The following is a 57073-nucleotide window of genomic DNA, read 5'->3' as shown; positions in this document are numbered from 1 at the left end:
CTCCTGGCCTTCGGTGACGCCCGGCCCCGCGTCGCCCTGATGACCTCGATCTACGCCACGCGCGACGACGTCCCAGGTGCCAGCCCGTGGAAGCGGCGCTCCGAGCGTCTCCTGCGGACCAGCGGTCTGCCCTACACGATCGTCCGGCCAGGCTGGTTCGACCACGCCGGTCCCACGCAACGGCGTCTCGTCCTGGACCAGGGCGTCACGGCCGACGGCGGAATCGCCCGCCACCAGATCGCCGAGACCCTCGTACGGAGCCTGCTGGCCGACACGGCCCTGGGTAAGACGTTCGAGCTCACCGCGACCGAGGGCGGGGAACAAAAGGACTGGTCGGTCCTCTTCGGAGCCCTGCAGGCAGATGCGCCGGACGCCGTGGACGGCGTCCGCGACCCTGCCAACCTGCCCGTCGCGGCCGAGCCGCCGGCATTGCGCGCGGATCTCCAGGCCGCCGGCTCCCTTCGCAAGACGGGCTGAACCAGGCGACAGGGTGTGGCGCCAGGTCGTCCTCCCCACGAGAACGCGGCGCCACATCCGCCTCGCCAGCGCTGAAAAACAGCCGGAATCACGGGCCAACCCACCAACTATGGCACCACTGTGCCCTTTTGAGGCGCCCACCAGAGGGGCCGTGTCACACCCTGGCTGGCCATTCCCCCGTACAACACGGCCTGTTGCGGGCTTCCTCGCCACTTCAGGGTGTAGGCACAGCCGACGTCGGTCCCCGTGATCCGTCACTGCCTCACACCAACGAGAAAGACCGCCCATCTTCCCCGTGTTCGAGAGAGTGAGCATGACCACCACCGAGCCTCCCGGCACTGCCGGTCCGCCCGCCGATACAGCCGGGTCTCCGCCAACAACGCCCTCGTCCACCCCAACGCGTCGCACCTTCATCGCGACGACCTCCGCCGTCGGTGGCGTCCTCGCGGCGGGTGGCCTCGCGGGCCAGTCCCTGCTCGGTGCCGACGAGGCGGTGGCCGCCACAACGGCGGCTCCCAGCAGCCGGGTCACGCTGACGGTCAACGGCCGCCGCCACACCATGACCATCGACAACAGAACGTCGCTGCTCGACCTGCTGCGCGAGCACCTGGACCTGACCGGTTCGAAGAAGGGCTGCAACGCGGGCGCCTGCGGGGCCTGCACGGTCCTGGTCGACGGGCAGCGCGTCAACTCCTGCCTCACGCTGGCCGTCCGCCTCGACGGTGCGGACGTCACCACCATCGAGGGCCTGAGCAACAGGGAAAGGCTCCACCCGCTGCAGCAGGCGTTCATCGACGAGGACGCCTTCCAGTGCGGCTACTGCACCCCCGGCCAGATCATGTCCGGCCTCGGCTGCATCAAGGAGGGCCACACCGGCTCGCGAGACGAGATCCGCGAGTGGATGAGCGGCAACATCTGCCGCTGCGGCTGCTACCCGAAGATCGTCCGCGCGGTCGAGCAGACCGCCGGCCGGAAGTGAGTGGCGATGTATCCCTTCACCTACATCCAGGCCGACAGCCCGCGTGACGCGGTCAACTCAGGCCGTCGCGGCGGACGTTACATCGCCGGTGGCACCACCCTCGTCGACCTCATGCGCGAGACCGTCGAACGCCCGGAGACTTTGGTCGACATCAGCGGGCTGCCGCTGCACGAAGTCACCGTCACCAGCCGGGGCGGCCTGCGGATCGGCGCCCTTGTGAGCATGAGCGACGCCGCCGCCCACCCCAAGGTCCGGGGCCTCTTCCCCGTCGTATCCGAAGCACTGGAGCTCAGTGCCTCCGCTCAGCTGCGCAACATGGCCACCATCGGCGGCAACATCATGCAGCGCACCCGCTGTACGTACTTCCGCGATCTCACCGCCGACTGCAACAAGCGCGAGCCCGGATCGGGTTGCTCGGCGCGCGAGGGATTCAACCGTACGCACGCGATCCTCGGCACCTCCGAGAGCTGCGTCGCCACGCACCCCTCGGACGTCGCCGTCGCCTTCGCGGCGCTGGAAGCGCGGGTGTATCTGCTCGGGCCCGACGGCGAGCGGACCGTGCCCTTCGCCGACTTTCTGCTCCGTCCCGGCAGCACGCCGGGCCGTGAACAGGCCCTCAAGCGCGGTGAGCTGATCACCTCGGTGGAGATCCCCGCACTCCCCCGTCCCCTCAAGTCCGGTTATCTCAAAGTCCGGGACCGGCAGTCGTACGAGTTCGCCCTCACCTCGGCCGCCGTCGCTCTGCACATCAGTGGCGGGGTGATCCGTGAGGCGAAGGTCGCCGCCGGCGGTGTCGGGACCGTGCCGTGGAAGCTGCCCGCCGTCGAGCGCGCCCTCGTCGGGAAGCGCCCCTCGGACCGACTGTGGGCCGAAGCCGCCGCACACGCCACCGACGGCGCCCGCCCGCTGCAGCACAACCGCTTCAAGGTCGACCTGCTCCAGCGAACCGTCGAACGTCAGCTGCGCACCGTAGGAGACAAGGCATGAGCCCCCAGCCGCAGGCGGCCGTCGGAGCACCGCTGTCCCGCGTGGACGGCCGCCTGAAGGTCACCGGTCAGGCGAAATACGCCGCCGACCAGCACGTCGACGGGGTCGTGCACGCGGTCGTGGTGGACAGCAGCGTCGGCAAGGGCCGGATCGCCGGCATCGACACGGCCGCGTCGGAAGCGCAGCGTGGCGTGCTGAAGGTCATCCACCACCGCAACGCCCCAAAGCTCCCCTACAAGGACAACCCCGGGTCGCTCAACCTCCCTGGTCAGCGGCTGCGGGTCTTCCAGGACGACAAGGTGCTCTTCCACGGTCAGCCCGTTGCCGTGGTCGTCGCCACCACCCTGGAGGCGGCGCAGCACGCGGCGAGCCTGGTGAAGGTCGAGTACGAGAGCGAGCGGCCGTCCACCGATCTCGCCGGCGCTCCGGCAGCGGGCGAGCCGCGCACCTACGCCCGCGGCGACGCGGACAAGGCCCTTCAATCCGCGCCCGTACGTCTGGAGATGACGTACCGGATGGCGCGCACCCACCACAACGCGATGGAGCTGCACGCCACCGTCGCCGAGTGGAAGGGCGACCAGCTCACGCTGTGGGACAAGACCCAGTGGGTGCAGAGCCCGAAGGCCCAGCTCGCCGCCGACTTCGGGATCCCGGCCGAATCCATCCGGGTCGTCTCGCCCTTCGTGGGCGGTGCGTTCGGCAACGCGGCGCGGGCGTGGCCGCACATCACGATCGCGGCCCTCGCCGCCCGTGAGGTGGGCCTTCCCGTCAAATTGGTCCTGACACGCGCGCAGTTGTTCTCCGGCGTGGGGTACCGGCCCGGCTACGAGTACAAGGTGCGTCTCGGCAGCGACCGCAGCGGACGGCTGAGCGCGATGACGCACGAGCTGCGGGCCGAGACCTCCCGGTACGAGACGTTCGCCGAGCGTGGTGTCACCTCTCCCGGCCAGATGCTGTACACCACCCCGCATGTCAGCCAGACGTACGCGACGGTGCCGCTGGACGTGAACACTCCGACGCCGATGCGTGGTCCCGGCTACTCCACCGCCGCCTTTGCCGTGGAGAGCGCGATGGACGAGCTCGCGGTCGAACTCGGCCTTGATCCAGTCGAGTTGAGGGAGCGCAACGAGCCCGAGAGCGACCAGTCCACCGACAAGCCGTTCTCCTCCCGGCGGCTGCGCGACTGCTATCGCATCGGCGCGGGCGAGTTCGGCTGGAGCAAGCGCAACCCCAAGCCGCGCTCCACCCGCGACGGCGACTGGCTGATCGGCACCGGCATGGCCACTGCCCTGTACGACACCCTGCGCGCGCCCGGCCAGGCCCACGTCCGCCTGGACGCGGACGGCACCGCGCGGATCGAGACCGCGAGCAGCGACATGGGGCCCGGCACGTACACCGCCATGACGCAGGTGGCCGCCGACGCCCTGGGTCTCACCGTGCGCAACGTCGACTTCCGCCTCGGCGACACCGAGATGCCCGTGGCCCCGATCCACGGCGGCTCCCTGACCATGGCGAGCGTCGGATCCACCGTCCAGGACGGCTGCGACAAGGTGCGCACGCAGGCGATCCGACTCGCCGTCGAGGACCGGGAGTCGCCGCTGTACGGAGTCGACGCCGGCGACGTCGTCGTCCGCAACGGGCGCCTGCACGTCGCGAAGAACCCGGCGCGCGGCGAGACGTACCGGCAGCTCCTCACCCGCAACAAGCGCACGCACCTCGAAGCGGACGGGGCATACACCCCGCCCTCGGGTCCGGCCCGGACCTCGATGTATGCGTACGGGGCCGTGTTCGCCGAGGTCGCCGTCGACGCGCGGCTCGGTCTCGTACGGGTGCGGCGGATGCTCGGCGTGTTCGACGCGGGCCGCATCATCAGCCCGAAGCTGGCGGACAGCCAGGCGCTCGGCGCGATGGTCGGCGGTATCGGCGCTGCTCTGCTCGAGCACACGGTCACCGACCACCGCGACGGCCGCATCGTCAACGCCAACCTGGCCGACTACCTGGTGCCGGTGAACGCCGATGTGCCCGACCTGAAGGCGATCTACGTCGACGGCCGGGACGACGAGGTGGATCCGCTCGGCGTGAAGGGCCTCGGCGAGGTGGTGCTCGTGGGTGTGGCGCCGGCGGTCGCCAACGCCGTGCATCACGCGACCGGCCGTCGAGTGCGGCAACTGCCCATCACAGCCGAATCGTTGCTCTGACTCCGGCCGCCCGGCCCGGGCGGCGTCGCGCGCCGGCGGCCGCCCGGCCATCCCCCACGACCGACCCGCCCGGAGAACTTCCTTGCTGAACATCGCAGACACCCTGCACTCCTGGTGCGCGCAACCCCGGCCCTTCGCCCTCGCCACCATCGTCCAGGTCACCGGCAGCGCACCGCTGCCCGTCGGCACCTCGCTCGCCGTGAACGCTGACGGCCAGGCGATCGGCAGCGTGTCCGGGGGCTGCGTGGAAGGTGCGGTCTACGAGCTGTGCCGCCAGGCCCTCGCCGAAGGGGGCACCCCGGTCCGCACCCGGTTCGGCTACTCCGACGATGACGCCTTCGCCGTGGGTCTGACCTGCGGCGGCGAGCTGGACATCCTGGTGCGACGGGTGGACCCTCAGCGCGAACACTCTCTTTCGCGTGCCCTGTCGGTGGCCGCCACCGGTGAGCCGGCTGCCATGGTCCAGGTGGTCCACGGCCCGCCCGGACTCCTGGGCCGCATCCTGCCTGTCTTCGGCGACGGTTCCTCGTACGACGAAACCCTGGGCGGCGAACGCGCGGACCAGGCCGTCGCTGCTCAAGCCCACGCACACCTCGCGGCCGGACGCACCGGACTCGTCGACATCGGCGGAGACTCTGCCACCTGCCCCGATCGCCTCTCGCTCCTCATCCACGTGAACGCACCGCGCCCCCGCATGCTGATCTTCGGCGCCGTCGACTTCGCCGCCGCCCTGAGCCAGGCCGGGGTCTTCCTGGGCTACCGCGTCACGGTCTGCGACGCCCGCCCGGTCTTCGCCACGGCGGCCCGCTTCCCGTACGCCGACGAGGTGGTCGTCGACTGGCCGCACCGCTACCTCGACCAGGCTTCCATCGATGCCCGCACCACCATCTGCGTCCTCACCCACGACGCCAAATTCGACATCCCGCTGCTGACCCGGGCCCTCACGCTCCCGGTCGCCTACGTGGGCGCGATGGGCTCACGGCGCACACATGAGGACCGGCTGCGGCGGCTGCGCGAAGCCGGGGTGTCCGAGGAACACCTGGCCCGGCTGTGCTCGCCGATCGGCCTCGACCTCGGCGCCCGTACGCCCGAGGAGACGGCCGTCTCCATCACGGCCGAGATCATCGCCCACGCACGCCGGGGCTCGGGCACACCGCTCACCTGGAGCGGCGGGCCCATCCACCATCCGTACGAGGTCAGCGCCCGGCCTCGTCCTTGATCTCTTCGAGGGCGTCGTTGAATCCGTTGGGCGTATTGCTGTTGCCGGCCACACGGTCGAGACGCACATCGTCGATGTCCCGCCCGACGACGAGCTGCGGCACCGCGTCGGCGAAACGCTGCTGCAGTCCGCGGGAGGTCTCGTCCGTCGCGTGTGGAGTGACGTCCACGGCGGTGATCCGGCCGTCCTCCAGCGTGAGACGGACGCCGATGCTCGAACCGCGTTCGCCGTACTCGCCGTCGACGATGTACTCGCCGTCCGCGTACGGGCCGCTGCGGTTTGCGGAGCTGGACGGGGTGGAGTCGCCCGCAGGCGCGGACTCGATGGGATCAGTGGAGGTGCGCCCAGAGGGCCGGGGCGAACTCGCGGATTCTTCGGTCGTGTTGGGTTCATCCGTGCCCGGCGCCGAGCAGCCGGCGATCGCGGCGGTGGCGGAGAGACCCACCAGTACGGTCGTGAACTTCTTCCGGATGGCTGCCATGTCGTGTGTGATTCCTTGTTGGTCGGCTCGGATCATGGGTGGATGAACAGCTCGCCCGGGAAGTCCGGCGAGAGCTCGGCGCGGCCGTCGGACCGCACACGCACGTACGTGAAGCCGCAAGAGCCTGCGAGTCGCTGCGGCTCGGTGAAGAAAAGCGCGGTCGCCAGGCCGTCGGCGAGTGCCGCCTCCGGTGCCACGACCCAGGTGGCGACCACCTTCTCGACGGGGACGCCGGTGCGCGCGTCGAGGACGTGGTGCAGTCCGTCGCCCCACGAGCGGCGGCTGACACCGGAGGCGCACAGGGCTTGGTCGCGTATTTCGGCCACGCCGACCACCTGACGCCGGTCGAAGGGATGCTCCAGACCGACTCGGGTGGCGTGCGCGCCGCTGTGGCGGAGGTCGCCGCTGCCGTCGACGACGAAGCCCACGTGCCCGGCCTCGCGCAGCTGGTCCGAGACGAGGTCGACCAAGTACCCCTTGCCGACTGCTCCCACGTCGATCACCAGGGCGCGGTGCGTGACGACACTTTGGCCGTCCCGGCTGACGTCGGCGGCCCAGGTCGGTCGCCCGCGCGCGCGTTCAGCGGCCCGTACGGCGTCGGGTGCGGGCCGGAGGGTGTACGTGGCGTCGTAACCGAAAAGTTCCAGATCCCGCCCCACGAGCGGGTCCACGGCGCCGTCGGTCGCGGCGTGCAGGCGGTCGTAGAGGCCGAAGAGAGCGAGCGAGTCGTCGGGGAACTCGAAGCGCCCGCCATCGGTGGCTGCGGCGATGCGGGAGACGAGCGAGTCCGGGCGGAAGCGGGAGTAGGTCGCGTCGAAGCGCTCGATGCGGTCGAGGACGTCGTGCCGCAGATCCCGGCTCAGGGGTTCGTCGGTCTCGATCTGCCAGTTCGTGCCGATCGCGTCGAAGCCGAAGCGATGGACGGTTTCGGCGTTGCCCACGGCTACTCCTCCTGCCCTCGTAGAGCCCCTACCTGCATGTTTTCAGCGTCTTACGCTGCGAACCAGGCGCGAAGGGAGCCCTGTCACACCCCCGAACCCTGCGCCCCGGGACGAACGCTGACGCGATCACGTCAGCAGCGGACGAGCGCCTTGATCACCTGTCGGTCGGCCATGTCCCGGTAGGCGGCCGGTACTTCGTCGAGGGTGTAGGCGCGGTCGAAGACGCGGCCGGGCTGGATCGCACCGGACAGGACATCGGGCAGCAGTTCCTCGATGTAGGCGCGTGCCGGGGAGACACCGCCGGTCAGGGTGATGTTCCGCATGATCATGTCGGCGCCGACCGGGCCTTCCTCGTACTGCGGAACACCGAGGCGGCTGATGGTGCCGCCGTCGCGGATCGCACCGAAGGCGGTGTCGAGGGTCTGGCGGGCACCCACCGCTTCGATGATGCGGTCGACGCCTTCGCCGCCGGTCAGGTCACGGACGCGGGCGACGCCCTCGTCCCCGCGTTCGGCGACTACGTCTGTGGCACCGAACTCCCGACCCAGGTCGGTTCGTCGAGTGTGCCGTCCCATGAGCACGATCTGCTCGGCGCCCAGCCGCTTCGCGGCGATCACGGCGCACAGACCCACAGCGCCGTCCCCGATGACGAGGACGCTGTCACCGCGGCCGACGCCGGCGGTGGTCGCGCCGTGGTGCCCGGTGCCCATGACGTCGGACAGCGCCACGAGGGAGGGCAGCAGCTCAGAGTCCGCGCCCACCGGCAGCTTGACCAGGGTTCCGTCCGCCTGAGGGACACGGACCGCCTCGCCTTGTGCGCCGTCCACGCCGTCGAAGCCGTACCGTCCACCGTTACGGCAGGAGGAGTGCAGGCCCTTGCGGCAGTAGTCGCAGGTGTTGTCGCAGTACGTGAACGGCGCGACGACCAGGTCACCGGCCCGCAGGCAGGACACGTCCTCGCCGGTCTCCTCGACGACGCCGAGGAACTCGTGGCCCATGGGGCGGCCGATGTCGGTCGCGGGCATGGACTTGTACGGCCACAGGTCGCTGCCGCAGACGCAGGACAGGACGGTGCGTACGACGGCGTCCGTGGGCTGGTGGATCTTCGGGTCCGGGCGGGCCTCGACGCGGACGTCGTCGGCTCCGTACATGACTGCTCCACGCATTGGTTGCTCCTTGCGCTAGAGGTGGGGGGAAGTTGCTGAGCTTGCGAGAGCGGGCCTGCCGGTGTGGCTCGCAGGCCGCTCTCCGCTCAGGCGCGGGTTTCGGCGACGGGTCGGTCTCACGGCTCGGGGGGCGCCGTAGGGGCCTCGTCCGCCGCAGCGGTCCTGAGCAGGAAGCTCGCCGCCGTGGTGACAAGCACCGCGCCCGCGGCGATGGCGAGGCTGGTGTGCAGGCCCTCGGTGAACTGGGCGCGGTCGGCCACCAGCGCGCCGAAGACGGCGACGGCAAGGGCCCCGCCGACCTGCCGGGACGTGTTGAGTACACCACTGGCCGTACCGGCCCGCTCGGCGGGAACGCGGTCGAGCAGCAGTGAGGTCAGGGCGGGTACGGCAAGGGAGCCGCCCGCTCCCACCGGGACCATCAGCACGACCAGAAGCCAGGTGGGCGCGGACGCCGGTACCAGGGAGAGCAGGACCATGCCCGCGACCATCGACGCCTGCCCGGCGATGACGGGCATACGTGGGCCGAAGCGGGCGGCGAACCAGGCGGCGGTCGGGCTGACGAACGCGGTGAGCACCGTCATGGGGACGAACGCGAGGCCGGTGGCCAGGGCCGTCATGCCCTTGGCCTGCTGCAGGTACAGGCTGAGCAGGAAGATCATCCCGTAGAAGCCGACGTTCAGCGCGAAGCCGATCCCGGCGGCCAGGGCCATGGTGCGCGAGCGCAGCAGGCTCAGCGGCACCATGGGGTGCCTGCCGCGTGCCTGGGACATGACGAACACAAAGGCTGCGACTACGGCGAGCGCGTAGGAGGCCAGCACATACGGGGCGGTGAAGCCAGCCGCGCCGGTCTCGATCGCCGCGAAGGTCAGGGCGCCCATGGCGAGGACGGCGGACAGCTGCCCGGCCCAGTCGAATCCGGCCTGCTTCTGGCGCTGCGAGAGCTTGGTGTGGGCGAGCAGCAGAAGGGCGAGCATGCCGACGGGCAGGTTGATGAAGAAGATCAGCCGCCACTCGATCTGGCTGAGGAAGCCGCCCGCGACCGGGCCCGCGGCCGAGCCGACGGAGCCGCCGAGCGCCCAGAGGGAGATCGCCTTGGCACGCTTGCCCGCGTCGGGAAAGGCTTCGCGGATCAGGGCGAGGGAGGACGGCACGATCACGGCCGCTCCCGCGCCCTGGACGAGCCGGGCGACGATCAGCACGCCCAGGTTCGGCGCGAGGCCACAGGCCACGGACGCTAGGGCGAACACGGTCACACCTGCGCCGAAGGTCCGCCGGGCACCAAGCCGGTCGGTCAGAGAGCCGGCCGAGAGGAGCAGCGCGGCGAACATCAGCGTGTAGCCGTCGACCACCCACTGCAGTCCGGTGATGCCGCCGCCGAGACTGTCCCTGATCGAGGGCAGGGCGACGTTGACCACGAGTGCGTCCAGGGTGATGACGAAGAACCCGAGGAGCGCGGCTCCGAGCGCTGCGGCGCCGGGCCGGCGACGGGGTGCCACGTCGGCCTGGGCCGTGGCGAGCGACGTAGTGGCGGTGGTGGACACGGGCTGCTCCTGCTCGGCGAGCGATGAGATGTGCGAGATGACGACGTGATCCACCCTCGCGCGTTCCGCCCGCAAGAGGCAGGCCGAGTGGTGCCGGGGAGCCGCCAGCGGGGGTGTGACAGGACCCCTCTCATTCACTGCGGAAAAGCAGGTGCCGCCGACGAAGCACGCGCTCCGTCGGCGACCAGTCGCCGACCTACCGGCTGACGCTGCTGAGCCACTCGCGCACCTGTCCCTTGGCGTTGTCCATGTCGTCACGCGAGATGGTGAACCCGTTGCTGACCACGGTGGCGTCGGGGAGCTTCTCGGTGACCCTCTCAACGGTTCCTGATAGGCCGTTCCCACCGTGCGTGGTGAACAGGATGACGGTCTTGCCCTTGAAGTCGTGCTCCTCGAGGAACGTGTGGATGGGCATCGGCATCTCGTACCACCAGATCGGGTAGCCGATGAAGACCGTGTCATATTCCTCGAAATCCTGGATTTTCGACTTCAGCTCCGGCCGCTCACCGGCCTCCTGCCATTCAAGGGCGAGGTCTTCGAGCGCCCCGTGATCCCGGGGAAGATTCTGTGCCGTCTCGATACGGAACAGTTCCGAACCCGTGCGCTGCCCGATGATCTGCGCCACGTACTGCGTATTGCCGAGAACCTTTCCGTCGACGACGTGCGTGCTGTTCGCCTCGTCCTCGGTCATGTTGTCCGGGTCGTCCGTCTCCGGCATCGAGAAGTACGCGACGAGGGTGCGCGCCTTGTTGATCGGCTTGGGCGCCTTGGCGGGACCCGATGCGGTGGAGGAATCATCACCGATCCCGAGCGTCGAGCAGCCAGCAACGCCAACTCCCGCGAGAGCAGCGGCACTCAGGGCCAGAAAGCTGCGGCGTGACCGCGATGTCGTGTTGTTCCTCATGTCAGGTAGCTCCGTGCGTGAGTGGCTTACATGGTCAGTCGTTCATCGTGGATGCGGCGTATGCCGACCCCAATACACCGCAGCAGGCAACGATTCGCGAGAACTGCGGGATTCGGGCCCACGATGAAGAACTCGCCCTTCTCGACCTCCTCGGCAGAAAGGGAGTTGGCCAGGTCGTCACGGCGGAATCGACCGATATTCGTGGTGACTCGCAGGCGCCCTTCGGACGCCGCCTGGTACTTCTCGCGCTCTTCCCGGTAGTACGCGTCCTCCGGCTTGCGCACTGCCCAGAGCAGGTGGATGTGGCGCGTGGTGTGGTGGGCCGCGATGAGGCTGAGCAGCGGCGCCACGCCCGCGCCCATACCGAGCAGGACGAGCGGAGCGTCCGGCTTCCGGCTCTGGACGATCGATTCGAAGCGGCCGAACGGCCCTTCGAGGCGCACCACGGCCCCCGGCTCGACCCGACCGAGCCGGCGCGTGTAATCGCCGTGCTGGCTGATCGTGAAGGCCAGCGTCTTCTGGCTGTCGTCGGTGACGGAAAACGGGTGCCATTCCTTGCTCACGGCCGAGGCGCCCTCGAAACGCAGGAACAGGGAATCGCCCGGCTGCAGCTTGGTGGCCGTCCCGTCGACCGCCACGGACACCTTGCGGGTGGACCCGCCCCGCGCCTCGTTCCCGATGACCGTGCCCGTCAGATACGTGTCGGGCGCAATCCACTTCTTCCATGCGTAAACACCGAGGACGACCACGGTGTACAGGTCGAAGAGCATCATGAAAGAGAGGTGCTGGTTCACGCGGAGAAGGAGGTGGGCGTGCAGCCAGATCATGGCCACGATCACCAGATTCATCCGGTGGATCCACACGGACAGCTGATGCCGGAAGACCTTCTCCAGCATCCGCTTCACCGAGAGCAGCAGCCTGGACCGGTCGGTCAGCCACCCGCTCATGAAGAACACCGAGTAACTGAGCACGGTGAGCGCCCCGTAGAAACCCCAGTCTCCGAGGTCTCGCGCCAACTGGCTTGGCGAGTAGGAATTCTCGCTGTGCTCGTACGCGGCGTAGATCGCCAGAAAGCCGAGCATCCCGTGCAGGCCGTAGATCGACGGCAGCCCTACGAGCCGGTCCAGCCAGGGCGGTCGCACACTGAGCGCGATGGCGAGCAGCCACCAGCCGTACGCGACCAGGCCGAGGAAGATGTAGAACCGCAGCTGCTCCGGTTCCGTCGCCACGGAGTCGTAGGTCAGCACCAGCGGAAGCGGAAAGACGACCGCGATGCTCCAGAAGGCGAGTTTACGAAGCATCGCTGAAACTCCACCCGGGTATTCCGATGCCGCCGGACGAGACGGCTCCGCGCGGGCCTGTGTCCCGTATGTGCTGCAGGTTGACGTAGAAGAGCGCCGACATAGCCAAGAGGGCCAGCGCAATCAGGACCATCAGCTTGTGTTTCGGTTTCACTCAGGTTCTTCCTGGTCTTTGTGGAGCGCGATGCGGCGCACGGGTACGGGCCCGTCAGCACTCCCGGGTCTCAGCGCCGAGAGGGCAATACAGGCAGGGGGGCGTACCGCATAGGCCGGGGGCGAACACAGCCCAAGTACCGGTGGTCACCGGTGTTTCAGAGGGTGCGCGGCGCGGGTGTCGCCGCGGCTGTCTTCAGCAGCGAAACACCTGAAGCACCGCCGATGGCTGCGTGCCTGCTGCGGCTCGGGATGGGACGTTCGACGCCGGGAGGCTGCCTGACGACAGTGCGGCGTACCCGTTCCCCTGGAGTCCACCCGCGGAAGCCCTCATGTCGGGCTCCACGACAGGCCGGTGGCGGTCACGGCCCGCCTGCAAGGCATCCGGGTCCTCGTGCTCCGCCGCACCACCGCAGGTGGCCATGGCGTCAGCACTGTCGTCGACGAGCAAGGTGGCGGACGACTCCGCGACCGAGAGTGACGCCCTCGCAGGTGCGGGTGAGAGCACGCCGATGAACGGCAGCGTCACCAGGAGGACGGCAAGCACCAGCACGACCAATTGCTTCCGGTCTCGCGCCACGTGCCACCTCCCGCCCGCTCTCGCCACTCGCTCTGCACGTGTGGCCCAGTGTGCTGGGAAGTCCCGGATCGTGGCAGGCCGCACTGTGCCGGGGCGCGCGTAGCGGGGCTGCGACAGGGCCCCCCAGGACGGGGCCGAGCGGGGCGGTTATCTGCTAGTCGTCCCGGCACGGGAAGAACAAAGGGCCCGACTCCGCAGAGTCGAACCCTCTCTGCCTCCAATCCAGGTCACGATCGCGATCCGTAGTTCCTCGCGGCAGCCCCACGCCCGGCGGTCCAGGACGTTCCTCTGCAGCAGGCTGAAGTACCGCTCCAGGGCAGCGTTGCCGCCGGCAGGACCGAGGCTTCGCTCCGGCACCGCTCCATGAGGCAGATCAGGTAGCGCAACGTACTCCACACGGTGTACCCGTCCAAGCCCCGAAAGCAGGTCGAGCAAGCTCACCGGAACTACAAAATGGCAGGTCAGACGCCCTTCGCTACTGGCTCTAGAACAGCAACACACTCAACGTGCGACGTCATCGGAAACAGATCGAACGCCCGCAGCGTCCGCACCCGATACCCACTGTCCCGGAAGTACCCCAAGTCCCGCGCCAACGCCGCCGGATCGCACGCCACATACGCGATCCGCCGCGCCCCCAGCGACGCCAGATGCTCCACCGTCTTCCGCCCCGCCCCGGCCCGCGGCGGGTCGAGCACGATCAGGTCGACCTCCGTGATCCCCGTCCGCGGCAACACGCTCTCGACCTTGCCCTGCTCGATCCGCACACGGTCGAACTCGGCGAGGTTGTGCCGCGCGTCCTCCACCGCCCGCTTGCCGGACTCGATGCCGAGGACCGCGCCCTGCTCGCCGACCCGGTCGGCGAGGGCGCCCGCGAAGAGGCCGACGCCGCAGTACAGGTCGAGGGCCATGTCGCCCTTGCGGGGCAGGAGGCCCTGCATGACGGCCGTCACCAGGGTGTCCGCCGCCTGCGGGTGGACCTGCCAGAAGCCGCCGCCCCCGACCCGGTACGTCCGGCCGTCCGCGCGCTCGCGGACGAAGGGGCGGCCGTGGACGCGGTGGACGCCGCCGGAGCGCTCGTCCACGCGCAGGACCGACACCGGGCGGTCGAGCTCGACCAGCGGGAGGCGCGCGCCCGGCTTCGGCGTGAGGATCACCTGGCGGTCCTGCGAACCCGTCGCCGCGATCGCCTCGACGGAGTCCATGCCCGTCCAGACCCGCTTCTCGATACCCAGCTCGCTGACGCCCTCCGCGGCGATCATGCAGTGGTCGATCGGCTCCACCTCGTGGGAGCGGTGCCGGCGCAGGCCCGCCCGGCCGTCGGCCGTGACCGCGTACTGGACGCGGGTACGCCAGGACGGGACCTGGCCCGCGGGCACCTTGTCACCCTCGGCGGGCATGACGGTGCCGTCCCAGCCGGCCTCCTCCGGTGTGAGCCCGGCGAGGTGCTGGAGCTGCTCCGCGATGACGTCGGCCTTCAGGCGCCGCTGCGCGCCCGGCTTGGCGTGCTGCCAGTCGCAGCCGCCGCAGCGGCCGGGGCCGGCGAACGGGCAGGGCACGTCGATCCGGTCCTTGGAGGCGTCCAGCACCTCCACCGCGTCCGCGCGCAGGAACCGGGCGCCCTCCTCGCCCTCCGTCACCCGCGCCACGACCCGCTCACCGGGCAGCGCGTGCCGGACGAACAGCACCTGGCCCTCGGACGTACGGGCGATGCAGTGGCCGCCGTGGGCGACGGGGCCGATCTCGACCTCGTACTCCTCTCCCACCAGCGACTTCCTCGGTTCTGCCTGCATGGTGGGGTGACTCCAAAAGCGTGAGGGGAAAACGGCCGAAGGAAAGCGGCCGGACAACAGCCCACCAGTCTACGTGGGTGCCGCCCGGCCGCTTCACACGAGCCGTCGTCTCACGACTTGTGCTCGGTGGACTCCTTCGACCGCACCTGTGCCGGCCCCCGCCGCACGGAACCCGGCGCGTTCCACTCCTGCTGCCTGCGGGCCCGCTTCTTGGCCGCCTCGGAGGACTGGAGCTGGTACGGCACCGAGGTCACCATGATCCCCGGCGTGAACAGCAGCCGGCCCTTCAGCCGCAGGGCGCTCTGGTTGTGCAGGAGATGCTCGTACCAGTGGCCGACGACGTACTCGGGGATGATCACCGACACCGCGTCCCGCGGCGACTCCTTGCGCAGTCCCTTGACGTACTCGATGATCGGCCGCGTGATCTCGCGGTAGGGCGAGTCCAGGACCTTCAGCGGGACGTCGATGCCGCGCCGCTCCCACTCCTCGCGCAGCGCCTTGGTCTCCGCCGGGTCGACGTTGACGCTCAGGGCCTCCAGGCTGTCCGAGCGCATCAGCTTGGCGTAGGCCAGGGCGCGCAGCGTCGGGCGGTGGATCTTGGAGATCAGGACGACGGAGTGGATCCGGGAGGGCCGTACGCTGTCGTCGCTCGGGCCTTCGGGAGCGGCGATCTCCTCGGCGACCCGGTCGTAGTGCTTACGGATGGCCGTCATCGTCGCGTAGAAGATCACCATGCCGAGCAGGGCGACCCACGCGCCGTGCGTGAACTTGGTGACGAGGACGACCACCAGCACGAGGCCGGTGAAGAAGGCGCCGAAGGCGTTGATGGCGCGCGAGCGGATCATGTGGCGGCGCTTGGCCTGGTCCTGCTCGGTGGCCAGGTGGCGGTTCCAGTGGCGGACCATGCCGGTCTGGCTGAGTGTGAAGGACACGAACACGCCGACGATGTACAGCTGGATCAGGCGGGTGGAGTCGGCGCCGTAGATCCCCACCAGGAGTCCGGCGGCGCCGGCGAGGAGCACGATGCCGTTGGAGAAGGCGAGACGGTCGCCGCGGGTGTGCAGCTGGCGCGGCAGGTAGCGGTCCTGGGCGAGGATCGAGCCGAGCAGCGGGAAGCCGTTGTAGGCGGTGTTCGCGGCGAGGAACAGCACCAGCGCGGTGGCCGCGGCCAGCACGATGAACAGGAAACTGCCCTTGCCGAAGACGGCCTCGGCGACCTGGGAGATCACCGGGTTCTGCACGTAGTCCGCGCCGAGCGGGACGCCGTTGTGGACGAGGTCGCGGGCCGGGTTCTCGGCCATGCGGACGTCGGTCGCGGCGGCCAGCGCGATGATGCCGCAGAACATGGTGACGGCGAGCAGGCCCATCATCGCGAGCGTGGTCGCGGCGTTCTTGGACTTGGGCTTGCGGAAGGCCGGGACGCCGTTGGAGATCGCCTCGACGCCGGTGAGCGCGGCGCAGCCGGAGGAGAAGGCGCGCAGCAGCAGGAAGACCAGGGCGAAGCCGGCCAGGCCCTGGTGCTCGGGTTTGATGACGTAGTCCGCCGTCGGTGCGCGCATGGTGTCGTCCAGGACCAGTCCGCGGAAGGCGCCCCAGGCGATCATGGTGAAGACGCCGGCGACGAAGACGTACGTCGGGATGGCGAACAGCGAGCCCGACTCCTTCACCCCGCGCAGGTTCATCAGCGTCAGCAGCACGATCACGGCGATCGCGCAGAGCACCTTGTGTTCGACCACGAACGGGATCGCGGAGCCCAGGTTCTCGATGCCGGAGGAGATCGACACCGCGACGGTGAGGACGTAGTCGACGAGCAGCGCGCTCGCGACCGTCAGGCCGGCTCGGGGGCCGAGGTTGGTGTTCGCCACCTCGTAGTCGCCGCCACCGCTGGGGTAGGCGTGCACGTTCTGCCGGTACGAGGCCACCACGGTGAACATCAGCACGACGACCGCGACCGCGATCCACGGACTGAAGTGGTACGCCGTCACACCCGCGATCGAAAGGACCAGCAGTACCTCCCCCGGCGCGTACGCGACGGAGGACAGCGGGTCGGAGGCGAAGACGGGTAGTGCGATGCGCTTCGGCAGGAGTGTTTCCCCCAGCCGGTCACTGCGCAGTGCGCGCCCGATCAGGATCCGTTTGGGCACGTCGGTCAGTTTGGACACAACAGTGGATCGTAAGCGTTCGATTGCGGGCTCGCCCACCCGCCACCCCCCAGAGGCGTTCCGTCTGCTCTCCGAGTGAATTCAGAGACTGCTGCGGCTGCGGATTCGGCGGGTCACCCGGATCCCATGCCTATATGACTAAGCCCCGTCCGTCCCCCGGCCGTTGCCGCCCCCTGGAGGTCCCGTGCACCCCACCGCAGAACTGATCGGCGCCACGGCCACACTGTTCGTCCTCGTAATCCTCACCGCGGCGAGCGTGCGGAGCATCAGCCGCCGAAAGGACGTGTCGCCGGGGACGCACTGGAGATAGCCCGCCTCAGCTCCCCCACCCCGGCAAGCAGCTCCTCCCGCCCGATGCTGTCCGCCCGGGTCGACGGGACCGTGCACGCGTACGCGCCGGCCACCGTGCCGTGCAGGGCGCACTGGTGGGGCGGGGCGCCCCGCAGCCAGGCGTGGAGGAACGCGGCGGCGAAGGCGTCGCCCGCGCCGTTGGTGTCGACGACCGGGGCCGGGGGCGTGGCGGCGGGTACGTGGGTCAGCTCGCCGTCGGCGAGGAGGTACGCGCCGTCCGCGCCGGCGGTGGCGACGACGGTCCGGGCCCTGCCCCGCTCGGTGATCCGCCGCATGGTCCGCTCCGGGTCGGCCAGGGCCGTGCTGGACAGGAAGACCAGGTCGGCCTGGTGGGCGAAGGACTCGTGGTAGGGATGGGAGCCGTCCCAGTCGTGCAGGTCGGTCGAGATCGTGATGCCCGCCTCGCGCAGGACGGGCAGCGCGTGCGCGCACGGCTGGGTGATGACGACATGGGCGTGCCGGCTGGCCGCGGCCAGCTCCCGCAGCGTGGCCTCGGGCAGCCGGTCCGTCTCAGCCGAGCGGGTGGCGTCGTACAGCGACAGCCGCCGGCCGTCGGGTCCGACGAGATTGACCGCACGCTTGGTGCCGAGCGGCTGGGGGACGGCGGTGAGCGCGATGCCGCGGTCCCGGTGCAGGGCGCGGACCAGGTCGCCCTCGGGGTCGTCGCCCAGCATGTCGATGTGGTGCGTGCGCAGCCCCAGCGCGCTCGCGGCCAGCGCGACGAAGTCCCCGCTCTGCCCCGCGCGCGTCACGATCCCGGGCCGGATCATGTGGCTGTCGGCGAACGGCACGGGCAGCTCGGGCACGTGCACGATCGTGTCCACGCCCGCGCCGCCCAGGACCAGGATGTCGATCTCGCTGCTCATGTCGGATTCCTCCCCCGCCGAGGCCCGGCAGGGCCCTCGGCAACCCCCTCGACTTTGCCGATACGTTGGAGTCGGGCAGTCGAACGCGGCACCGGCCCCGGAAGGCATCATGGCGTGATTCCACCGGCATGATGTTGCCTGGCGGCCCGCACTCAGGCCGCGACTGGTGCCTGGCGAGCCGAAAGAGAGACATGAGCAGGACATTGTTGACGGTCAGAGGGCCCGTAGGAAGCACGGTGTGACGCGATGCATATTGTGATCATGGGTTGCGGACGGGTGGGCTCCGCCCTGGCCCAGAACCTGGAGCAACAGGGCCACACGGTCGCCGTGGTCGACCAGGACCCCACCGCCTTCCGCCGCCTGGGCTCCTCCTTCGGCGGCCGCCGGGTCACCGGGGTCGGCTTCGACCAGGACACCCTGCGCGAGGCGGGCATCGAGGAGGCCGGCGCCTTCGCCGCCGTCTCCAGCGGCGACAACTCCAACATCATCGCCGCACGGGTGGCCCGGGAGATGTTCGGCATCGAGAACGTCGCCGCCCGCATCTACGACCCCCGCCGCGCCGAGGTCTACCAGCGCCTGGGCATCCCCACCGTCGCGACCGTCCGCTGGACGGCCGACCAGATGCTGCGCCGCCTGCTCCCCTCGGGCGCCGAACCGCTCTGGCGCGACCCCACCGGCGGCGTCCAGCTCGCCGAGGTGCACACCTCCCCCGCCTGGGTCGGCCACAAGATCAGCCGGATCCAGGAGGAGACCGGGGTGCGCGTGGCGTTCCTGACCCGGCTCGGCGAGGCGGTCCTGCCCACCTCGCAGACGGTGTTGCAGGAGGGCGATCTGGTGCACGTGATGATGCGCACCGACGAGGTCGACACGGTCGAGGCGGCGTTCGCCAAGGGTCCCGAAGAGGAGGGCGGTCACTGATGAGGGTCGCCATTGCCGGTGCCGGCGCGGTCGGCCGCTCGATCGCGGGCGAACTGCTGGAGAACGGCCACGAGATCCTGCTGATCGACAAGGCGCCGACCGCCATCTCGGTCGAACGCGTCCCGCAGGCCGAGTGGCTGCTGGCCGACGCCTGCGAGATCACGTCCCTGGACGAGGCGGCGCTCCAGCGCTGCAACGTCGTCATCGCCGCGACCGGCGACGACAAGGTGAACCTGGTCGTCTCGCTCCTGGCCAAGACGGAGTACGGCGTTCCGCGGGTGGTCGCCCGGGTGAACAACCCGAAGAACGAGTGGCTGTTCAACGAGTCCTGGGGCGTGGACGTCGCCGTCTCCACCCCGCGCCTGATGTCGGCCCTGGTCGAGGAGGCGGTGAGCGTGGGCGACCTGGTCCGCCTGCTCCGCTTCAGCCACGGCGACGCCAACCTGGTCGAGCTGACCCTGCCGGAGGAGTCGGCCCTGGCCGGCACGCAGGTCGGGGACGTCGAGTGGCCCGAGGACACGTCCCTGGTCACGATCATCCGCGGCAACCGCGTCCTGACGCCCTCCCGGGAGGACTCCCTGGAGGCGGGCGACGAACTCCTCTTCGTGGCCGCACAGGCCCGTGAGGAGCAGCTGGAGGACCTGCTGTCGGTACGCCGGGACAGCGCGGCGAGCTGACCGGGGCCCTGCGGTGAGCACGCAGGAAGGGGCGTCCCGGGTTTCCGGGACGCCCCTTCTGCCGGCTTCCTTCAGCTCTGGTGGAGGTTCACTGCTCGGCGGACCGGGCAGCAGCCTCCCGTTCCCTCTCCTCCGCGGCCTTCTCCTCCGCCTCCATCTCCGCGAACACGTCGATCGGCGCGGGCGCCTTCGCCAGGAAGACCCACGTGAGCCATACGGCGAGCAGGAACGGCGGGATCTTCAGCGCGATCAGGACCCAGCCCAGCTGTGTGGTGTCGGCCCACCAGTACAGCGGGAAGAGGATCGCGCACTTGGCGAGCAGGATCACGCCCCAGGCGTAACTGGCCTTCGTGTACGCCTTCTTACGGCCCGGGTTCCGCGTGCGCCAGGAGAGGTTCTCCTTGAAGACCGGCCCGAGCATCAGCCCGATCAGCGGGACACCGGCCAGCGCCGTGATGATGTACGCAAGGCCCAGGCCCAGCGTGTAGAGCATGCCGGGCAGGTAGAAGTCCTTGGCGTTGCCGGTCATCATCGCGAAGACGACACCGAAGGCCACGCCGAAGACACCGCTGAAGGCGTGCTTGACGGTGTCCTTCATCACCAGCCGGACGACGACCAGCACCAGCGACACGGCCAGCGCCGCGATCGCCGACAGGTGCAGGTCCTTGTTGATCGTGTAGATGGTGACGAAGAGCAGGCCGGGCAGCACCGTCTCGACCATGCCCCGCACGCCGCCGAACGCTTCGAACAGGGCGGCCTCGGTCACCGCCCGGGCGTCGTCCGCAGATGTCTCTTCGGTCGGCTTGTCGAGCGACGTCACCGGCTACTCCCGTCCGAGGGGTCTCAGTTCGTACTTGGGATTGAACAGCACCCGGCGGCCCCGGCTCATGGAGATCCGGCCCGATGCGATCAGCTTTCGCCCCGGCTCTATGCCCACGATGGAGCGCCGGCCGAGCCACACCACGTCCAGCGCGGCGGAGCCGTCGAACAGCTCGGCCTCCAGGGCCGGGACTCCGGCGCGCGGTCGCAGGGTGACCGTGCGCAAGGTACCAGTAACCGTCACTATCTGCCGGTCCTGGCAGTCGCCGATCCGGATACAGCCCGTGGTCTCGGTGTCCTCGCGCAGCTCCTCGGACTCCAGGTCCTCCTGTGACGAGGAGAGCCGGTCGAGCATGCGCCGGAACCGGCCCGCAGGCTTCTGCGAACGAGGAACAGCACTCATGTCTAGAGCGTACCGGGGCCCGCTGGAAGCCACGTACTGCCGTGGCGAGGACCTCACTTCTCGAACCGGTATCCCATCCCCGGCTCCGTGATGAAGTGCTTCGGATGGGAGGGGTCCGCCTCCAGCTTCCGCCGCAGTTGCGCCATGTACACGCGCAGATAGTTGGTCTCCGTCCCGTACGACGGCCCCCACACCTCCTGGAGCAGCCGCTTCTGCCCGACCAGGCGGCCGCTGTTGCGGACGAGGACCTCCAGCAGGTGCCACTCCGTGGGAGTCAGCCGTACGTCCTTGCCCGCGCGGTCGACCTTCTTCGCGGCCAGGTCGACGGTGAACTCGCCGGTCTCCACGATCACGTCCTCCTCACCGCCCCCGGCCGGCTCGGCCCGGCGCACGGCGGCCCGCAGCCGGGCCAGCAGTTCGTCCATGCCGAAAGGCTTGGTGACGTAGTCGTCGGCGCCCGCGTCCAGCGCCTCCACCTTCTCGTCGGAGGAGTGCCGGGCGGACAGCACCAGGATCGGCACCCGGGTCCAGCCGCGCAGTCCCCTGATCACCTCGACGCCGTCCATGTCGGGCAGGCCGAGGTCGAGGACGACCACGTCGGGGTGGCGGGCGGCAGCGAGCCGGAGGGCGGTGGCGCCGTCGTGGGCGGCGTCGACCTCGTACCTGCGTGCCCTGAGGTTGATCACGAGGGCGCGCACGATCTGCGGCTCGTCGTCGACCACCAGCACACGGGTCATGAGGCCTGCCTTTCCGGTTCGGCTGTGTGTTCCGCCGCACGGCGGAGCTCCGGGCGCGGTCCGGCCGCGCGGAGGGTGAGGACCATGGTGAGCCCGCCGCCGGGCGTGTCCTCGGCGTCGAGCGTGCCTCCCATGGCCTCGGCGAAGCCGCGCGCCACCGCGAGCCCCAGTCCCACGCCGACGCCGCGCGGGGCGTCGCCGTGGCGCTGGAAGGGCTCGAAGATGCGGTCCTTGGCCTCGTCGGGGACGCCCGGCCCCCGGTCGACCACCCGCACCTCGACCCGGTCGGCGAGCGCGCTGGCGGCGACCAGCACGGGCGTGCCGGACGGACTGTACTTGACGGCGTTCTCGACGAGGTTGGCCATGGCCCGCTCCAGCAGTCCGGGGTCCACGGCGACCATGGGCAGGGTCTCCGGGACGTCCAGGCCGACGCTGCCCTCGGGCACGCCGCCGAGCGCCATCGGCACCACCTCGTCGAGGTCGATCTCGCGGATGAGCGGGGTGACGGTGCCGGTCTGGAGCCGGGACATGTCGAGCAGGTTGCCGACGAGATGGTCGAGGCGGTCGGCGCCCTCCTCGATGCCCGCCAGCAGCTCCGCCCGGTCCTCCTCGGACCACTCGACGTCCTCGGAGCGCAGGGAGGTCACAGCCGCCTTGATCCCGGCGAGCGGGGTGCGCAGGTCGTGGCTGACGGCGGCGAGCAGCGCCGTACGGATGCGGTTGCCCTCGGCGAGCGTGCGGGCCCGGTCGGCCTCCTCCCGGAGCCGGCGGCGGTCCAGGACGACGGCGGCCTGAGCGGCGAAGGCGGCCAGCACGCGGCGGTCCTCGGCGGGCAGGACGCGGCCGGTCAGCGCGAGCGCCATGTGGTCCCCGACCGGCATGTCCACGTCCGCCTGGTCGGGCCGCTCAACGGGGCGTCCCCGCCCGACGCGGCCGGCGCAGGTCCACGGCTCGACGTCGCTCGCCCGTTCCAGCAGGGCGGCCGACTCCATGCCGAAGGTCTCCCGGACCCGTTCCAGCAGGTCCTCGAGGCCGGTCTCGCCGCGCAGCACGTTGCCCGCGAGGAAGGACAGGATCTCGGACTCGGCCCGCAGCCGGGCCGCCTGGTGGGTGCGTCGGGCGGCGAGGTCGACCACGGAGGCCACCGCCGCCCCGACGGCCACGAAGATCACGATGGCGACGATGTTCCTCGGGTCGGCGATGGTCCACCGGTGCAGGGGCGGTGTGTAGAAGTAGTTCAGCAGCAGGGAGCCCACCGCAGCCGAGGCCAGCGCCGGGAACAGCCCGCCGAGCAGGGCCGCCGCCACCGTCAGCGCCAGGAACAGCAGCATGTCGTTGGCGAGGCCGAGGTCGACGGCGCTCAGCAGCGCCGCCAGGGCCGGCGGACCGGCGACCCCGGCGATCCACCCCCACACCCGCCGGGACCGCCCGAGGCGCGCGCCCCGGGCCACCGGCAGCCCGCGGCCCTTGGCGACCTCGCCGTGGGTGACGATGTGCACGTCGAGGTCGGGCCCGGACTCCCGGGCGACCGTCGCGCCGACGCCGGGCCCGAAGACGTACTGCCAGGTCTTGCGGCGCGAGGAGCCCAGCACGATCTGGGTGGCGTTCACGCCTCGGGCGAAGGCGAGCAGCGCGGCCGGTATGTCGTCGCCGACGACGTGGTGGAACGTTCCGCCAAGGTCTTCGACCAGGGTCCGCTGCATCGCCAGTTCCTTGGGCGAGGCCGAGGTCAGCCCGTCGCTGCGGGCTATGTAGACGGCCAGCACCTCGCCGCCCGCGCCCTTCTCGGCCAGCCGCGCGGCCCGGCGGATGAGGGTGCGTCCCTCGGGGCCGCCGGTCAGCCCGACCACGATCCGCTCGCGCGAGCCCCAGATCGTCGACACCCGGTGGTCGCTGCGGTACTGGGTGAGGTAGGCGTCGACCCGGTCGGCCACCCACAGCAGCGCCAGCTCGCGCAGCGCGGTCAGGTTGCCGGGCCGGAAGTAGTTCGACAGCGCGGCGTCGACCTTGTCGGGCCGGTAGATGTTGCCGTGTGCCATCCGCCGCCGCAGCGCCTCCGGCGACATGTCGACCAGCTCGACCTGGTCGGCCCGCCGCACCACCTCGTCCGGCACGGTCTCCTGCTGCCGTACGCCGGTGATCGACTCGACGATGTCGCCGAGGGACTCCAGGTGCTGGATGTTGACGGTCGAGACGACGTCGATCCCGGCCGCGAGCAGTTCCTCCACGTCCTGCCAGCGCTTGGTGTTGCGGGAGCCGGGGACGTTCGTGTGGGCGAGTTCGTCCACCAGGGCGACCTGCGGACGGCGGGCGAGGACGGCGTCGAGGTCCATCTCCGGGAAGACGCCGCCCCGGTACTCCAGCTCCCTGCGCGGCACCTGCTCCAGCCCGTGCAGCATCACCTCGGTGCGGGGCCTGCCGTGGTGCTCGACGAAGGCGGCCACGCAGTCGGTGCCCCGCTCGACGCGGCGATGCGCCTCGGACAGCATCGCGTACGTCTTGCCGACGCCCGGTGCCGCACCGAGGTAGATCCGAAGGTTGCCGCGTGCCATGGCCTCATCGTCTTCCGGTCCGCTGCCTGCGCAGCGTCGAGCTTACGGCCGGGAAGAGCGGCACATCGGTGCCGGGCGCGTCCGCGGACCGTCTTTGACGGAACCCTGACGCGCCCGGCCGCTCAGAGCCTCACGCGGGGTTGTCGCCGTGGGTGAGGGTCTCCCAGGCGACGAAGAGGTTGTTGCTGCCTGCGGGACGGCCGCGCAGGGTCAGCGTCTCGGTGTTGGTCATGGCGTGTCCGAGACGGTTGGCCAGGGCGTTGTGGCCGACCTCGGGTATCGGCCCGAGCCCCGGCTTCAGTGAGCCGCCGCACAGCCAGCCGGGAGCGGCGGTACCGAGCTGGTACTTGGCGTGGAAGCCGAGCCCGTGCCGCAGCCGCTCGCCGACATCGCTTCCGTAGAGGTCCTGCCCCTGGATCCGGCTGGTCTCGGCGACGTGCGAGATGGCCGAGAGGCCGTACCCGGTGTGCGTGAAGTCGCGGCAGGTCTCCTGGCTGAGACCGTCGACGAAGGCCGACTGGCCCTGCCAGTACTTGACGATCTTCTCCCGGGTGTTGAGGTTCTGGCTGGGCACGGTCTTCGGCAGGTCGCCGTCGGAGGCCAGGTAGACGTAGGCGGCCGTGCGCGTGCGGAACTTCGCCATGGCCTTGTCGTACGACGCCTTGTCCTCCAGGAAGACGGAGATGCCGACGGCGGCCTCCATCATCGACAGCTCCCAGTTGCCGTTGGAGTTCGAGCCGTTGATCACCTCGGGCAGGTACACGGTGCGGAGCATGGTGGCGAAGCGGCCGGAGTGGGTCCACGTGCCGGTGTACGTGTACTTGATGATCTCGGCGGCCCTGGGCCAGGAGGAGCCGGCCCAGCCGGTCTGGAGAGGCGCGTTGCTGTTGGTGTGGTCGCGGATCACGGCGGACCAGGCGTCCATCAGCTCGATCGCCTTGCGCGCGTGCCGTTCGTCGCGGGTCACGTACCAGGCGAGGGCCTGGGTGTAGGCGGCGATCGCGTCCTCGCGTTCGTCGGTGCAGCCGTGGTCGGGGTTGGAGTACGAACCGCATTCGACGACCGCTCGGGGCTTGGGCGCGCGGTTCAGGTCGGCGTACTTGCTCGCCATCATCCGGTCGAAGGCGCCCTTCCAGGGCTGGGCGCCGGCGTTGACCTTGGAGCGCGTGAAGTCCAGCTGGCCCTTGGAGACGGTGACTCCGGGGTGGACGAAGGTACTGGGAGCGGCGTCGGCCGGCCAGGCGAGCACGCCGGCGACGAGGGCGGCCGCGGCCGCTAAGAGTCCGGTTCTGCGCATACGGGGGGCCTTCCGTTCTTGTATGTGAACGTCAAGCGCCTTTATGAACAGACGCGTTGGACGGAGACGGTAGGTACAGACCAATGCCCCGTCAAGGCTCCACGCACGAGAAAGGGCCGCACCCCCTGGGGAGTGCGGCCCTGCTGTCTCTGCGACGCTCAGCGAACCTCGGTGATCTCCGGTCCGCGCTGGAGCTGGCCCATTCCGCCGGCGAAACGGGAGCCCTCCTCCTGCTGGACACCCTCGGGAACCATCTGGGCGTCGTCGGGCAGCTTCAGGACGATCGGATCGCGCGGCGCCATGGGGCCCTCACCACGGACCACGACGGTGTCCCGGAAGATCTGCTCCAGCAGCCCGGCGGCCTGCGGCTGCACCGCGCCCTGGCCCGAGATGACCCCGCGCAGGAACCAGCGGGGGCCGTCCACACCGACGAACCGCACGACCTGGAAGCCGCCGGTGCCGTCCGGCAGCTGCACCGGCACCTGGGCTCGCAGCTCCCAGCCCAGCGGCCCTTCGACCTCGTCGACGATGCCGCCCTGCTGGGTGATGCCCGAGCCGATCTCCTCGCGCACCTCGGCCCAGATGCCCTCACGCTTGGGCGCGGCGAAGCCCTGCAGCTGGATGGCGCTGTCCCGCAGCACGACCGTTGCCGCCACGATCGCGTCACCCGCGACCTCGACCCGCAGCTCCATGCCGTCGACGCCCGGCACGAACAGACCACCCAGGTCGACCCGGCCCTCGGCCGGGTCGCGGACCTCGGAGCTGTCCCAGGGCCCGTTCGGCCGCGGCGCCGGTTCGAGCCTCAGGCGCTCGCTCTCGCCGCCCGCCTCACTGTCGACACCGTCGACGACCTGCTCGGCCTCGCCGGCCGCGTCCTCGGCGGCATCCCTCTTCTTGCGACGTCCGAACACGTCACTGTCCTTCCCGGTCGGATACGACCGAAGCGTATCGATTCCCACCCGCCTGACCGCCCAGGGCGGCCTGACCGCTTGTGTCGCTCGTCCCGTCCACCGCGGCGTGTCCTCCGGTGGACCCGAAGCCCCCCTCAGCCCGCGCGGAGCCGGGAAGCTCCGCCACCTCCTGGAAGCGGACCCTCTCGACCTGCTGGACGACCAGTTGGGCAATCCGGTCGAAGCGCTCGAACCGCACGGCCTCGCGCGGGTCGAGATTCACCACGATCACCTTGATCTCCCCACGGTACCCGGCATCAACCGTCCCCGGGGCATTCACCAGGGCGACGCCGCAGCGGGCGGCCAGGCCGGACCGGGGGTGCACGAAGGCCGCGTACCCCTCCGGGAGCGCCACAGACACCCCCGTGGGCAGCACGGCCCGCTCGCCCGGCGCCAGTCGGCACGCCTCGGTGGTCCGCAGGTCGGCTCCCGCGTCCCCGGGGTGCGCATACGACGGAAGCGGTACGTCCGGATCGACGCGCCGGATCAGCACGTCCACGGGCTGACGGCCCGAAGGACTCGTGGGAGTCATGGGTTCACCTCGAAGGCGCGGGTGCGCCGGACCTGGTCCGGGTCGTTCATGGCCGCCCGGATCTCCTCCTGGCGGCCGTGGTCGACGAAGTGGTCGACCTTGACCTCGATGAAGAGCGCGTCGGCGCGGACGGCGACGGGCCCGTCGGGACCGCCCACGCGTCCGGTGGCGGTCGAGTAGATCTTCCGCCCGGCCACCGCCGTCACCTCCGCCTCCAGATACAGCGTGGTGCCGACGGGCACGGGCCGCACGAAGTCGGTCTCCAGCCGTCCGGTCACCGCGATCGTGCGCAGCAGCCAGTTCAGCGAGCCGAGCGTCTCGTCCAGGGCGGAGGTGAGCACACCGCCGTGGGCGAGGCCCGGGGCGCCCTGGTGAGCGGGCTGCACGGTGAACTCGGCGGTGAGTGACACACCCTCGCCGGCCCGGGCCTCCAGATGCAGCCCGTGCGGCTGGTCGCCGCCACAGCCGAAACACTGGCCATAGTGCGCACCGAGGGGCTCACCGGGCGCCGGAGCGTCCGGATGCCGCACCGGTCGCACGGCGTCCGCCGGAGGCTCAAGAGCAGTGGAAGTACGACTCACAGCCGGAGACCTTACCCGCGCGTCGGCCCCTTCCGGACACCGTGTCAAGCTTGGCTCCATGCAGCTCTCCGCCGCCCCGTACGAAGAACGCCTGACCGCTCCCCGGTCCTGGTGGCTGATCTCGTTCCTGGTCGGGGTCTCCATGGCCCTGGTCCTGCTCCCGTTCGGCACACTGCCGATGCTCGGCGGCCTGGCCGGCGGCACGGCGGTCGCGGCCGTCGCCGCGAGTTCGTACGGCTCGGTCCGCATCCGCGTCGTGGGCGATTCGCTGATCGCGGGCGAGGCGAAGATCCCGGTGGCGGCCCTGGGCGAGGCGGAGGTCCTGGACGCGGAGGAAACCCGCGCCTGGCGCACCCACAAGGCCGACCCGCGCGCCTTCATGCTGCTGCGCGCCTACATCCCCACCGCCCTGCGCGTGGAGGTCACGGACCCGGAGGACCCGACTCCGTACCTGTACCTGTCCACGCGCGAGCCGGAGCGCCTGGCGGAAGCTCTGAGGGCTGCGCAGCAGGCCTAGCACACTTGCGCGGGGGTTCATCCGGCGGCTGACGGCAGACCGACGGCGCGCACACGCACCGCCTCAGCGTCCGTCCTCGCGCTTGTCGTCTCTCTCGTCGAGGCGGCCCAGGGGGTCGTGGGTGATCTCGCCCATCTCCAGGGCGTCCGCCGGACGTTCCAGGGCGGGGAGTGCCTCCAGGGCTTCCCAGGGCACCTGGATCTTGCGCAGGTCCTCGCGGATCCGGGCGGCGAGCTTTCTCGTCTCGCTGCGGTTCATGGCCGCCCCGACGGCGGCGCCCACCAGGAACGGCACCAGGTTCGGCATGCTGCGGATCATCCGCTTCATGATCCGCTGGCGCAGCTCGCGCTTCATGCGGCTGTTCAGCGCCGTGCTCAGCGTCGACGGCTTGGTCGCCTCGATCCCGCGCTCCCCCGACCACGCGTCGAGGTACGCCGTGCTGCGCTGCTTGAGGTTGCCGGACGGCCGTACGCCGTAGACCTCGTGGAGTTCGGCGATCAGCTTCAGCTCGATCACCGCGACGCCGGTGACCTCGGCGGCCAGTTCCGTCGGCATGGCGGGCGGCACGGGAAGCATCGCCGCCGCGCCGATGCCCGCTCCGACCGTCGCCGTCGCCTTCGCCGCGCCCGCGACGAGCTTGTCCGCGAGCTCTTCGGGCCCCAGGCCCGGGAACTGCCTGCGCAGGGTGGCAAGGTCCCGCACGGGGACGCGCGGGGCGAGTTCGATGATCCGGTCGGCGAGGTGCGCGAGCCCCGCACGGGCCCGTTCGCCGCCCTTGCGGGCGCCTTCCCAGGCCCTCTCCCGGATCGCCCCCGCCCGTCGTCGAGTGACGGGTGCGGGGACGTCCACGGACGCCGGGAGGTCACCCCGGTCCACTGCCGGTTCGAGCGAGGCCGTCCCCGTAGCGGTTGAGCCTCGCTCGTCGTCACGCGCGCCGTACCGCGGGCCGTCGGTCGGCCCTTCGTCCGCCTTCCGCTTGGAGAAGCGGCGCTTCCAGGGAGGGGTCGAGCCAGTCACGGCCGACCCGCCCTCAGTCGCAGTCGCGGCAGATCGGCTGACCGTTCTTCTCCCGGGCCAGCTGGCTGCGGTGGTGCACCAGGAAGCAGCTCATGCAGGTGAACTCGTCCTGCTGCTTCGGGAGCACTCGGACTGCCAGCTCCTCGTTCGAGAGATCGGCGCCGGGCAGTTCGAGGCCTTCGGCGGCCTCGAACTCGTCGACGTCCACTGCGGAGGCCGACTTGTCGTTCCTCCGAGCCTTCAGCTCTTCGAGGCTGTCCGAGTCAACGTCGTCGTCGGTCTTGCGTGGAGTGTCGTAATCGGTTGCCATGTCGCTCTCCCCCTCTGGGTGTCTGCGGTGTCTCCAGCGCACGTAACGCGTGAGAGGCCGGACTTGTGCCCGACCTGAGGCGGAGATTTTGCCTCACATCAAGGTCTGTTACTCAATCGACACCCAACCGGACTCCTCACGAGTGATCGGCTTGGATGGCGATGGGGACCGTACACGGTCCGAATGCCGCACTACAAAGGCGTCTCACCGTGTACTTCCCGTGATCAAGACCCCCGAAAACCGGGATTTTCCCGGCTTTCCGACAGGGTGCATGATCACGGAGAGTAGATGGCCAGAAAGGCGCACCTGTGATCGATCACACACGGGGCCCTCGCGGTGCGATCTCGAAAATTCAGCGCAAAGCGAACATCCCCGTGTGCCGCCGAATTGATCGGCGACATGATCTCAGATGGGCAGCGTGACTCGCATCACGAGCCCACCCCCTTCGCGCGGCTGTGCGTAGATGTGCCCGCCGTGCGCCCGGGCCACGGACCGGACGATGGACAGACCGAGTCCGACGCCCTTGTCGCTGCCCGTGCGCTCCGTACGCAGCCGCCGGAACGGCTCGAAGAGGTTGTCGATCTCGTACGCCGGCACCACCGGCCCCGTGTTGGAGACGACCAGGACCGCCTGGCCGTGCTGGACGTCGGTGGTGACCTCGACCCAGCCGTCCTCGGCCACGTTGTAGCGCACGGCGTTCTGCACCAGGTTGAGCGCGATCCGCTCCAGCAGCACGCCGTTGCCCTGGACGACCGCGGGCTTCTGCTCGCCCCGGATCTGCACGCCCTTGGCCTCGGCCTCGCCGTGCACCTGGTCGATGGCCTGCTCGGCGACCTCGGCGAGGTCCACCGGGCCGCGCTCGACGACCTGGTTGTCGCTGCGGGCGAGCAGCAGCAGGCCCTCGACGAGTTGCTCGCTGCGCTCGTTGGTGGCCAGCAGCGTCTTGCCGAGTTGCTGGAGTTCCACCGGTGCGCCCGGGTCGGACAGGTGCACTTCGAGGAGCGTGCGGTTGATCGCCAGCGGTGTTCTCAGCTCGTGCGAGGCGTTGCCCACGAAGCGCTGCTGGGCCGTGAAGGCGCGTTGCAGCCGCTCCAGCATGTCGTCGAAGGTGTCCGCCAGCTCCTTCAGCTCGTCGTCCGGACCGTCCAGCTCGATCCGGCGGGACAGGTCGGAGCCCGCCACCGCGCGGGCGGTGCGGGTGATCCGGCCCAGCGGCGACAGGACCCGGCCGGCCATGGCGTAGCCGAAGGCGAAGGCGATGACCGCCAGACCGAGCAGCGCCAGCAGCGAGCGGCTGAGCAGGTTGTCCAGGGCGTTCTGGCGCTGCTCGTTGACGCAGTGGTTCATGGCGTTGTTGAACTCGCTGGGCGAGGCCTGGTCGGGCAGGTTGCAGATGTCGCTGGTGACCTTGCCCTCGACGATCTTGAACGGCAGCTCGCTGCCCACGTTCAGCGCCTCCGCGGCCAGCAGGTAGATGATCGACAGCAGCAGGATGCCGGCGATCAGGAACATGCCGCCGTAGAGCAGCGTGAGCCTTATGCGGATGGTCGGGCGCAGCCAGGGCAGCGGCGGCGCGGGCCGCCGGGGGTCCCAGGTCGGCTTCGGGGGCGCCTTGGGAGGCGCGGGAGTGGTGGCCACGGTCGATCAGATCCGGTAGCCGGAGCCGGGGACGGTGACGATCACGGGCGGCTCGCCGAGCTTGCGGCGCAGGGTCATGACCGTCACGCGGACGACGTTCGTGAACGGGTCGGTGTTCTCGTCCCAGGCCTTTTCCAGCAGCTGCTCCGCCGAGACGACGGCGCCCTCGCTGCGCATCAGCACCTCCAGGACGGCGAACTCCTTGGGCGCGAGCTGGACCTCCTTGCCGTCGCGGAAGACCTCGCGGCGGTTGGGGTCGAGCTTGATCCCGGCCCGCTCCAGGACCGGCGGCAGGGGCACGCTGGTGCGCCGGCCGAGGGCGCGCACGCGCGCGATGAGCTCACTGAACGCGAACGGCTTGGGCAGATAGTCGTCGGCGCCGATCTCCAGGCCCTCCACTCGGTCACTGACGTCGCCGGAGGCCGTGAGCATCAGCACGCGCGTGGGCATGCCGAGCTCGACGATCTTGCGGCAGACGTCGTCGCCGTGCACGAGAGGGAGGTCACGGTCGAGGACGACCACGTCGTAGTCGTTGACGCCGATGCGCTCCAGGGCGGCCGCTCCGTCGTACACGACGTCGACGGCCAGAGCCTCCCGGCGCAGTCCGGTGGCCACCGCATCGGCGAGCAGTTGCTCGTCCTCGACGACGAGTACGCGCACGTCCCTGGTCCTTCCTCATGTCCACCCGCGCAGCGCCGCACAAGGCGCAGCCGGGCAGGGGTCTTCGACGGTGTGTTGGTGTGTTGCCCTCCATCCTGCCCTTTTCGGCCATAAGTCGGAGGTAAGGCGGGTGAGAGGCGGAGCCCGGCGCGGAATAAGAGATTTTCTCCCGCGGTTAGGTTTCCGCGGAAGGGAGCTTGGGGAGGACGGCTTTACATCCCACGATCACGCTCTGCTGGCACCGCACCACCATGCGGTGCGCGTCAACCCGCTTTGCCGCAGGGCGGGCGTGGGTGTCCGGCACCGTCGCCGCCCAGCTGAGCGGCGCTGGGCATCCACCGGAGACGTGATCGTCCCTTCCGAACGGCACACCCCCGTGCCAACGACCCACGACCCAGGACGAGGGGGCGCAGCATGGACGCATTCACCGCAGGACTTCTGCAGCGCATAAGGGCGACCGAGTCCGATCTGTCCCGGGCTCGCGACGAGGGCGACGACTTCCTCGTCGAGGTGGAGCAGGGCGAGCTCGACGACCTGCGCCGTCTCGCCGCCGAGCACGGTGTGGAGGTCAGCGCGACGAGCGTCTGATCAGTCCGTACGGAGCGGGCCCCGGCGAATCCAGCGCCGGGGCCCGCTCCGTCGTTTCCGGAGGTCAGTCGTGCCAGGCGCCGAAGTCCTCCAGGAGGCGCTGGAGGGGCTCGAAGACGCCCGGGGTACCGGCGACTGCCAGATCCCCTGACGGGCGCTCTCCGGGGCGTCCACCGGTCAGCGCGCCCGCCTCCCGGGCGATCAGGTCGCCCGCCGCGAGGTCCCAGGCGTGCAGGCCGCGCTCGTAGTAGCCGTCGAGGCGTCCGGCTGCCAGGTCGCACAGGTCGACCGCGGCCGAGCCGCCGCGCCGGATGTCGCGCAGCAGCGGGATCAGCCGCTGGGCGACCTCGGCCTGGTGGGCGCGGACCTCGTGGACGTAGTTGAATCCCGTGGAGACCAGCGCCTGGTCCAGGGGCGGCGCGGGGCGGCAGGCCAGCCGGCGCTCGCCGTCCCAGGCGCCGGTGGCCCAGGCACCTCCGCCGCGCACGGCGTGGAAGGTCTCGCCGCGCATCGGGGCCGCGACGACTCCGACGACGGTCTCGCCGTCCTGCTCGGCGGCGATGGAGACGGACCAGGTGGGCAGCCCGTACAGGTAGTTGACCGTGCCGTCGAGCGGGTCGATGACCCAGCGGACGCCGCTCGTGCCCTCCGTGGCTGCGCCCTCCTCGCCGAGGATGCCGTCGTCCGGGCGGCGCTCGGCGATCAGGCCGGTGATCAGCTTCTCGGCCGCGATGTCCATCTCCGTGACGACGTCGATGGGGCTGGACTTGGTCGCGGCCACCGCGAGGTCGGCCGGGCGGCCGTCCCGCAGCAGCGCGCCCGCGCGCCGGGCGGCCTCCAGGGCGAGAGAGAGCAGGTCCTGGTGCAGGGGGTCGGTCACGGGGCTCCTCACGCGTAGGTGCTGTCGGCGCCCGCGGCGGCGGGGCGGGGGGCGCGGGCCGGGCAGCAGCCGGCCGGGCAGAGGTGGTGGCTCGCCCCGAGGGCACCCAGGGCGCAGGGGGTGACCTCCTGCCCGCGCTCGACGGCGGCGCGCTCAACGACGAGCTCGCGGACCGCGGCGGCGAACCTCGGGTCGGCGCCGACGGTGGCCGAGCGGCGCATCGGCAGCCCCAGCTCCTCCGCCTTGGCCTTGGCCTCCGTGTCGAGGTCGTAGAGGACCTCCATGTGGTCGGAGACGAACCCGATGGGGGCGATCACCACGGCCGGGACACCGGCCGCGTGCCGCTCCTCGAGGTGGTCGCAGATGTCGGGCTCCAGCCACGGGATGTGCGGGGCGCCGGAGCGGGACTGGTAGACGAGCTGCCAGGGGTGGTCGACGCCGGTGCGCTCCCGGACGGCGTCCGCGATCAGCTTCGCGACGTCCAGGTGCTGCCTGACGTACGCCCCGCCGTCGCCGTGGTCCTCGACGGGCCCGGAGGTGTCGGCGGAGGCCGTCGGGATCGAGTGCGTCGAGAAGGCGATGTGCGCCCCGTCCCGGACGTCCTCCGGCAGCTCGGCGAGCGAGCCGATCACCCCGTCGATCATGGGCTCCAGGAAGCCGGGGTGGTTGAAGTAGTGCCGCAGCTTGTCGACCTTCGGGAGCTCCAGCCCCTCGGCCTCCAGAGCCGCGAGCGCGTCGGCGAGGTTCTCGCGGTACTGGCGGCAGCCCGAGTAGGAGGCGTAGGCGCTGGTGGCGAGGACGAGGATGCGACGGCGGCCGTCGGCGACCATCTCGCGCAGCGTGTCCGTCAGGTACGGCGCCCAGTTGCGGTTGCCCCAGTAGACCGGCAGATCCAGGCCGTGCTCGGCGAAGTCCTTGCGCAGGGCGTCCAGCAGGGCGCGGTTCTGGTCGTTGATCGGGCTGACCCCGCCGAAGAGGAAGTAGTGCTGCCCGACTTCCTTGAGGCGCTCCTTGGGGATGCCGCGCCCGCGCGTCACGTTCTCCAGGAACGGGACCACGTCGTCCGGGCCTTCCGGGCCGCCGAAGGAGAGCAGGAGCAAGGCGTCGTAGGGGCTGACATCGCGCGCGTCTGGCATGAGTCGATCCTGCCACCCTGCACTGACAGCCGGGAAACGGCGGGGTGACACCTGCGCGGCGGACGGCCCGAAGTAGGCCTTGACCGGTGCGTCGGGCGCACCCCGAGGCGTAATCTGTGTCGACTGCGTTCGCAGCTTACTGAGCCTTTTCGGAGACCCCGTGCCCAGCCCGTACCGCGCCCTGTTCGCCGCCCCCGGCTCCAAGGGTTTCTCCGCCGCGGGCTTCCTCGGCCGTATTCCGGTGTCGATGATGGGCATCGGCGTCGTCACGATGGTCTCCCAGCTCACCGGACGGTACGGCCTGGCCGGTGCCCTGTCGGCCACCGTCGCGCTGGCGGCGGCGGTGGCCGGACCGCAGGTCTCGCGGCTGGTGGACCAGTACGGCCAGCGGCGGGTGCTGCGGCCGGCGACGCTGATCTCGCTGACCGCGGCGGCCGTCCTGTTGTGCGCGGCGCACTACGGGTGGCCGGACTGGGTGCTGTTCGCGGCGTGCGCCGGCGTCGGCTGCGTGCCGAGTGTCGGCGCGATGATCCGGGCCCGCTGGGCGGCGCTGTACCGGGGCACGCCGCAGCTGCACACCGCGTACTCCTTCGAGTCCGTGGTGGACGAGGTGTGCTTCATCTTCGGGCCGATCATCTCCATCGGCCTGTCCACGGCCTGGTTCCCGGAGGCCGGTCCGCTGCTCGCCGCCTGTTTCCTGGCCGTGGGCGTCTTCTGGCTGACCGCGCAGCGCGCCACCGAGCCGGAGCCGCACCCGCGCGAGCACCGCGGCGGGGGCACGGCCCTGCGCTCGCGGGGCCTTCAGGTCCTGGTGGCCACCTTCGCGGCGACCGGGGCGATCTTCGGGGCGGTCGACGTGGTCACCGTGGCCTTCGCCGACGAGGAGGGGCACAAGGCCGCCGCGAGCATCGTCCTCGCGCTGTACGCGGCCGGTTCCTGCGTGGCGGGCATGGTCTTCGGGCTGCTGCACTTCGCCGGGGCGCCAGAACGCCGGTGGTTGCTGGGCGTGTGTGCCATGGCCCTGAGTATGATCCCCCTCCTACTGGTCGGAAACTTGCCGTTTCTGGCCGTGGCGCTGTTCGTTGCGGGACTGTCCATCGCTCCGACGATGATCACGACGATGTCCCTCATCGAAGAGCACGTACCACGTGCGCAGCTCACCGAGGGCATGACCTGGGTGAGCACCGGGCTCGCGGTGGGGGTCGCACTCGGCTCCTCCGCGGCCGGCTGGGTGATCGACGCGGCCGGGGCACGTGCCGGGTACGGGGTTCCGGTGGTGGCCGGGGCCGTCGCGGTCGCGGTGGGTTTCCTCGGATTCCGTCGGCTCAAGCGGCCGGCTACGGGTCGGGGAGGCTCCGTTGAGCAGCACAGCGAACGGAAAGAACGGCACGTGGCGTAACTGGGGCGGCAACGTCTCCGCGCGGCCCGCGCGGGAGGTCACCCCGGCCTCCGTCGACGAGCTGGCCGCCGCAGTGCGGCGGGCCGCCGAGGACGGCCTGAAGGTGAAGGCCGTCGGCACCGGGCACTCCTTCACGTCCATAGCGGCGACGGACGGTGTGTTGATCCGCCCTCAACTGTTGACCGGCATACGCGACATTGACCGCGAGGCCATGACCGTCACGGTGGAGGCCGGCACCCCGCTCAAGAGACTCAACATGGCCCTCGCCCGCGAGGGACTGTCGCTGACGAACATGGGCGACATCATGGAGCAGACGGTCTCCGGGGCGACCAGTACCGGCACGCACGGCACGGGCCGCGAATCCGGCTCGATCGCCGCCCAGATCAAGGGCCTGGAACTGGTCACCGCCGACGGCTCGGTCCTCACCTGCTCTGAGAAGGAGAACCCGGAGATCTTCGCGGCCGCCCGGATCGGCCTCGGCGCCCTGGGTATCGTCACCGCGATCACCTTCGCCGTGGAGCCGGTCTTCCTGCTCACGGCCCGCGAGGAGCCGATGCCGTTCGACCGGGTCCTCGCCGACTTCGAGGAACTCTGGGCCGAGAACGAGCACTTCGAGTTCTACTGGTTCCCGCACACCGGGAGCACCAACACCAAGCGCAACAACCGCAGCGCGGGCCCGGAGAAGCCGGTGCCGCAGCTCCAGAGCTGGTTCGAGGACGAGTTCCTCTCCAACGGGGTCTTCCAGGTGGCCAACTGGGTCGGCCGCGCGGTGCCCGCCACGATCCCCGCGATCGCCCGGATCTCCAGCAAGGCCCTGTCCGCGCGGACGTACACGGACATCCCTTACAAGGTCTTCACGTCTCCGCGCCGGGTGCGCTTCGTGGAGATGGAGTACGCCGTTCCGCGTGCGGCCGTCGTCGAGGCGCTGCGCGAACTGAGGACGATGGTCGACCGCTCCGGCCTGAAGGTCAGCTTCCCCGTGGAGGTGCGCACCGCCCCGGCGGACGACATCACGCTGTCCACCGCCTCGGGCCGGGACACCGCCTACATCGCCGTCCACATGTTCCAGGGCACGCCCTACCAGCGGTACTTCACCGCGGCCGAACGGATCTTCACCGCCCACGAGGGCCGTCCGCACTGGGGCAAGGTGCACACCAGGGACGCCGAGTACTTCTCCCGGGTGTACCCGCGCTTCGCCGAGTTCACGGCGTTGCGGGACCGGCTCGATCCTGATCGGCGGTTCCAGAACGACTACTTGCGGAGGGTCCTGGGAGCGTAGGGGAGGCGCCGCGGGTGGCGTTCCCCACGTTCAAGATCGGGAAAAGCGGGCAACGGACGGCCGAGTCCGCCCCCTTGCCAGAAGTTCGACGGCGCGCCAATCCACGCACGTGGCCCAAATGGAGTACTGTTGCGAGCCCTGGGTCCGGTCTCCCGTCAGGGTGTACGGGGCCTTTAAGGACCGCCGGGAGGGGGCTAGTTGCACAGGGTGACAGAGTTCGTCACTTAGCGTTGCGAATAGGTAACCGTGCCATAACGGCGATCCAGGGCCCGCGCCCGACACGCCGGGCAACTCGGCAAGGTTGTGGCAGGCTGCACCCGGGCAGGCCACACTCGACTAGCGGAAGCAGCGACGCACGTGACGTCGGCAGGCACCACCCGGGAGGTCCCCATGCCCGAACTGCGTGTCGTGGCCGTCTCGAATGACGGCACACGGCTGGTGCTGAAGGCTGCGGACAGCACGGAGTACACGCTTCCGATCGACGAACGGCTCCGCGCCGCCGTGCGCGGCGACCGTCCTCGCCTCGGCCAGATCGAGATCGAGGTGGAGAGCCACCTCCGCCCCCGCGACATCCAGGCGCGTATACGAGCCGGCGCGACCGCGGAAGAGGTCGCACAGCTGGCCGGCATCCCCGTCGACCGGGTCCGCCGCTTCGAGGGTCCGGTGCTCGCCGAGCGTGCGTTCATGGCCGAGCGGGCCCGCAAGACCCCGGTCCGCCGCCCCGGCGAGAACTCCGGTCCGCCGCTGGGCGAGGCCGTGGCCGAGCGGCTGCTGCTGCGCGGTGCCGAGAAGGACACCGTCCAGTGGGACTCGTGGCGCCGCGACGACGGCACGTGGGAAGTCCTGCTGGTGTACCGCGTCGCCGGCGAACCGCACTCGGCGAGCTGGACGTACGACCCGCCCCGGCGGCTCGTCCAGGCCGTCGACGACGAGGCGCGCATGCTCATCGGCGAGACCGACGACCTGGCCGCGCCCGAGCCCAGCTTCCCGTTCGTCCCGCGGATCGCCCGGCTGCCGCGCGACCGGCCGCTGGACCGTTCCGCCGACCGTGAGCGGCCCAGCCTTCCGGCGCAGGCATCCGAGCCTGTGGAGGAGAGCACGGGCGAGCGGGACTCGCTGACCAGCCTGCTGGAGGCGGTGCCGAGCTTCCGCGGTGACCTGGTGGTGCCGGAGCGCCCAGCACCGGAGCCCGAGGAGGAACCCGTCGCAGAACCCGAGGCGGAGGAGCCCCCGGCCCCCGCTGCCTCGGCCGGTTCCGCCTACGCGGACGTCCTCATGCCGCGCTCCGTCGGCAGCCACCGCGACCGGCTCGTCGGGGCCACCGACCGCCAGGCCGAGGCCGACGGGGTCCGGCCGGGCCGCAGAGCCGCCGTCCCGAGCTGGGACGAGATCGTGTTCGGGACGCGGCGCAAGAAGCAGGAGTAGCCGACCGGTTGTACGAGAGCGAGGGCCGCGCCTTCCGGGCACGGCCCTCGCTCATCTCCTGTCACGGACGATCGCTCATGCCGGGGCTGCTGAGGACCGCTCGTTCCCGGTCACTGGGGATCCGGTCCCACGGCCACCGGCCGGTCCGGGTCCGAGGACCACTGCGACCACGAACCCACGTACAGCTCCGCCGGAATGCCCGCGACCGCCAGCGCCAGGACCTCATGCGCGGCGGACACCCCCGACCCGCAGTACACGCCGACCCGCGCGTCCTCGGCCACACCGAGCCCCCTGAAACGCGCGCGCAGTTCCTCGGCGGGCAGGAAGCACCCGTCCGCCCCCACGTTCTCCGTGGTGGGCGCCGACACCGCTCCCGGGATGTGCCCGGCCACCGGATCGATGGGCTCCACCTCGCCCCGGTACCGCTCCCCCGCCCGCGCGTCCAGCAGCACCCCGGACCGCGCCAACGCCGCGGCGGCGTCGGCGTCGAGCAGGCCGACCGCCCCCGGCTCGGGCACGAAGTCGCCCTCGGCCGGAGTCGGCACGGTCTTCTCCAACGGCCCCTCCCAGGCCGGCAACCCGCCGTCGAGGACCCGCACGTCCGGGTGACCCGTCCAGCGCAGCAGCCACCACGCCCGGGCAGCCGCCCAGCCCTGGCCACCGTCGTAGACGACCACCGGCGTCCCGGTCGACACGCCCGCCCGGCGCATCGCGGCACCGAAGTGCGCGAGGCCGGGCAGCGGGTGCCGGCCGCCCTCCCCCGGCGCCGAGGCCAACTCCCGGTCCAGGTCGACGAAGACGGCCCCCGGAAGGTGCCCTTCCTCGTATGCGGCCCGGCCGTCGTACGGCGGCTCACCGGTAGCCTTGGCCACGGTGAGCTGCCAGCGGACATCGAGCAGGACGGGCGGGTTGGCGCCCGTCAGATCGCTCGCGAGGTCGGATGCGGAGATGATGGCGTTCATGGCTCCATCCTCGCGCACGGGGGTGGCCGAGCCGTTCAGGTCCGGCTACTCTGCTCGGCCGGACCGGGACGCTCACGCCGTGTACGGGAACAAGCACATGCTGTACAGCTGAGCGACACGTGCCGATAAGCGCGCCGCAAGGGGCAGCGCCCCGCACATCAGGCATTCTCCCGGACAGGCGTCGCCCCACAGGGCGTACCCACGTGGGCTGCGGAGAGCGCGCCCACCGCGAGGCCGAGAAGAGAGTGACGATGACCGACGCACGGGAGTCCGCCGGCCCGAACGGCCCAACACCCGCTCGGCACGCGCCCGGCACGCCCTGCTGGGTGAGCCTGATGGTGCACGGGCCGGACGCGACCCAGGAGTTCTACGGAACGCTGTTCGGCTGGGAGTTCCATCAGGGCCCCCGGCAACTCGGCCCGTATGTACGGGCGCTGCTCGACGGACACGAGGTGGCGGGCATCGGCCAACTGCCGCCGGACCGTCATCTGCCCATCGCGTGGACCCCCTACTTCGCCTCGGAGAACGTGGATCTGACCGCCGAGACGGTGCGCAGCTGCGGTGGCACGATCGGCGTGGGCCCGCTGGACGCCGCCGATGCCGGCCGCCTGGCGATCTGCGCCGACCCCTCGGGTGCGGTCTTCGGCGTCTGGCAGGCCGCCGCGCACCTCGGCACGGCCGTCTCGGGCGTCCCCGGTACACCCGCCTGGAACGAGCTGCTGACCTTCGAGTCGGCGAGCGTCGCCAAGTTCTACCGGTCGGTGTTCGGCTACCAGGAGGAGCCGGTGGTGTCCGCCGACTTCGACTACGTGACCCTGCACCTCGGGGGCGAGCCCGTCGCCGGCATCCACGGGCTGGGGCAGGCCCTGCCCCGCGACCGCGGCCCGCACTGGGTGACGTACTTCCAGGTCGCCGACGTCGAGGACGCCTTGGACCACCTCGTGCATCTGGGCGGGCACGTCCTCAAGCCGGCCCACCGGACGGCGCACGGCCGGGTGGCGACGGTGGCGGACCCGGAGGGGGCGCGGTTCGCGCTGCTGCAGCGGCAGCGCTGACACTCTGCCGGTCGGTCGCGAGTCGGCGCGGCACCGCCGGGTGTCAGGAGGACGACACCGGCAGCACGTCCGGGGACAGGGCCGCCGCGCGGGCCGTCGCCGAGGTCATGCGGCGCCTGTGATGGCGGCGGCACAGGACCTCGTAGCCGACCTCGTCGGCGGAGTGGGTGACGTCTCCGACGACCACCTGGGCACCCTCGACGACCATGACACCGCCTATCGTGCGGGCGTTGTGCGTGGCCCGGGCGCCGCACCAGCACAGGGCCTCGACCTGGAGCACCTCGACCCGGTCGGCCAGTTCCACCAGCCGCTGGGAGCCGGGGAACAGCTTGGAGCGGAAGTCGGTCGTGATGCCGAAGGCGTAGACGTCGAGGCCCAGGTCGTCGACCACCCGCGCGAGTTGGTCGATCTGCTCCGGCGCGAGGAACTGCGCCTCGTCGGCGATCACGTAGTCCGCGCGGCCGCCCTGCGAGAGGTGGTCGACGAGGTAGGCGTAGAGGTCCTGGCCGTCCTCGACCTCCACCGCGTCCGTGACCAGGCCGAGGCGCGAGGACAGCTTGCCCTCGCCGGCCCGGTCGTCGCGCGAGAAGATCATGCCCGCCAGGCCGCGCGCCGAGCGGTTGTGCTCGATCTGGAGAGCCAGCGTCGACTTCCCGCAGTCCATCGTTCCGGAGAAGAACACCAGCTCGGGCATGTCGAGTTGAGCACCTTTCGGCGAGAGGTCAGGCGTAGGAGATCGGGGCGGGGCTTCAGGAGCGTACTTCGAGCAGCGGGACCAACTGCTCGGCGGGGGTCATCGAACCGTGGTTGCCGACCATCGCCGACTCCTTCGGCTCCCGCTCGGAGGCGATGAGCAGTACGTCGTCGCGCGCGGCGGCGACCACGTCGCCGATCCGGCCGTACACCCGTTCGTCGATCTTCGGGCCGAACCAGCCCGCCGCGATGGCCTCGTCGCGTGAGGCCACCCAGAACTGCTCGCCGAGCACCTCGCGCCAGCAGGTCAGGACGTCGTTCGCGGCGCCGGGCACCGCGTAGACGTGCCGGGCGCGGCCCTCGCCGCCGAGCAGGGCGACTCCGGCGCTCAACTCCCAGTCCTCGTCGAAGTCGATGCGGTGCTCTTCGTCGAAGGGCACGTCGATCATGCCGTGGTCGGCGGTGACGTAGAGGGCGCTGCGCGGCGGCAGTTGCTCCGCCAGGCGCTGGACCAGGCGGTCTGCGTACATGAGCTGGCCGCGCCAGGTGTCGGAGTCGACGCCGAAGCGGTGGCCGGCGCCGTCCACCTCGGCGAAGTACGTGTAGACCAGGGAGCGGTCCCCCGCGGCCAGTTGCTCGGCCGCCAGGTCCATACGGTCCTCGCCGGTCAGCCGTCCGAGGAACGTTCCGCCGCTGAGCGCGACCCTGGTCAGCGGGGTGTTCTCGAAGGTCGGCGACGACACCTGCGCGGCGTGCACGCCCGCCTCGTGGGCCAGCTGGAAGACCGTCGGGTACGGCTGCCAGGGGCCGGGCGGGGCCCAGGGCTGCCAGCGCAGCTGGTTCATCAGCTCGCCGGTGTCCGGGTTGCGCACGGTGTAGCCGGGCAGGCCGTGCACGCCGGGCGGCAGGCCGGTGCCGACCGAGGCGAGGGAGGTGGCCGTGGTCGCCGGGTAGCCGGCGGTGAGCGGGCGTCCGGTACCGCCCCGCGAGGTGGCGAGCAGGGACGTCATGAAGGGGGCGTCCTCGGGGTGCGCCCTGAGCTGCTCCCAGCCGAGGCCGTCGATCAGGAACACGCAGTTCCGGTCGGCGGGGGTCAGCTCGGAGATCGCGGCGCTCATGCCCGGCACGCCCAGGCCGGCGGCCAGCGTGGGCAGCAGGTCGGCGAGAGAACCGCTCCCGTACTCGGGGGCCGGTGCGGAGGTGACGGTGAGCGGTTCGGGGTGCTGGTCCCAGGCCGTCTTGGCGTGTGCCATCAGCGAGCGGTGTCCGCGGTCGCCTCGGAGAGGGCCTGCGCGAAGGCGAGTGCCTGGCGCACGGTCTCCGGTCCGTCCCCCGCCTCGCTGACGCGCAGGCTGAGGTCGTCCGCCGTCGAGTTGCCGGTGTAGCCGTGGTCCGCCTCGCAGTTGGGGTCGCCGCAGGCGGCCGGCTCCAGGTCGATGCGGGAGACGGCGCCCCAGCCGATGGTGAGGACGACCTCGCGGGGCAGGGTGCCCGGCTTGTAGGACTCCGGGTTGGCGACCACCCGGCTGACCACGATCGACGAGATGCGGCTCATCTTCACGGACTCCGTCGACGTCGTGGCGTACGGCGTCGGGGAGGTGCTGTCGGCGGCCTGTTCGTCGGTGTGGCTGACGATGAAGCGGTGGTCGGTGAGGACGAGCACCGTCACATGCCGCCGCACCTCGTTCTGGTCGAACGTCGTCTCCTGGTGGACCAGGTACGACCTGATGGGCTCGCCGCCCACGGCGGCCTCCACCGCCTCGGCCACGAGGGCCGGGTAGTAGCCGCTGCGCTCGATCGCCGCCCGCAGCCCCTGGGTCGTCGTACTGGTCTTGGCCATGACGCCCATCCTACGGGGGACCACTGACTGCGAGGCACCGCTCGCCCCCTGTCAGTACGCGGGGAGCGTCCTGGGACCGAGGTCGTCGCGGGCGGGCGGCGGCGCGAGGCGGACGGAAGCGCCCAGGACGCTCAGGCCGTGCGAGGCGACGACCACCGGCTCCAGGGTGACCGCGACGACCTCGGGGTGGTCGTCCACCAGCCGGGACACCCGCAGCAGCAGTTCCTCCAGGGCAGGGGTGTCGGCCGGTGCGGAGCCGCGCCAGCCGAACAGCAGGGGCGCGGTGCGGATCGAGCGCACCAGCGAGGTCGCCTCCTTGTCGGTGACCGGGATCAGCCGGTGGGCCGTGTCCCCGAGCAACTGCGAGGCGGCCCCGGCGAGCCCGAAGGAGAGCACGGCTCCGGCGGCGGGGTCGATGACGGCCCGTACGACGACGTCCACGCCGCGCGGCGCCATCCGCTGCACGACGGGGCGCAGCTCCTCCGGGGCTCCGAACAGCTCGGTCAACTCGGTGTACGACCGTCGCAGTTGGTCCTCGTCCGCGAGGTCGAGGCGTACGCCGCCCAGGTCGGCGCGGTGCCGCAGGTGCGGGGCGGTGGCCTTGAGAGCGACGGGGTAGCCGAGGGTGCGGGCGGCCTCGGCGGCGGCGTCGGGGGTCGGGGCGGGCAGGGCCCGGTGGACGGGGATGCCGTAGTGGCCGAGCAGGTCGCAGGTCTCCTCCGTGCCGAGCGTGAGTCCCTGCCCGCGCGCGAGGAGCCCGTCGATCAGTGTGGCGGCGCCCTTCTCGTCGATGTCCTCGTACTCGGGCACCTTGCCGGGGTCGGCGGCATCGCGCCGCCACTGCGCGTAGGTGACGGCCTGGGCGAGGGCACGCACGGCGCGCTCGGCGGCGGGGTAGGCGGGGATGAGGTGCTCGCCTTCGGGAGCCTCGGCGGTGGGGAGTCGTTCTCCGGTGGATGTCGGGCGAGGGGCGATGTGCGGAGGATGGTACGCCCCGGTCTGCGGTGCCGTGCTCGCCGCCGCCGACAGCGCCTCCGCGAGGCCGCCCAGCTCCACGTGCACCACCAGGACCGGCTTGGCCGGGGCGGCGGCCGCCGCGGAGCGCAGCGCGTCGGCGAGGGCCGCGTCCGCGACCGAGCCCTCCCCCACCGCCGGTATGGCCGTCACGACCACCGCGTCGCACCGGTCGTCGGCCAGCGCCCGCGACAGGGCCGTGTGGAAGTCCGCGGCGGAGGCCGCCGTGGTCAGGTCCTGCGGGGGGTGCGGCCGCAGCCCCTCGGCCAGACACGCGTCGTACGTGAGCAGGCCGAGCGACTCGGAGTTGCCGAGGATCGCCACCCGGGGCCCGGCCGGCAGCGGCTGGCGCGCGAGGAGCAGCCCGGCGTCCACCAGCTCGGTGATGGTGTCGACCCGGATGACGCCGGCCTGCCGCAGCAGCGCGGAGACGGTGGCGTGCGGCAGCCGGGTCGCCCGTACGGCGTGCCCCTGGGGCGCGGCCGCGTGCCGGGCGCCCTGGACCACGACCAGTGGCTTCGCCGCGGCCGTGCGGCGGGCGAGGCGGGTGAACTTGCGGGGGTTGCCGATCGACTCCAGGTACATGAGGACGACGTCGGTGTCGGGGTCCTCGTACCAGTACTGGAGGACGTCGTTGCCGGAGACGTCGGCCCGGTTTCCGGAGGAGACGAAGGTGGAGACGCCGGTCACACCCGTGACACCGCCGCCGCGCCGGTGCAGCCGGGACAGCAGGGCGATGCCGATGGCGCCGGACTGGGCGAACAGGCCGATGCGGCCCGGGCGCGGCGTCTCGGGCGCGAGGGAGGCGTTGAGCCGTACCCGTGGGGAGGTGTTGATGATGCCGAAGGCGTTCGGCCCGATGATCCGCATGCCGTACGTGCGCGCGTGCCGCACGAGTGCGCGCTGGCGTTCGCGCCCCTCGGTGCCGCTCTCGGCGTATCCGGCGGAGACCACGACCAGCCCCTGCACGCCGTGTTCGCCGCACTCGGTGACGACCTCGGGCACGTGCTCGGCCGGCACGGCGACGACCGCGAGGTCGACCGGGCCGTCGATGTCCCGCACCGAGCGGTGTGCGGGCACCCCGTCGAGCTCCTTCTGTCCCTCGGGGAGTGCCCTGTTCACGGCGTAGAGGCGGCCGGTGTACCCGGCGTCGCGGATGTTGCCGAGGACGCTGCGGCCCACGCCGCCCGGGGTGCGCCCGGCTCCGATGACGGCGACCGAGCCGGGGGCGAGCAGCCGCTGCACGGACCGGGCCTCGGCGCGGTGCTCGCGCGCGTACTGGACGGCGAGGGAGCGGTCGGTGGGTTCGAGGTCGAACTCCAGACGGACGACGCCGTCCTCGAAGCTGCGTTTCTGGGTGTACCCGGCGTCCGTGAACACCTTGATCATTTTGTTGTTGGCGGGCAGCACCTCGGCGGCGAAGCGGCGGATGCCGCGCTCACGGGCGACGGCGGCGATGTGTTCCAGGAGAGCGGAGGCGACGCCCCGGCCCTGGTGGGCGTCCTGCACCAGGAAGGCGACCTCGGCCTCGTCGGCGGGCGCGGACGCGGGCGTTCCGTCCGCGCCGATCCGGTCGTAGCGTACGGTGGCGATGAACTCGCCGCCGACTGTGGCCGCGAGTCCCACCCGGTCCACAAAGTCGTGGTGCGTGAAGCGGTGGACGTCCTTGGCGGACAGGCGAGGGTACGGCGCGAAGAAGCGGTAGTACTTCGACTCGTCGGAGACCTGCTCGTAGAAGCTGACCAGGCGCTCGGCGTCATCAACGGTGATGGGCCGGATGCGCGCGGTACCACCGTCGCGCAGCACCACGTCGGCTTCCCAGTGGGCGGGATACTCGTGCCGGTCCGGCGAGGTCTGCATGGGCCCCAGAGTACGTCTGGCGTCCGACAGCGGCGCGAGGCAGTCTGTGGAGGGCGTCAGCCGGGTCGAGGCCGCGACCCGACGGCACCCCGGGGCGGTACGTCAGGACCGCCCCGGCGCAGCTTCACGTATGGGAAACTGGTCTAGACAACCCTGAAAACCGAAGGGCAGCAACACATGGCTGAGCGCCGCGTCAACGTCGGCTGGGCCGAGGGCCTCCACGCCCGCCCCGCCTCCATCTTCGTCCGAGCCGCCACGGCCGCAGGCGTCCCGGTGACGATCGCCAAGGCAGACGGCAACCCCGTCAACGCGGCCTCCATGCTGGCCGTCCTCGGCCTCGGCGCCCAGGGCGGTGAGGAGATCGTCCTCGCCTCCGACGCCGAGGGTGCGGACGTCGCCCTGGACCGGCTGGCGAAGCTGGTCTCCGAGGGCCTCGAGGAACTGCCCGAGACCGTCTGAGCATTCTTCCGCGCCTGATCCGGTACCCCTGGTCCGGTGCATCCTGAGGGGCTCGTCCGAATTCATCGGGCGAGCCCTTCGCCATTCCCGGGCGCGGGTCGCCATTTCCGGTCACGGGTCGTGAATTCCCCGTTCCCGGGCAGCAGAAATAATCCCCCGCGAATTACCTGCTCTTTGTATACGGCTCCTGTGTTAATGCCGCAGGCTCGCCGTGTTTACGGGATGTTGCGAGTTCCTCACACGCTCGGCCCGCTCCCCGGCGGAGCCGAAACGCAGCCGGTGCGCGGCCGTCGCGCGCTCGGTGTGCAGCGCCGTGACCGCCCGCGCGCGCTCGCTGTCCCCGCGCGCCACCGCGTCCACGATCGCGCCGTGCTCGGTCCAGGACTCCACGGGCCCGGCCGGCGCCTCCACGGTGTACATCCAGGCGATCTTGTGACGGAGCTGGGTGAGCATCGAGGTCAGCGCGGGGCTGCCGGAGGCCTGCGCGAGCGTCTCGTGGAACCAGCCGCCCAGGGAGCGCAGGTCGTCGCTGTTGCCCCGGCGGGCGCGCTCCTGGCCGAGCCTGACCAGGCCGCGCAGGACCTTCAGATGCGCCTCGGTGCGGCGCTGGGCGGCGCGGGCAGCGCCGAGCGGCTCCAGCAGCAGCCGCATCTCCAGCAGGTCGGCGGCCTCCTGCTCGGTGGGTTCGGCGACGCACGCGCCCGCGTGCCGCCGGGTCACCACGAAGCCCTCGGCCTCCAGGGTGCGCAGGGCCTCCCGGACGGGGACGCGCGAGACGCCGTAGCGGCGGGCGAGGAGTTCCTCGGTCAGCCGGCCGCCGCGTTCGTAGACACCCGCGACGATGTCGTCCCGGATGGCCGTGCACACCGAGTGCGCGGGAATGCGCATGACCGACCTCCGTTTAATCCCCGTGAAACGTCGAACGAGTGACGCGTGTTCCGTGACTCTATTGCAATGAGCCGGAATTTCCGACGGCAGACCGGAATCCAGGGATATTTTTTGGACAGCCGGGCGGCACAAACGCCGAAAGCCCCGGCTCGGGGAGCCGGGGCCTCGGGGAAGCGGAGTGGTACGCCGTCAGACGCTCACGCCGTGCGAGCGGAGGTAGGCGACGGGGTCGATGTCGGAGCCGTACTCGGGGCTCGTACGGGCCTCGAAGTGCAGATGCGGGCCGGTGACGTTGCCGGTCGCGCCGGACAGGCCGATCTGCTGGCCCGGGGTGACCCGCTGGCCCACCGAGACGCTGATGGACGACAGGTGGCCGTACTGGGTGTACGTGCCGTCGTTCATCTTGATCACGATCTGGTTGCCGTAGGACCCGCCCCAGCCGGCCTCGACGACCTCTCCCATGCCGACCGCGTGGACGGAGGTGCCGCTGGCGGCGTGGAAGTCGACACCGGTGTGGCTGCCGGAGGACCACAGGCCGCTGCTGGCCTGGTAGCCGGTGGAGACGTACGAACCGGAGATCGGGGGCACGAAGGTGTTAAGGCGCTTGCGCTCGGCCTCGCGGGCGGCGCGCTCCTTGGCCTCGCGGGCCTTCTCGGCCGCCTCCTTGGCCTCCTTGGCCGCCTCGGCGGCCCGCTCGCGGGCGGCCTCCTCGGCCTTCTTCTTGGCGGCGGCCTCCTCGGCGGCCTGCTTCTGGGCCGCGGCCTGGGCGTCGATCTGCTGGGCCACGGTGTCGCCCATGGTGACGACGGGGGTGAGGCCGGTCTGCTCGACGGCCGGCTCGGCGGCGAAGGCGGCCGGAGCGGCCACGGTGCCGATGACGCCGGTGGTGGCGAGGGCCGCGACCCCCGCCGCGCGGGCCGTGCCGCGGTGGATCCTGCTGGGACGACGGTGCTTCCCGGTGGCGCGGGTGAACGCCATGGAGTGCCTGGTCCTTTCCTTCCTTCTCGCCTACCGGGTTAGCTGACGGGTTCGGAGCAGGAAGGTCTCCTACGGACCCCCTCGCGGCTCGCGCGGGCGTCCGATTCACCCCAGGGACTGCGGTTGGGTCCCCGGCTCCCCTGGCTCGCGCCGTACGGGGACTCGGCGATGACTGTCCGGTGCCGCGGGTGCGGCGCACTGCCTGACGAACAGCCCGGACGACGCTAAGCGGGGCCACTTTCAATTCCCAAACGGATCCGGCTTTTTGTAGCGCATCCCACAGGGCAGACAGGCAACCTCCGTGCCAATTCGGGCATAAAGGAGCCCTGGTGCCTTAGGAAGACAACCAGGGCTCCTCGCGCGCGTGCCCCTACTCGGCGGCGACGACCGTGACTTCGCCGATGCCCAGGGCCTCCACCGGGCCCTTGATCTGCGCCGCGTCACCCACGAGCACGGTCACCAGACGGTCCACCGGGAAGGCGCTGACGACCGCCGCGGTGGCCTCCACGGTGCCGGTCGCGGCGAGCTGCCGGTACAGCGTGGCCTGGTAGTCGTCGGGCAGGTGCTGCTCGACCTGGTCGGCCAGCGTGCTCGCGACGGCCGCCGCCGTCTCGTACTTCAGCGGCGCCACACCGACCAGGTTCTGCACGGCGACGTCCCGCTCGGCGTCGGTCAGTCCCCCGGCGGCGAGGGTGCTCAGCACCGTCCAGAGGTCCTGGAGGGCGGGGCCGGTGTTGGGGGTGTCCACGGAGCCGGTGATGGCGAGCATCGCGGCACCGGTCCCGTCCGGGGCGGACCTGAGGACCTGGCCGAACGCCCGCACACCGTAGGTGTAGCCCTTCTCCTCGCGCAGCACGCGGTCCAGGCGGGAGGTGAGGGTGCCGCCGAGGCAGTACGTGCCGAGCACCTGCGCGGGCCACACACGGTCGTGCCGGTCCGGGCCGATGCGGCCGATGAGCAGCTGCGTCTGGACCGCACCGGGGCGGTCCACGATGACGACCCGGCCCGTGTCGTCGGCGGTCACCGGCGGCACCGGGTGCGGCTCGGCCGCGGATCCGGTCCAGGAGCCCAGCGTGTCGCTCAGCAGGGCGTCGAGGTCGATGCCGGTGAGGTCGCCGACGACCACGGCGGTGGCCGTGGCGGGCCTGACGTGCCGCTCGTAGAAGGCGCGTACGGCCGCGGAGTCGATCGCGGCGACCGTCTCCTCGGTGCCCTGGCGGGGCCGCGACATGCGCGAGCCTGCCGGGAAGAGCTCCTTGGAGAGCTCCTTGGCGGCGCGCCGGGAGGGGTTGGCCAGCTCGTGCGGGATCTCGTCGAGGCGGTTGCGGACGAGCCGCTCGACCTCGCTGTCCGCGAACGCGGGAGCCCTCAGGGCGTCGGCGATCAGGCCGAGCCCCTTGGCGAGCCGGGAGGCCGGCACCTCCAGGCTGAGCCGGACGCCGGGGTGGTCGGCGTGTGCGTCGAGGGTGGCGCCGGCACGCTCCAGCTCGGCGGCGAAGTCCTCGGCGGAGTGCTTGTCGGTGCCCTCGGAGAAGGCCCGGGCCATGATCGTGGCCACGCCGTCGAGGCCGGCCGGCTCGGCGTCCAGGGGTGCGTCCAGCAGCACCTCCACGGCGACGACCTGCTGGCCGGGGCGGTGGCAGCGCAGGACCGTCAGGCCGTTGCCAAGAGTGCCGCGCTCGGGGGCCGGGAAGGCCCACGGCTTGGCCTCGCCCGCCTGCGGCTGGGGGTGGAAGTCCATCGTGGCGAGCTCGGTCACTTGGCCGCCTCCTCGTTCTCGTTCAGGGCCGCGGCTGCGGTGTCCTCGGTGGTGTCGGCGTCCTCGGCGGTCTCCGTGTCGCCCGTCTCGCCGGCGACGGGCTCGTAGACGAGCACCGCGCGGTTGTCGGGCCGCAGGCGGGCCTTGGCGACCTCCTGGACCTCCTCGGCCGTCACCTCCAGCACCCGCTGTACGGCCGTCAGGGCCAGCTGGGGGTCGCCGAACAGCACGGCGTACCGGCACAGTTCGTCGGCGCGGCCGGCGACCGTGCCGAGCCGGTCCAGCCACTCGCGCTCCAACTGGGCCTGGGCGCGCTCCATCTCCTCGGCCGTGGGGCCGTCCTCGGCGAACCGGGCGAGCTCCTCGTCGATGGCGGACTCGATGACCGGGACCTCCACGTCACCGGACGTCTTCACGTCCAGCCACCCCAGGGAGGGCGCCCCGGCGAGCCGCAGCAGGCCGAAGCCGGCCGCCACGGCCGTACGGTCCCGCCGCACGAGACGGTTGTACAGGCGGGAGGACTCGCCGCCGCCGAGGACGGTGAGGGCCAGGTCGGCCGCGTCGCACGCGCGCGTGCCGTCGTGCGGCAGCCGGTAGGCGGCCATCAGGGCACGCGCCGGGACCTCCTCCTCGACGACCTCGCGCAGCTGCTCGCCGATGATCTCCGGCAGCACGCCGTCCCGGGGCGCGGGCTTGCCGTCGTGGCCGGGAATGGAGCCGAAGTACTTCTCGATCCAGGCCAGGGTCTGCTCCGGGTCGATGTCGCCGACGACGGAGAGCACGGCGTTGTTCGGCGCGTAGTAGGTGCGGAAGAACGCGCGCGCGTCCTCCAGGGTGGCTGCGTCCAGGTCGGCCATCGAGCCGATCGGGGTGTGGTGGTAAGGGTGGCCCTCCGGATAGGCGAGGGCGGTCAGCTTCTCGAAGGCGGTGCCGTAGGGGACGTTGTCGTAGCGCTGCCGGCGCTCGTTCTTGACGACGTCCCGCTGGTTCTCCATCGACTCGTCGTCGAGCGCTGCCAGCAGGGAGCCCATGCGGTCGGCCTCCAGCCAGAGGGCGAGCTCCAGCTGGTGGGCGGGCATGGTCTCGAAATAGTTGGTCCGCTCGAAGCTGGTGGTGCCGTTCAGCGAGCCGCCCGCGCCCTGGACGAGCTCGAAGTGGCCGTTGCCCTTCACCTGGGCGGAACCCTGGAACATCAAGTGCTCGAAAAGGTGAGCCAGGCCGGTACGCCCCTTGACTTCGTGGCGCGAGCCGACGTCGTACCAGAGGCACACCGCCGCGACCGGGGTCAGGTGGTCCTCGGAGAGCACCACGCGCAGGCCGTTGGCCAGGCGGTGCTCGGTCGCTGTCAGGCCCCCGGAGCCTGCCTGGGCTGTGGCCGTGTGACCCATGGGCATGTACGTCCCTTCGATCGCGGCGCGGTCGTTCGAACCGCGGTTTTCCTGGCGAGTCCTGCCACTGTATGCAAGCGTGCGGGGCCCTGGTGAAGTTCCCGGGGGGCGTACGCCCAGAGCGAGAGGGGGAAGCGTCCGGGGACCGTGCGCGGTGGTGACATCGTGCCTGGCCCGGGGCCGGCGGAAGACCGGCGAGAGACCTCGGACCGGCCGGCCCGCTGCGGTCCGCCGACAGCGTCCCGACCGCCGCCCAGGCCCGGCGAGCGGCGCCCGCGGCCCGCGTCCGAACCCCTGCCGGGGAGGCCGTGGACCGGGCCCTGGTCCCGGTTGTCAGTGCGGCGGTCCACAATGGTCGGCGTCAGATCTCGTTCAACGCTTCAGCAAGGAGCCGGCAGCGATGGCCCGCCGCAGCACGAAGACCCCGCCGCCCGACGACTCGTACGAGGAGAGAATCCTCGACATCGACGTCGTCGACGAGATGCAGGGCTCCTTCCTCGAGTACGCGTACTCGGTCATCTACTCCCGCGCCCTGCCCGACGCGCGCGACGGCCTCAAGCCGGTGCACCGCCGCATCGTCTACCAGATGAACGAGATGGGCCTGCGCCCCGAGCGCGGGTACGTCAAGTGCGCCCGCGTGGTCGGCGAGGTGATGGGCAAGCTGCACCCGCACGGCGACTCGTCGATCTACGACGCCCTGGTGCGCATGGCCCAGCCCTTCTCGATGCGTGTGCCCCTGGTCGACGGCCATGGCAACTTCGGCTCGCTGGGCAACGACGACCCGCCGGCCGCCATGCGGTACACCGAGTGCCGGATGGCCGAGGCGACGAGCCTGATGACGGAGTCCATCGACGAGGACACCGTCGACTTCAACCCGAACTACGACGGTCAGGAGCGGGAACCGGTGGCGCTGCCGGCCGCCTTCCCGAACCTCCTGGTCAACGGCGCCTCGGGCATCGCGGTCGGTATGGCCACGAACATGCCGCCGCACAACCTGCGCGAGGTGATCGCCGCCGCCCGCCACCTGATCAGGTACCCGAACGCCGATCTCGACGCCCTGATGAAGCACGTCCCGGGCCCCGACCTGCCCACCGGCGGCCGCATCGTCGGCCTGTCCGGCATCCGGGACGCGTACGAGACGGGCCGCGGCTCGTTCAAGATGCGCGCCACGGTGGCCGTGGAGGCCGTGACGGCCCGCCGCAAGGGCCTCGTGGTCACCGAGCTGCCCTTCACGGTCGGCCCGGAGAAGGTGATCGCCAAGATCAAGGACCTGGTGGGCTCGAAGAAGCTCCAGGGCATCGCCGACGTCAAGGATCTCACCGACCGCGAGCACGGTCTGCGCCTGGTCATCGAGATCAAGAACGGCTTCGTGCCGGAGGCGGTCCTGGAGCAGCTGTACAAGCTGACGCCGATGGAGGAGTCCTTCGGCATCAACAACGTCGCCCTGGTCGACGGCCAGCCGCTCACACTGGGTCTGAAGGAGCTGCTGGAGGTCTATCTCGACCACCGCTTCACGGTCGTGCGGCGGCGTTCGGAGTTCCGCCGCACCAAGAAGCGCGACCGGCTGCACCTGGTCGAGGGTCTGCTGACGGCCCTGCTGGACATCGACGAGGTCATCCGCCTCATCCGCTCCAGCGAGAACTCCGCACAGGCGAAGCAGCGCCTGATGGAGCAGTTCTCGCTGAGCGAGGTACAGACGCAGTACATCCTCGACACGCCGCTGCGCCGCCTGACCAAGTACGACCGCATCGAGCTGGAGACCGAGAAGGACCGGCTCAACGCGGAGATCGAGGAACTGACCCGGATCCTCGACTCGGACACAGAGCTGCGCAAGCTGGTCTCCACCGAACTGGCCACCGTCGCCAAGAAGTTCGGCACCGACCGGCGGACGGTCCTGCTGGAGTCGGGTGGTGCCCCGGTCGCCACGGTGCCGCTCCAGGTGGCCGACGACCCGTGCCGGGTGCTGCTGTCCTCGACCGGTCTGCTGGCCCGTACGGCGAACGGCGAGCCGTTCCCGGAGGACGCCGGCGCCAAGCGCGTGAAGCACGACGTGATCGTCTCGGCGGTGCCCGCCACCGCCCGCGGCGAGGTGGGGGCCGTCACCTCCGCGGGCCGGCTGCTGCGGCTGAACGTGATCGACCTGCCCCAGCTCCCGGAGTCGATGCCGACACCGAACCTCGCGGGAGGCGCCCCGCTGGCTGAGTTCGTCTCCCTGGAGGACGACGAGACGGTGGTCTGCCTGACGACGCTCGACGAGTCGTCGCCGGGCCTGGCGCTCGGCACGGCGCAGGGCGTGGTCAAGCGGGTGGTGCCGGACTATCCGTCCCACAAGGAGGAGCTGGAGGTGATCACCCTCAAGGAGGGTGACCGCATCGTCGGCGCGGCCGAGCTGCGCACCGGCGAGGAGGACCTGGTCTTCATCACCGACGACGCCCAGCTGCTGCGCTTCCAGGCGTCCCAGGTCCGCCCGCAGGGCCGCCCGGCCGGCGGCGTGGCCGGCATCAAGCTCTCCGACGGCGCGAAGGTCATCTCCTTCACCGCGGTGGACCCGGCGGTGGACGCCGTGGTCTTCACCGTCGCCGGCTCGCGGGGCACGCTGGACGACTCCGTGCAGACGACGGCCAAGTTGACCCCGTTCGACCAGTACCCGCGCAAGGGCCGCGCCACCGGCGGCGTCCGCTGCCAGCGGTTCCTCAAGGGCGAGGACTGCCTGTCCCTGGCCTGGGCGGGCCCGGCCCCGGCCCTCGCGGCGCAGAAGAACGGCACACCGGCCGACCTCCCGGAGATGGACCCGCGGCGTGACGGCTCGGGTGTGTCCCTGGCGAAGACGGTGGCCGTGGTGGCGGGGCCGGTCTAGAGCCCGGTGGCGGAGGGCCTCAGGCAGGCTCTTGCAGGTCCTCCCCCGGACTCCGTACGTACCTCAGGACGCCCCACATGCCGTGCTCGTCGGCGTGTGGGGCGTCGCTCCTGCACGCGCCGAGTTCCTTGCCGAGGGCGGTGGCGTCGATGCCGGAGCCGATGAGGACCAGCTGGGTGAGGCGTTCGCCGCCGGCCGGCCAGGGCTCCGGGTAGAAGCGCAGGAACCGCCCGACGGCGTGGACGGCGTAGCGGTTGCGGGTGTCGTACGGCCCGAAGTCGACGTAGCCCTTGATCCGGTACAGCCCTTCGGGCCGGCTGTCGAAGAACTCCATCAGCCGGCGCGGGTCGAGGGGCTCCTCCGAGACGAACGACAGGCTGTCGTAGGTGTTGTGCAGGTGCTCGGCGTGGTCGTCGGTGCCGTGCTCGTGCAGGTCGTCGAAGGACAGCTGTCCGATGCGTTCCTCGCTGGGCCGGCAGTCGAAGAGGAACTCGGGGTCGATCCGGCCGTAGGAGGCCGGGACGACGGCGGCGCGGTCGACGAGGGAGCGGACCAGTCCGAGGACGCGTTCGCCGTCCGCCGCCCGGTCGAGTTTGTTGACCACGACGAGATCGGCCAGCGCGAGATGCCGGTCGATCTCGGGATGCCTGGACCGGGTGTCGTCGAACTCGGCGGCGTCGACGACCTCGACGAGCCCGCCGTACACGATCCCCGGGAGCTCGCTGGCGAGCACCATCCGTACGAGTTCCTGCGGCTCGGCCAGCCCGCTCGCCTCGATGACGATGACGTCGATGCCGAGGGAGGGTTCCGCGAGCCGTTCCAGGTACTGGTCCAGCTCGCTCGCGTCGACGGCACAGCACAGACAGCCGTTGCCGAGCGAGACCGTCGAGTCGCCGAGTGCTCCCGCCACGGCCATCGCGTCGATCTCGATGGCCCCGAAGTCGTTGACGAGGGCGCCGATACGGCTGCCGCCGCTGTGGTGGAGGAGGTGGTTGAGCAGTGTGGTCTTTCCCGAGCCTAGGAATCCGGCCAGGACGACGACCGGGATCTGCTGCGGTTCCGGGCTCGGCAGGCTCACCGTGCGACCTCTCTCACGCCGACGCGTGCACCGGCTCGCGTTCCCGGCACACGTACGAGGATGGGATGACGCCCCAGGATACGAGCCGTGGGAATCGCAGCGAAGTGAACGATTGTTAGCAGCACTCACGGGGCAGACGTTGGGCATGGCGCCGGTTTGTGCGACCCTCGCTTCCCTCCGTGCGCCTCCTCTCCGCCTCCCCGCCGATCAGAGCCGCTCGGCACTCTGGGAGACGGCAAGCGCCGCCCACCGCTCGCCGGTCCCCTCCAGTCGACCCGCATACCGACGACCGGCGGACGTCCGCCTGAATCGGGGGTTGACATGGGCACACGGAATTTGAGCTTTCGGGGGCTGGGTGCCGCCGCCTCGGCAGGGATCGTCGTGGCGGCGGGCGCCGCCGTCGCCATGGCCGCGCGGCGGCCGACGCTCCATGCGTTGCGTACACGGATCGAGCACCTGGAAGAGGCCGCGCAGTCACAGCGCCGGACCAACATCGCCCACCAGCAGCGCCTGCACTGGGAGTTGCTGAGCAAGGCGATGGACGATCCGGAGCTGGCCGAGGTGCTGGACGCGTACGACGGGACCGTCTCGCCCAGGAAACTCCGCCAGTTCCTCTTCGCCAATGCCCTCTACACGAACGCCCTGTCCTACCACCGCATGGGCAACATGAGCCGGGAGGAGTTCTTCGGCTTCGCCCGGAGCATGCTTCAGAACCCCGTCTTCAGGGAGTACTGGTACGCCTCCCGCCCGCATCGGGCGACCCTCGCCGACTCCTCCGAGGAGGCCAGACTCGGACACATGGTCGATGATCTGCTCGCGCAGTTGGAGGAGGCGGACACCGACGAGTGGTGGGTGGTCGGGGAACCGCCGGGCGAGTAGGGGGCTTGTGAGGGATCTCCGCGGAGACCCCCTGGTGACCGGGCCTCGGCCGTAAGCGCCGTACCTCCGGGATCACTCTCCTGAACGCATCACACGACTGGGCGGTAACGAACCCATAAATCGGCGCGTTTCCCCAGGTGCCAACAAGGTTGACTACTGCGCATCCCGCGAACCGGGTCGACCACCGCCGAACCGCCGCTCCACGCCGCCCGGTTGTCGAGGCCGCGGCCCCACAGGGCCGCATCGCACCGCAGGCTACAGTGCGCACCAAGCCTCGAGATCAAAAGGAACGCCAGAACAGTGAGCCACATCATCCGTCGGATTGGCACCCCTCCCAGCGCGCGAGGAAGTGCGACTGGTGCCAATTGCCCCGATATCTTCGAGCTGTCCGACGGCAGGTTCGCTGTGATCGGCACCGACCTCACCGAAGAACTCGACGGAAAGCTTCCTGGCGACGCGTCCAGGGCCGACTACGAGCGCATCGTCGTGGTCACGCGCAAGACCCTCATCGACGCCAAGGCCGACATTCCTGACGCCTGATCTCGTCGGACACCTGTCGGGCCGGCGTGCGGCCCGGGTCCGGCACCTTCTGGTGCCGGACCCTTCGTGTTCCTGCGGCGCCGTCCGTCAGGCAGGCACCGGCTCCGGCGCCTGCGGCCCCACATAGCGCGCCACCGGCCTGATGATCTTCGTGTCCTCCGCCTGTTCCAGGATGTTGGCGCTCCAGCCCACCACGCGCGCGGCGGCGAACGTCGGCGTGAACATCTCGCGGGGCAGGCCGCAGAGTTCCATGACCACGCCCGCGTAGTACTCGACGTTGGTGTGGAGTTCACGGCCGGGTTTCAGCTCCGCCAGGATCGCCTCGACGTGCCGCTCGACCTCCACGGCGAAGTCCACCCGTGGACCGCCGAACCCCTGGGCGACCTCGCGCAGCATCCGCGACCGCGGGTCC

General features: G+C 70.8%; 51 protein-coding genes and 1 riboswitch (2 of these 52 cut by a window edge). Of the genes, 17 read left to right on the top strand and 34 right to left on the bottom strand.

The annotated features are described in order from the left end of the window. From ACH4G3_RS00720 to ACH4G3_RS00700, 5 genes are all read left to right on the top strand, one after another. Positions 1 to 477, top strand: partial view of an SDR family oxidoreductase gene (locus ACH4G3_RS00720; RefSeq protein ID WP_397622397.1) — the 3' portion only. It extends 297 nt beyond the left edge of the window; 477 of the gene's 774 nt are visible here — the last part of the coding sequence; the start codon falls outside the window, past its left edge; the stop codon is at positions 475 to 477. A 313-nt stretch (positions 478 to 790) separates the two neighbouring features. After that, positions 791 to 1456, top strand: a complete 666-nt coding sequence (locus ACH4G3_RS00715) for a (2Fe-2S)-binding protein (protein ID WP_397622396.1) — start codon at positions 791 to 793, stop codon at positions 1454 to 1456. Between the two features lie 6 nt (positions 1457 to 1462). After that, complete coding sequence (locus ACH4G3_RS00710; RefSeq protein WP_397622395.1) at positions 1463 to 2443, top strand: FAD binding domain-containing protein; 981 nt, start codon at positions 1463 to 1465, stop codon at positions 2441 to 2443. Further along, positions 2440 to 4641 carry a xanthine dehydrogenase family protein molybdopterin-binding subunit gene (locus ACH4G3_RS00705; protein ID WP_397622394.1) on the top strand — a complete coding sequence of 734 codons (2202 nt, stop codon included), beginning with the start codon at positions 2440 to 2442 and terminating at the stop codon, positions 4639 to 4641. Before ACH4G3_RS00710 ends, ACH4G3_RS00705 begins: the two co-directional genes overlap by 4 nt. A gap of 82 nt (positions 4642 to 4723) precedes the next feature. Beyond that, on the top strand, positions 4724 to 5860 hold the full coding sequence (locus tag ACH4G3_RS00700) for an XdhC family protein (protein ID WP_397622393.1): 1137 nt from the start codon (positions 4724 to 4726) through the stop codon (positions 5858 to 5860). Here the strand turns inward: ACH4G3_RS00700 and ACH4G3_RS00695 are convergent. The 9 genes from ACH4G3_RS00695 to ACH4G3_RS00655 form a co-directional block, all read right to left on the bottom strand. Next, a complete protein-coding gene (locus ACH4G3_RS00695) occupies positions 5838 to 6341 on the bottom strand; it encodes a hypothetical protein (protein WP_397622392.1) in 504 nt (167 codons plus the stop codon). The genes ACH4G3_RS00700 and ACH4G3_RS00695 overlap by 23 nt on opposite strands. A gap of 32 nt (positions 6342 to 6373) precedes the next feature. Beyond that, positions 6374 to 7282 carry an FAD:protein FMN transferase gene (locus ACH4G3_RS00690; RefSeq protein ID WP_397622391.1) on the bottom strand — a complete coding sequence of 303 codons (909 nt, stop codon included), beginning with the start codon at positions 7280 to 7282 and terminating at the stop codon, positions 6374 to 6376. Between the two features lie 131 nt (positions 7283 to 7413). Continuing rightward, complete coding sequence (locus ACH4G3_RS00685; protein WP_397622390.1) at positions 7414 to 8448, bottom strand: zinc-binding dehydrogenase; 1035 nt, start codon at positions 8446 to 8448, stop codon at positions 7414 to 7416. 116 nt (positions 8449 to 8564) lie between these two features. Then, positions 8565 to 10043, bottom strand: coding sequence for an MFS transporter (locus tag ACH4G3_RS00680; RefSeq protein WP_397622389.1), 1479 nt, complete (start codon positions 10041 to 10043; stop codon positions 8565 to 8567). A gap of 142 nt (positions 10044 to 10185) precedes the next feature. Beyond that, positions 10186 to 10893: a flavodoxin gene (locus tag ACH4G3_RS00675; protein ID WP_397622388.1), complete on the bottom strand. Its 708-nt coding sequence runs from the start codon at positions 10891 to 10893 to the stop codon at positions 10186 to 10188. 26 nt (positions 10894 to 10919) lie between these two features. After that, positions 10920 to 12140, bottom strand: coding sequence for a ferric reductase-like transmembrane domain-containing protein (locus ACH4G3_RS00670; protein ID WP_397622387.1), 1221 nt, complete (start codon positions 12138 to 12140; stop codon positions 10920 to 10922). 1248 nt (positions 12141 to 13388) lie between these two features. Further along, entirely contained in the window at positions 13389 to 14717 is a 1329-nt protein-coding gene (locus tag ACH4G3_RS00665) for a class I SAM-dependent RNA methyltransferase (protein WP_397622386.1), read from the bottom strand. Positions 14718 to 14827: 110 nt separating this feature from the next. Beyond that, positions 14828 to 16879, bottom strand: coding sequence for an APC family permease (locus ACH4G3_RS00660; RefSeq protein WP_397622385.1), 2052 nt, complete (start codon positions 16877 to 16879; stop codon positions 14828 to 14830). Positions 16880 to 17145: 266 nt separating this feature from the next. Beyond that, the gene (locus ACH4G3_RS00655) at positions 17146 to 18096 is read right to left on the bottom strand and encodes an adenosine kinase (protein WP_397622384.1); all 951 of its coding nucleotides are present in this window, start codon (positions 18094 to 18096) and stop codon (positions 17146 to 17148) included. Positions 18097 to 18342: 246 nt separating this feature from the next. On the opposite strand from ACH4G3_RS00655, the gene ACH4G3_RS00650 reads away from it, so the two are divergent. Together ACH4G3_RS00650 and ACH4G3_RS00645 are read left to right on the top strand one after the other, a co-directional pair. Continuing rightward, complete coding sequence (locus tag ACH4G3_RS00650) at positions 18343 to 19014, top strand: potassium channel family protein (RefSeq protein WP_307177885.1); 672 nt, start codon at positions 18343 to 18345, stop codon at positions 19012 to 19014. After that, a complete protein-coding gene (locus ACH4G3_RS00645) occupies positions 19014 to 19691 on the top strand; it encodes a potassium channel family protein (protein ID WP_397622383.1) in 678 nt (225 codons plus the stop codon). The genes ACH4G3_RS00650 and ACH4G3_RS00645 overlap by 1 nt, the downstream gene beginning before the upstream one ends. Positions 19692 to 19779: 88 nt before the next feature. Here the strand turns inward: ACH4G3_RS00645 and ACH4G3_RS00640 are convergent, their stop codons facing one another. From ACH4G3_RS00640 to ACH4G3_RS00605, 8 genes are all read right to left on the bottom strand, one after another. Continuing rightward, a complete protein-coding gene (locus tag ACH4G3_RS00640) occupies positions 19780 to 20511 on the bottom strand; it encodes a DUF3159 domain-containing protein (RefSeq protein WP_397622382.1) in 732 nt (243 codons plus the stop codon). A 3-nt stretch (positions 20512 to 20514) separates the two neighbouring features. Then, positions 20515 to 20913: an OB-fold nucleic acid binding domain-containing protein gene (locus tag ACH4G3_RS00635; protein WP_078602751.1), complete on the bottom strand. Its 399-nt coding sequence runs from the start codon at positions 20911 to 20913 to the stop codon at positions 20515 to 20517. 53 nt (positions 20914 to 20966) lie between these two features. Further along, positions 20967 to 21650 carry a response regulator gene (locus tag ACH4G3_RS00630; RefSeq protein ID WP_354745691.1) on the bottom strand — a complete coding sequence of 228 codons (684 nt, stop codon included), beginning with the start codon at positions 21648 to 21650 and terminating at the stop codon, positions 20967 to 20969. After that, positions 21647 to 24202 (bottom strand): sensor histidine kinase, encoded by a 2556-nt coding sequence (locus tag ACH4G3_RS00625; protein ID WP_397622381.1) that lies wholly within the window; start codon positions 24200 to 24202, stop codon positions 21647 to 21649. Before ACH4G3_RS00625 ends, ACH4G3_RS00630 begins: the two co-directional genes overlap by 4 nt. A gap of 130 nt (positions 24203 to 24332) precedes the next feature. After that, positions 24333 to 25499 (bottom strand): alginate lyase family protein, encoded by a 1167-nt coding sequence (locus tag ACH4G3_RS00620; protein ID WP_397622380.1) that lies wholly within the window; start codon positions 25497 to 25499, stop codon positions 24333 to 24335. A gap of 158 nt (positions 25500 to 25657) precedes the next feature. Then, a complete protein-coding gene (locus ACH4G3_RS00615) occupies positions 25658 to 26410 on the bottom strand; it encodes a DUF3710 domain-containing protein (protein WP_397622379.1) in 753 nt (250 codons plus the stop codon). A gap of 1 nt (position 26411) precedes the next feature. Next, the gene (dut, locus tag ACH4G3_RS00610) at positions 26412 to 26981 is read right to left on the bottom strand and encodes a dUTP diphosphatase (RefSeq protein ID WP_397622378.1); all 570 of its coding nucleotides are present in this window, start codon (positions 26979 to 26981) and stop codon (positions 26412 to 26414) included. Beyond that, entirely contained in the window at positions 26978 to 27562 is a 585-nt protein-coding gene (locus ACH4G3_RS00605) for a PaaI family thioesterase (RefSeq protein WP_397622377.1), read from the bottom strand. Before ACH4G3_RS00605 ends, dut begins: the two co-directional genes overlap by 4 nt. A 58-nt stretch (positions 27563 to 27620) precedes the next feature. Here ACH4G3_RS00605 and ACH4G3_RS00600 point away from each other — a divergent pair, with 58 nt between their 5' ends. Next, positions 27621 to 28079, top strand: coding sequence for a DUF3093 domain-containing protein (locus ACH4G3_RS00600; RefSeq protein WP_397622376.1), 459 nt, complete (start codon positions 27621 to 27623; stop codon positions 28077 to 28079). Between the two features lie 63 nt (positions 28080 to 28142). Here ACH4G3_RS00600 and ACH4G3_RS00595 read toward each other — a convergent pair whose 3' ends face one another. From ACH4G3_RS00595 to ACH4G3_RS00580, 4 genes are all read right to left on the bottom strand, one after another. Continuing rightward, positions 28143 to 29096, bottom strand: coding sequence for a hypothetical protein (locus ACH4G3_RS00595; RefSeq protein ID WP_397622375.1), 954 nt, complete (start codon positions 29094 to 29096; stop codon positions 28143 to 28145). A gap of 13 nt (positions 29097 to 29109) precedes the next feature. Then, positions 29110 to 29406 (bottom strand): DUF4193 domain-containing protein, encoded by a 297-nt coding sequence (locus tag ACH4G3_RS00590; RefSeq protein ID WP_003993510.1) that lies wholly within the window; start codon positions 29404 to 29406, stop codon positions 29110 to 29112. A gap of 405 nt (positions 29407 to 29811) precedes the next feature. Beyond that, entirely contained in the window at positions 29812 to 31044 is a 1233-nt protein-coding gene (locus ACH4G3_RS00585) for a sensor histidine kinase (protein ID WP_397622374.1), read from the bottom strand. Positions 31045 to 31050: 6 nt separating this feature from the next. Beyond that, entirely contained in the window at positions 31051 to 31704 is a 654-nt protein-coding gene (locus ACH4G3_RS00580; RefSeq protein ID WP_020270563.1) for a response regulator transcription factor, read from the bottom strand. A gap of 414 nt (positions 31705 to 32118) precedes the next feature. On the opposite strand from ACH4G3_RS00580, the gene ACH4G3_RS00575 reads away from it, so the two are divergent. Then, positions 32119 to 32292 carry a hypothetical protein gene (locus tag ACH4G3_RS00575; RefSeq protein ID WP_167407432.1) on the top strand — a complete coding sequence of 58 codons (174 nt, stop codon included), beginning with the start codon at positions 32119 to 32121 and terminating at the stop codon, positions 32290 to 32292. 64 nt (positions 32293 to 32356) lie between these two features. Here ACH4G3_RS00575 and ACH4G3_RS00570 read toward each other — a convergent pair whose 3' ends face one another. Both ACH4G3_RS00570 and ACH4G3_RS00565 read right to left on the bottom strand, forming a co-directional pair. Continuing rightward, positions 32357 to 33172: an inositol monophosphatase family protein gene (locus tag ACH4G3_RS00570; RefSeq protein WP_397622373.1), complete on the bottom strand. Its 816-nt coding sequence runs from the start codon at positions 33170 to 33172 to the stop codon at positions 32357 to 32359. Positions 33173 to 33180: 8 nt separating this feature from the next. Beyond that, positions 33181 to 34308, bottom strand: a complete 1128-nt coding sequence (locus tag ACH4G3_RS00565; RefSeq protein ID WP_397622372.1) for a ferrochelatase — start codon at positions 34306 to 34308, stop codon at positions 33181 to 33183. 160 nt (positions 34309 to 34468) lie between these two features. On the opposite strand from ACH4G3_RS00565, the gene ACH4G3_RS00560 reads away from it, so the two are divergent. The 3 genes from ACH4G3_RS00560 to sepH all read left to right on the top strand — a co-directional run bounded on the left by ACH4G3_RS00560 (position 34469) and on the right by sepH (position 38411). Then, a complete protein-coding gene (locus ACH4G3_RS00560) occupies positions 34469 to 35707 on the top strand; it encodes an MFS transporter (protein ID WP_397622371.1) in 1239 nt (412 codons plus the stop codon). Beyond that, positions 35667 to 36986: a D-arabinono-1,4-lactone oxidase gene (locus ACH4G3_RS00555; protein WP_397622370.1), complete on the top strand. Its 1320-nt coding sequence runs from the start codon at positions 35667 to 35669 to the stop codon at positions 36984 to 36986. Before ACH4G3_RS00560 ends, ACH4G3_RS00555 begins: the two co-directional genes overlap by 41 nt. 390 nt (positions 36987 to 37376) lie before the next feature. Then, positions 37377 to 38411, top strand: a complete 1035-nt coding sequence (sepH, locus tag ACH4G3_RS00550; RefSeq protein WP_020270569.1) for a septation protein SepH — start codon at positions 37377 to 37379, stop codon at positions 38409 to 38411. 110 nt (positions 38412 to 38521) lie between these two features. Here the strand turns inward: sepH and ACH4G3_RS00545 are convergent, their stop codons facing one another. Then, positions 38522 to 39373, bottom strand: a complete 852-nt coding sequence (locus ACH4G3_RS00545; RefSeq protein ID WP_397622369.1) for a sulfurtransferase — start codon at positions 39371 to 39373, stop codon at positions 38522 to 38524. A 251-nt stretch (positions 39374 to 39624) separates the two neighbouring features. On the opposite strand from ACH4G3_RS00545, the gene ACH4G3_RS00540 reads away from it, so the two are divergent. Further along, positions 39625 to 40428 (top strand): VOC family protein, encoded by an 804-nt coding sequence (locus ACH4G3_RS00540; RefSeq protein WP_397622368.1) that lies wholly within the window; start codon positions 39625 to 39627, stop codon positions 40426 to 40428. A 43-nt stretch (positions 40429 to 40471) separates the two neighbouring features. Here the strand turns inward: ACH4G3_RS00540 and ACH4G3_RS00535 are convergent, their stop codons facing one another. Genes ACH4G3_RS00535 through ACH4G3_RS00520 form a run of 4 tightly spaced genes read right to left on the bottom strand, consistent with a single transcriptional unit; the run spans position 40472 to position 45835 of the window. Continuing rightward, positions 40472 to 41122 (bottom strand): thymidine kinase, encoded by a 651-nt coding sequence (locus ACH4G3_RS00535; protein WP_397622367.1) that lies wholly within the window; start codon positions 41120 to 41122, stop codon positions 40472 to 40474. Positions 41123 to 41177: 55 nt separating this feature from the next. Then, complete coding sequence (locus tag ACH4G3_RS00530) at positions 41178 to 42374, bottom strand: alkaline phosphatase family protein (protein ID WP_397622366.1); 1197 nt, start codon at positions 42372 to 42374, stop codon at positions 41178 to 41180. Then, positions 42374 to 42970, bottom strand: a complete 597-nt coding sequence (locus ACH4G3_RS00525; RefSeq protein ID WP_020270574.1) for a DUF5998 family protein — start codon at positions 42968 to 42970, stop codon at positions 42374 to 42376. Before ACH4G3_RS00525 ends, ACH4G3_RS00530 begins: the two co-directional genes overlap by 1 nt. A gap of 42 nt (positions 42971 to 43012) precedes the next feature. Then, complete coding sequence (locus tag ACH4G3_RS00520) at positions 43013 to 45835, bottom strand: bifunctional acetate--CoA ligase family protein/GNAT family N-acetyltransferase (RefSeq protein WP_397622365.1); 2823 nt, start codon at positions 45833 to 45835, stop codon at positions 43013 to 43015. Positions 45836 to 46012: 177 nt separating this feature from the next. Between ACH4G3_RS00520 and ACH4G3_RS00515 the strand changes: the two genes are divergently transcribed. Beyond that, positions 46013 to 46294, top strand: a complete 282-nt coding sequence (locus ACH4G3_RS00515; protein ID WP_184565564.1) for an HPr family phosphocarrier protein — start codon at positions 46013 to 46015, stop codon at positions 46292 to 46294. A 192-nt stretch (positions 46295 to 46486) separates the two neighbouring features. On the opposite strand, the gene ACH4G3_RS00510 is transcribed toward ACH4G3_RS00515, so the two are convergent. The 4 genes from ACH4G3_RS00510 to ACH4G3_RS00495 all read right to left on the bottom strand — a co-directional run bounded on the left by ACH4G3_RS00510 (position 46487) and on the right by ACH4G3_RS00495 (position 51313). Next, positions 46487 to 47182, bottom strand: a complete 696-nt coding sequence (locus tag ACH4G3_RS00510; protein WP_086559469.1) for a GntR family transcriptional regulator — start codon at positions 47180 to 47182, stop codon at positions 46487 to 46489. Between the two features lie 189 nt (positions 47183 to 47371). Further along, a complete protein-coding gene (locus ACH4G3_RS00505) occupies positions 47372 to 48160 on the bottom strand; it encodes a M23 family metallopeptidase (RefSeq protein WP_354745729.1) in 789 nt (262 codons plus the stop codon). Between the two features lie 13 nt (positions 48161 to 48173). Next, positions 48174 to 48338, bottom strand: a riboswitch (cyclic di-AMP (ydaO/yuaA leader). A 192-nt stretch (positions 48339 to 48530) separates the two neighbouring features. After that, the gene (locus ACH4G3_RS00500) at positions 48531 to 49919 is read right to left on the bottom strand and encodes a M16 family metallopeptidase (RefSeq protein WP_397622364.1); all 1389 of its coding nucleotides are present in this window, start codon (positions 49917 to 49919) and stop codon (positions 48531 to 48533) included. Beyond that, entirely contained in the window at positions 49916 to 51313 is a 1398-nt protein-coding gene (locus ACH4G3_RS00495; RefSeq protein WP_397622363.1) for a M16 family metallopeptidase, read from the bottom strand. The genes ACH4G3_RS00500 and ACH4G3_RS00495 overlap by 4 nt, the downstream gene beginning before the upstream one ends. 394 nt (positions 51314 to 51707) lie before the next feature. Between ACH4G3_RS00495 and ACH4G3_RS00490 the strand changes: the two genes are divergently transcribed. Continuing rightward, on the top strand, positions 51708 to 54164 hold the full coding sequence (locus ACH4G3_RS00490) for a DNA gyrase/topoisomerase IV subunit A (protein ID WP_397622362.1): 2457 nt from the start codon (positions 51708 to 51710) through the stop codon (positions 54162 to 54164). Between the two features lie 19 nt (positions 54165 to 54183). On the opposite strand, the gene ACH4G3_RS00485 is transcribed toward ACH4G3_RS00490, so the two are convergent. Then, complete coding sequence (locus ACH4G3_RS00485) at positions 54184 to 55242, bottom strand: CobW family GTP-binding protein (RefSeq protein ID WP_397622361.1); 1059 nt, start codon at positions 55240 to 55242, stop codon at positions 54184 to 54186. A gap of 321 nt (positions 55243 to 55563) precedes the next feature. Between ACH4G3_RS00485 and ACH4G3_RS00480 the strand changes: the two genes are divergently transcribed. After that, positions 55564 to 56121 carry a DUF6082 family protein gene (locus tag ACH4G3_RS00480; RefSeq protein WP_397622360.1) on the top strand — a complete coding sequence of 186 codons (558 nt, stop codon included), beginning with the start codon at positions 55564 to 55566 and terminating at the stop codon, positions 56119 to 56121. 300 nt (positions 56122 to 56421) lie between these two features. Continuing rightward, positions 56422 to 56661: a hypothetical protein gene (locus ACH4G3_RS00475; protein WP_020273705.1), complete on the top strand. Its 240-nt coding sequence runs from the start codon at positions 56422 to 56424 to the stop codon at positions 56659 to 56661. Positions 56662 to 56748: 87 nt separating this feature from the next. Here ACH4G3_RS00475 and ACH4G3_RS00470 read toward each other — a convergent pair whose 3' ends face one another. After that, positions 56749 to 57073: the 3' portion of a citrate synthase/methylcitrate synthase gene (locus tag ACH4G3_RS00470; RefSeq protein WP_397622359.1), read on the bottom strand. The gene runs 836 nt beyond the window's last position; 325 of the gene's 1161 nt are visible here — the last part of the coding sequence; the start codon falls outside the window, past its right edge — the gene reads right to left on this strand; the stop codon is at positions 56749 to 56751.

This window comes from Streptomyces afghaniensis (assembly GCF_044327915.1).
GTDB classification, from domain to species: Bacteria; Actinomycetota; Actinomycetes; order Streptomycetales; family Streptomycetaceae; genus Streptomyces; species Streptomyces afghaniensis.
The sequence above is the reverse complement of the archived record's forward strand: the minus strand, read 5'-3'. Positions and strand labels throughout refer to the sequence as shown.

Coding starts and splice junctions, on each gene's coding strand:
- ACH4G3_RS00715 (WP_397622396.1), top strand. CDS start 791: ATGACCACCACCGAGCCTCCCGGCACTGCCGGTCCGCCCGCCGATACA.
- ACH4G3_RS00710 (WP_397622395.1), top strand. CDS start 1,463: ATGTATCCCTTCACCTACATCCAGGCCGACAGCCCGCGTGACGCGGTC.
- ACH4G3_RS00705 (WP_397622394.1), top strand. CDS start 2,440: ATGAGCCCCCAGCCGCAGGCGGCCGTCGGAGCACCGCTGTCCCGCGTG.
- ACH4G3_RS00695 (WP_397622392.1), bottom strand. CDS start 6,341: ATGGCAGCCATCCGGAAGAAGTTCACGACCGTACTGGTGGGTCTCTCC.
- ACH4G3_RS00685 (WP_397622390.1), bottom strand. CDS start 8,448: ATGCGTGGAGCAGTCATGTACGGAGCCGACGACGTCCGCGTCGAGGCC.
- ACH4G3_RS00675 (WP_397622388.1), bottom strand. CDS start 10,893: ATGAGGAACAACACGACATCGCGGTCACGCCGCAGCTTTCTGGCCCTG.
- ACH4G3_RS00665 (WP_397622386.1), bottom strand. CDS start 14,717: ATGCAGGCAGAACCGAGGAAGTCGCTGGTGGGAGAGGAGTACGAGGTC.
- ACH4G3_RS00655 (WP_397622384.1), bottom strand. CDS start 18,096: ATGAGCAGCGAGATCGACATCCTGGTCCTGGGCGGCGCGGGCGTGGAC.
- ACH4G3_RS00650 (WP_307177885.1), top strand. CDS start 18,343: ATGCATATTGTGATCATGGGTTGCGGACGGGTGGGCTCCGCCCTGGCC.
- ACH4G3_RS00645 (WP_397622383.1), top strand. CDS start 19,014: ATGAGGGTCGCCATTGCCGGTGCCGGCGCGGTCGGCCGCTCGATCGCG.
- ACH4G3_RS00635 (WP_078602751.1), bottom strand. CDS start 20,913: ATGAGTGCTGTTCCTCGTTCGCAGAAGCCTGCGGGCCGGTTCCGGCGC.
- ACH4G3_RS00630 (WP_354745691.1), bottom strand. CDS start 21,650: ATGACCCGTGTGCTGGTGGTCGACGACGAGCCGCAGATCGTGCGCGCC.
- ACH4G3_RS00625 (WP_397622381.1), bottom strand. CDS start 24,202: ATGGCACGCGGCAACCTTCGGATCTACCTCGGTGCGGCACCGGGCGTC.
- ACH4G3_RS00620 (WP_397622380.1), bottom strand. CDS start 25,499: ATGCGCAGAACCGGACTCTTAGCGGCCGCGGCCGCCCTCGTCGCCGGC.
- dut (WP_397622378.1), bottom strand. CDS start 26,981: ATGACTCCCACGAGTCCTTCGGGCCGTCAGCCCGTGGACGTGCTGATC.
- ACH4G3_RS00600 (WP_397622376.1), top strand. CDS start 27,621: ATGCAGCTCTCCGCCGCCCCGTACGAAGAACGCCTGACCGCTCCCCGG.
- ACH4G3_RS00590 (WP_003993510.1), bottom strand. CDS start 29,406: ATGGCAACCGATTACGACACTCCACGCAAGACCGACGACGACGTTGAC.
- ACH4G3_RS00575 (WP_167407432.1), top strand. CDS start 32,119: ATGGACGCATTCACCGCAGGACTTCTGCAGCGCATAAGGGCGACCGAG.
- ACH4G3_RS00565 (WP_397622372.1), bottom strand. CDS start 34,308: ATGCCAGACGCGCGCGATGTCAGCCCCTACGACGCCTTGCTCCTGCTC.
- sepH (WP_020270569.1), top strand. CDS start 37,377: ATGCCCGAACTGCGTGTCGTGGCCGTCTCGAATGACGGCACACGGCTG.
- ACH4G3_RS00545 (WP_397622369.1), bottom strand. CDS start 39,373: ATGAACGCCATCATCTCCGCATCCGACCTCGCGAGCGATCTGACGGGC.
- ACH4G3_RS00540 (WP_397622368.1), top strand. CDS start 39,625: ATGACCGACGCACGGGAGTCCGCCGGCCCGAACGGCCCAACACCCGCT.
- ACH4G3_RS00535 (WP_397622367.1), bottom strand. CDS start 41,122: ATGCCCGAGCTGGTGTTCTTCTCCGGAACGATGGACTGCGGGAAGTCG.
- ACH4G3_RS00530 (WP_397622366.1), bottom strand. CDS start 42,374: ATGGCACACGCCAAGACGGCCTGGGACCAGCACCCCGAACCGCTCACC.
- ACH4G3_RS00525 (WP_020270574.1), bottom strand. CDS start 42,970: ATGGGCGTCATGGCCAAGACCAGTACGACGACCCAGGGGCTGCGGGCG.
- ACH4G3_RS00520 (WP_397622365.1), bottom strand. CDS start 45,835: ATGCAGACCTCGCCGGACCGGCACGAGTATCCCGCCCACTGGGAAGCC.
- ACH4G3_RS00515 (WP_184565564.1), top strand. CDS start 46,013: ATGGCTGAGCGCCGCGTCAACGTCGGCTGGGCCGAGGGCCTCCACGCC.
- ACH4G3_RS00510 (WP_086559469.1), bottom strand. CDS start 47,182: ATGCGCATTCCCGCGCACTCGGTGTGCACGGCCATCCGGGACGACATC.
- ACH4G3_RS00505 (WP_354745729.1), bottom strand. CDS start 48,160: ATGGCGTTCACCCGCGCCACCGGGAAGCACCGTCGTCCCAGCAGGATC.
- ACH4G3_RS00495 (WP_397622363.1), bottom strand. CDS start 51,313: ATGCCCATGGGTCACACGGCCACAGCCCAGGCAGGCTCCGGGGGCCTG.
- ACH4G3_RS00490 (WP_397622362.1), top strand. CDS start 51,708: ATGGCCCGCCGCAGCACGAAGACCCCGCCGCCCGACGACTCGTACGAG.
- ACH4G3_RS00480 (WP_397622360.1), top strand. CDS start 55,564: ATGGGCACACGGAATTTGAGCTTTCGGGGGCTGGGTGCCGCCGCCTCG.